Consider the following 43,608-nt stretch of genomic DNA (forward strand, 5'->3'; position numbering starts at 1 on the left):
TGCCACCCCCTCCCGGGTGCCAACATCATGGACCACCTGACGTTCTGCATCAACGTGGGCACGGATGTCGCGCACAAGATCCTCATCGATACGGAGAACAAACTGATCAGGACCCTCGGCGTGGACCTCAATCAGGTCGAGAGGGTGAGCATCTGCGGGAACCCCATACAGCTCTCGCTGTTCCAGGGGATCCCCGTCGACGACCTCGCCTTCGCAGGGGAGAACGCCCACAAGGCCAGGGGGATCCAGGCCCAGAAGAGGGATGCTGGAGTGTTCTCCGCCGTCGACGTCGGGCTCGATGTCAAGGACGGGTGCGAGCTTCTCGTCCCGCCCGCGATCAGACACGAGATCGGCGCGGACGCCCTCGCCATGATGTACAAGAGCGGGTTCCTGGACGATAAGAGGAACTGCCTCGTCACGGACTACGGGACGAACGCTGAGATGGCCCTGAAGATCGGGGACGAGATCTACACCGGATCCGCCGCGGCGGGACCCGCCATGGAGGGACAGTCCATCAAATGCGGGATGCTCGCAGGGCCCGGAGCCATCTCCGACCTGACCTACGACTTCCAGTGGGTCACACAGGTCCTCGACGACGACATCCTCCCCAAGGACGGGGACAGGGTCGACTTCGGACTCGAGACCATAACCCCCTCCGGACCCATGCACGGCAAGGCGACCGGGATCACCGGTACTGGTGTCATCGCCGCCGTCGCCGCGGCACTGGACGGGAACCTCTGGAAGAAGGGCAAGCTCACCACCAGCGATGGGAAGCTCCACCTCCAGGACGGGGTCTACATCGACTCCCACGACATATCCGAGGCCCTGAAGGCCATCGGTGCCATGCGCGCCGGGCACTTCACCCTGCTGGAGCATGCCGGCATCAAGTTCGAGGACATGAAGGTCATGTACATGGCCGGGGCCTCCGGTACGTACGTGGACGCCGTGAAGGCCAGGGACGTCGGACTCCTTCCGCCCTCCTGCGACACGATCTACCAGTGGGGCAACACCTCGCTCGCCATGGCGACCGACATCCTCAAGGACCCCGAGCTGCTGGACACCCTCCAGGGAATCGCCAACGGCATCAGGGCCAACCACATCATGTTCGCCGGCGACAAGATCTTCGAGCAGATCTACACCCAGGAGCTCGCACTGTGCGACGAGGGCATGCCCATGGAGATGTACAACTCCAACAACGTCATGGCAGGACTGCAGGAGCTGCCCAAGCCCCGCGGGACCCCGACCATCCACCGCATGGTGCAGCGTGACATCCCCGACCTCGGAGAGCGCGGACTGTTCATCATGCACGAGCTCGGGACCCAGCTCCGCGGCTACATGGAGGGCTGCACCGGGTGCAAGAAGTGCGAGAGGGAGTGCCCCGAGCATGCCCTCACCGTCAAGGACGACAAGGAGATCGTCGTCGAGACCAAGAACTGTCTCGGCACAGCGTGCTACCGCTGCCAGTTCTCCTGTCCCGAGAAGGTCTACAAGTACGACAATCTCAAGCTCTCCCTGTGAGCTTGGTCGTCAACGGGGTCTTCGGACCCCCTCTTAACCTCACATCATTCTGACGTCCGGCACATCGCGGGGGACGGTCCTCCTGAACCTGGACCTCGGGTGGCCTATCACGAACACCGCGCCCAGCACAAGGTCCTCGGACATCCCAGGGAAGAACCCCATGAACCTTCCGTGGTCCTCATCGTCGGCCATCTGTATCCAATGGGAGTAGAACCCTCCCAGGCCCATCGCGCAGGCCATGAGCTCTATGCGCGCCATGGCTATGACCGAATCCTCCCTGTGCTTGGAGAACGCCAGTATCATCTGGCGCCCCTCCCACAGGAGCGGGTTGTTCCCCATGGGGAACGGGTCGTTCAGATAGTCGATCAGCTGCCTTATCCGGGGGAGCTCGTCGGCCCTGGGGGACATTATGTCCGCTATGTGGAGCATGAACCTCCTGAGGTCCCTGTCGATGACGACGAAGCGCACATCGGCCGAGTTCTGCACCGAGGGAGAGGTCCCTGCCGCCCTGAACAGCGAACCGAACTCCTCCTCCGTCACCGGGTCCGTGGTGAACCACCTGCTGCTCCTTCTCCTCTCCATGAGGTCCATCAGATCGGCCGGGGCTATCGGGGGTGCCCGCGGATCGTACTCCCTCGGCTCGAAGTCCGGATACCTGGTCAGTGAGATGGCATTCTCCGGACATATCGCGAGACAGTGGCCGCAATCGAAGCATCCCATGCCCCCTCCGGTCTCCGACGGGTGCCCCACCTCCATGACGATGTTGCCGCGGATACAGACGGAGGCGCATGCGGAACAGCCGATGCAACGGAAAAGGTCTATGGATAGGTGATCCATGACATGAAAGTGCCCGGACCCCCTATAATGGTTGGGGGCCCGGTCAAGGTTTGACGTCACTCCATGACGTTCTCGGAACGCAGTTCCTCGAGGATCTCCTTCCTGAGGGCTGTGAACTCAGGGGACGCACGGTCCCTGGGCCATTCCCAGGGGATGTCGAAGATCGATTTGATCGATGCGGGCCTCTTGGTGAGCACGACTATCCTGTCCGAGAGGTAGACGGCCTCGTCCACCGAGTGTGTGATGAATATGACGGTCTGATCGGTCTTCATCAGGATGTTGACGAAGTTCTCCTGCATCAGATTCCTAGTCTGCGCGTCGAGAGCACCGAACGGCTCATCCATCAGAAGCACCTCCGGACTTGTGGCGAGTGCCCTTGCTATTGCGACACGCTGCTTCATCCCACCGGACAGCTCATGGACGCGAGCATCCGCGAACTGATCCAGACCCACCATCTCCAGAAGCTCGTCGGACCTCCTGTTACGCTCCTCCTTGGGAACCTTCGCGATCTCGAGTCCGAACTCGATGTTCTTCCTCACGGACCTCCAGGGGAACAATGCGAAATCCTGGAATACCATCCCGCGGTCCGGCCCGGGACCCTCGCATCTCCTCCCATCGATCGTTATCTCCCCGGATGTGGGCGTAAGCAGTCCAGCTATCATCCTCAGCAGGGTGGTCTTTCCACATCCCGATGGCCCGACTATGCTGATGAGCTCCCCTTTCTTGACATCCAGATCGAAGTTCTCTATCGCGACGGTCTCGGAATCGTCCGTCTTGTAGGTCTTCCCGAGATTGCGGATGGAGATGAGGATGTCATCCGGAACCACAAGGTCCCTGGACCCATATCCTTGGACAATGTCGGTCGAATCTACGACAGGGACCAATGCGGACTCATCATCTACAGGACAGATGTCCTCATCGATCGCTACCAAGGACTGCTCGTCCACTGCAACTACGGACTTGTCTTCCTCGGTCATCATTCCATCCCCATTCTCTTCGAAACGTATTTTGCGACCTGTTCGGCAACACCTGTAGTGAGTAATCCGAGGACGGCGACTACGATGATACCTGCGAAGGCATAGGACCAATAGAAGTTCAATGCCATGGTGTAGATGAGGTTACCAATTCCTCCCAGAGCCTGAGCGAATATCTCTGCTGCAACGATGCACATCCATCCGATACCCAGTGCAGTCTTGAGACCGTTCAGAATATAAGGAACGGAAGCGGGGAGCACAACCTTGTAGAATATCTGTCCGCGGTTGGCACCCAGAGTCTTGGATGCGTCGATCCAGCTGGAATCGATCCTCTGGACACCGAAGATGGTGCTAGTAAGAATGGGGAACAGCATTCCCATGAATACCACTAGTCCAGGCCCCCAGCTGTATCCGAGTGCCTTCGTGGCGATGAAGATGGGTGCCCATGCGACAGGTGCGATGGGTCTCAGGACCTCTATGATCGGCGTCGCGAACTCGTTGAGGACCTTGACATATCCGAGCAGGAGACCCAAGGGGATGGCCACTATAAGGGCCATCAACGTTCCCTTGAAGAAGGTCGTGAGACTGGATTTTATCTGAGTCCAAAGACTCAGCCCCGTGAGGGGGTCGCCGTCCGTAATCAAATGCGCAAGAGCAGCGAAGGTCTCCTGTGGCGTAGGGATCGTCTCGAAGACCCCCCACTCGGCTACAAGCCACCATACGAACATGAACAGGGACAGCGAGATCACGGTGATCAACGCCGTACGTGCCCACCTCATGTACTTGTTGTGCTCATCGTATTTCAGATTAAGGACGGCTATGTTTTCACCTTCTCAGGTTCAGTTGGAGGGCGTTATCTCCTTCGCATTCATAGCATTGATGGTCATCGGAGGAGCTCCGATGAATCCGAGGCTGGCCTCTCCGGCATGAATGGCTGTGTAGACAGCAGGACCGTTAGCCTGGCTAACAACAGTGACGTCCAGTCCGTATTCATCGAAGATTCCCTCGGAGATTCCATAATGGAGTGCAAGCTGGTGGATGTCACCAGAAATGGCTGCGACCTTGATGGAGGCCTTGGAGTAACTTGCCTGAGACTCGAAATTCATTGCATCCTTGATGTAGGAGCTCTGAACGAACTTCTCTGCGAGCGCTTCAGCGGAAGAGAATCCGAGGTCGGAGTAGGACTGACCGACCTGTCCAGGATAGAAGCTCACAGCCAGGTCTGCAATGTCCTTCTTGAGGTTGGCGAGAGGGTCGCTGACGGTCTTGTCAGTGGTGTCCGCGTAGGTGTAGTTCACGAGTTTGAAAGCATCGAGGATTGCGGCTTCCTTCTGTTCATCACTGAGTCCAGGCATGGAGACCTTGTCCTTGGCGACCTTGATGAGTGCATCGTAATCGGCACCAGAGCCGGCCTCGATCGCTGCCTTCATCTTGTCCACAGACTTTATGTATGCGGCGAGGAAACGGACGGTCTCGTCAGAATGGTTAGTGATGTAGCTGTGAGAAGCTCCGATGATGCAGCATGTGTGTTCAGGGAACATGTCGTTGGTGGTAGCGATTGCCACGCATCCGTCCCTGGCTGCAATGGAGTACTGGGGCTCCCAGTTGAACGCTCCGAGAAGAGCAGGCGTTGTGCTGAGAGTCGACTTGAAATTGGCATAGTTACCGACACCAGCAAGGTAGTACAGGGTGTCGTTCGAAAGGGAAGTTCCGATCTGGTACTTCACAAACTTGAGTCCCATTACCTTGGCGATCTCACCAAGCTGGACATGCTGGATGGTAGCCTCTCCGGGATCTCCGATGACCTTTCCTCCCCAAGCACTGGGGTTAAAGACGATCCATGTTCCGTTTCCACCGAGGTAAGCACCGGAGGTGGGCTCGACATTGACTTTCGTAACATAATCTGCGGCATTCTCGCCAGCTTTGAAGTAGATACCGGAACCATCGGTGTTGACCCTACCGATGATGCTCATATCGTTGTCTGTAACGGTCGGATTATCACCGCCATTATCCTTCTCTTTGGTGACAAAGAACACTGCCACTGCGGCAATGAGGATAACGGCAACGATTCCGACTGCCATGATTTTCTTGTCCATGGTTTACACCACGGCCTCGATTTGACGGACAGGTTATAACACTATGTGATAATATTTTCCTAAATAGGCTAATAGTCCATACGCTCTGACCTGGCTTTAATGAGTGCTGGCAGACACCAGAAGGAAAGAACTGCCGTTCCTCGTTGAGCGCTCTTTGTATAAAGAGGATAACAATGGGGCACATGTCCCCAATTGTAACCATCACCCGTCGGTCCCTGCCATCATCACCCCCTTATATAATATGTAATAGGGGCGGGGTCAGAGCGCCCCCATGAAGCGGTCCCTGATCTCCGCTGCCGTGAGCGTCAGGTTCGGCGAGTCGGAGTTCTTCGGCACTATCAGGACGTGGACGAAGGACATGCCCTCCACCTCCCTGAGGATCCCGTCGAGCGCCTCCGGGTCGCCGGTGGAATAGACGTTGTCGATCCCGTACGCGACCGCGACCGCCCCCAGGTCCACGTCCAGGTAGGCCTGGTTGATCTGATTGCCCGTGGAACCGAACGTGCCGTTGTCCAGGCAGATGACCGTGAGGTTGTCGGGGTCCATCGCCGACAGCACCGGGAATATCGATGAGCCCAGCAGGCTGCCGTCCCCGTCGATGACGAACACGCGCCTGTCGGTGGACAGGGCCATCCCCAGCCCTATGGGCGTGGCCTGGGTGTAGCTCCCCAGCATGTAGAAGTTCAGCGGACGGTCCCGCGCGGCATGGACCTCCTTGGATGGCACCCCGATGTTGGAGACGACTATGTCGTCCTCGCCGACGGCCGCCATGATCCTCTCTATCGCGTCCAGACGAGTCATGGTCGGGGGCTCGGACTCGTCGTCTATCGCGACCTTCACATGCCTCCTTCTTGGAGGGTACTCCGTGATGGTCCTCCTGGACTCGCCCCACAGCTTGGGATGGATCAGAACGACCTCGATGGAACCCTCGGAGAACGCCCTGTCGATGATACCGGAGACCTTCGGGATGTCCCCCGGGTCCGCGAGGTCGGTGCACCCGATGCCGTAGCAGTCCAACAGCCCCGGGATCCTGGAGTTGAACGGGATCTGCGCCTCGATCCTCTCCCCGTCGACACCGCGCCAGCTGGCGAGGATGACCATCGGGAGACGGTAGCAGGCGGTGAGGGACATGATGGCGTTCATCATGTTCCCTATCCCCGAGCTCTGAATCGAGATCACCGGACGCTTTCCCATCAGGTACGCTCCCGCACAGATCCCGACACCGTCCTCCTCGCGGGTGATGTCCACCACGGGGAACCTCTCATGGACGAGGTCGGTGAATCCCTTGTTCTTGTCGCACGGGAGGCTGATGACCATGTCGACGTCAGCCTTCTCCAACTGTTCCGCCATCTCGTTCTCAAACATCGATAACACCTCTCAGGTCCTCTTCGGAGATGTCCGGGGGAAGCTCCGCCTCCACTCCGAGCGCGGCCATCTCCACGTCCTCGCTCACACGGTCCAGGCCCCCGCCGGTCATGTTCAGGAATATGCATTCCTCGCTGCCCACGGCCCCGGACTCCACCGCCTCGATCAGCGATGCCAGGGCGACGGATGCCGCCGGGTCGGGACGGACGTCCTCGCAGGACATCCACAGCTTCTCCGCGGACCTCGCCTCGTCGTTGGAGACCTCGTAGAACCTCCCTCCGCATTCGCTCATGGCGTCGAACACACCGCCCGCCATGGAATAGGGCGGACTGCGGTTGGTGAGCACGTCGGCATACACCTGCGAGATGTCCCCCTTCTCACCCAGGTCCTCGGCGGAGATGGTCCTGCGACCCTCGTTCCATGCCTTGGCCATGGGAGTGAACGGGCTGTTCTGGGACAGGTTGAGCCTGGGCAGCCTGTCTCCGTAACGGCCGTCCCCGATCAGGCGCATGGACGCCTCCCATGCGGATATCCCGCCGGTGCCGCTTCCGACACCCTGGAAGTAGTGGTCCGGGATCCTCCCCATGGTGACCGCCCCCTGGAGCATGACGGTCCCCATGCCGTCCCTGCGGGCGACGTTCCTGGCCCCGCCCTCCGGGACGAATCCCCCCAATGCGGTTATGCGGTCGGCCATCCTGATGGCATCGGTGTAGTCGCCGTCGACCGTGAACAGCCTGACGTTTCCGGTGTCCTCCTCGACCATCAGCCTGTCCCGTGCCTTCCTGGGAACGACGATGAGACACCTGTTCCCGGTCTGCGAGGCGGTCTGCGCGAAGGCCCTCGCGGTGTTCCCGGCGGATGCGAGGATCATCGTCCCTCCCCCGTTGTCCCTCAGACGGGCGAACGTGGGCAGGGCCTCCATCTCCTTGAAGGTGCATGACTTCACCTTGGCACCCCTCTCTGGATAGTACCCGGTGAACCCTATCCAGAGGTCCTTCAGCCCGAGCTCCCTGGAGAGCCTCTCGCTCCGGAACGCGACGGGTGCCGCCTCGGTCTCCAGCGTGGAACGCACGGGGAGCCAGTCGTAGAACTTGAAGATCCCCTCGCACGGACGCACCCGGAGCTGCTTCCTGCGATAGTTCGTCCTCAACAGGCCCTTGTGCCCGGAACCGCAGGAGAGCGTGTACCTCTCCTCGACCGTCGAACCATCCTCCAGACAGACCAGCTCATAATCTCCCATCGAAACACCTCAGTGACCAGTTCCCGTCCTCGATTTCCTCCTTCAGGATGGAGCAGAGACGCTCGGCCTTGTCCCTCGAGGACTGCCTGACCGTTATGGGGACCTCCCTGTCCCCGTAGGATACGCTACCCAGATAGGCAGAGAAGACGTTTCCGGGGCATGCGCGGACGCATAGTCCGCACGACATGCACCTGTCTGGGTCTATCCCCTTCGAGGGGTCCGCATCGACGGGGCAGACTGAGTCCGCCGAGCACCCGTCGCAGTGGATGCAGTTGTCCAGGTCCGACGAGACCGTATGGTCGGTACCGTCCCACACCGATGCGTAGGAGTCCGTGAAGACCGGCCTCCTGTCCCTGACGTCCGCCAGCGGCAGCCTGCTGCCCGCATCCGTGACGGAGGCGTCCGAGAATGCCCCGTCGCAGGTCATCGGGATCGCCACGGCGACCGATGTCAGGCACTCCGGGCCGGCCGAGGTCCTGAAGCCTCCCATGTAATCCGCATCCATGCGGTGCATATCGGCCTCGATGGAGAGGTTGGGCTTCTCCTCGGAACTCCTCGTCCCTGTGCCGAGGACCATTCCCGGCGCCCCGTTCAGGAGCGCCGATGCACCGTGATGGATGAATCTCATGCCGGGATCGTTCTGCAGCGGGTTGATGGACCCGCATCCGCTCACCGAGGCCTCCGAGAGCCCGGGACCCATGGGTTCCGGTCCCGAGAATATCGTAGCGTATTCCGAGTCGGAGCCGTTGACGAATCCCGTGTAGTTCTTGAATGCCCCGCGGGTCAGCACCATCCTGGCGAACGGGATGTCGTCCAGGGTCACCGTCCTCCTGTATGTCGCACCGTCCGATTCGACGACGACGTCGAGGGGCTTCCCTGCGACCATGTCCTTGAAAAGATGTCCCCCGCCGTAGGAACGGTCCCTGTGGGCGGTGCCGTGGAATATGCAGTCCACGAGTCCGAGGGACTCGTTGGGACAGGGTCCGACGCTCCCGCGGACGCCGTTGATTGTGATGGAATCGGCACGCTTGAAGGTGCCCGGGGATGCCACGGGGACGGTGAGGATCGCCATCGTCCCGGACATTATGCCGAATGTCCCGCATGTGACGACGTCCACGGACCTCCTCTCCCCTTCAGGGAGTCCCTTGAACTCCGAGGCGGTCATGACCTTGGCCGTGCGATCGTCTATCCTGCCCTGAATCTCATCGATGGAACGGTCAGTCATAGGATCACCACATCCTCCACGCGCACATGGGTCCCCCACGGTTTCCCGATGACCATGTTGACCAGGCCGGTGTGCGCACGGTCCATCATGCAGAATCCGGGGAGGAGGCTCTGTCTGAGGCCGAACGCCGGTTCCCTGACCATGGGCGTGGCCTTTCCCTCGAATCCGAGCATGTGGTACCCCTTCACATCCTTGACGTCGCGACCGCGTGCGTATGCCGGACCGACCACATGACCCGTGATCACGCCGGTGACGAGGTCCGCGTCCAGGACCCTGATGACATGCTGGACGGGGCATCCGGCCCCTGCGGGACGTCCCGTGACGATGTCACCCTTGACGATGTCCATCCTCTCCACCATGTCGGGCCTGAAGGGAAGGACGATCTTCCTCGCGGACGGCTCCCCGGGAAGCGCGGATATAACGAAGTCGTACTGCTGGCCGACCACGTCCGTACCGCTGTACCGCCTCTCGAGGACGGGGATCCGCCCGTCGATGCCCTTGAAGTAGAACGGGCACGACTCCCTTGCGGCCAGACCGGAGCCCACCCTCAGGACGAAGTCCTCGCAGGTCCTGCTCCCGCATGCGCCGCAGTTCTTTCCGGGCGGGACCCAGTCACTCGCCGTTGTAGATGTTGTCATCGTCGTCCAGCCTCCTGATGACCCCGAAGTGGTTCTGCCACCCTATGCTCTTCTTCCCTATGCACACCGTGCACACGCCGAGCGGGGGTATCCCCCTCAGCTCGAGGCTGTCCGGGGACTCGGCGACAGGCGCGGAGTCCACCAGACGGTAGAGGTACTTCAGACCGGTCCCCTGGATCGCGTCCGTCTCGACTATGTCCATGTTCTTGGACACGCGACGGATGCTCTCCCTGAACACCTCCTTCTCGGCCTGGGAGATGAGGTCGGTCTTCGTGACGACGCATGTGTCGGCGAGCCCGATCATCGGTGCCATCTTCAGAGGTGCGTGGGTGCCGGATATGGCCGACATGACGCAGATGCCGAGACATCCCGTCAGGTAGGGCGTGCACCTCAGGCAGAGTCCGGCGCTCTCGCATATCAGCACGGAGGCGCCCTCCGCCTCCGCCCAGGAGATGGCGTCGCGCGTGACCATTATACCCATGTGGTCGGGGCACATGTCGCCCGAGTACACCTTCTTGGTCGGGATGCCGAACTCCTCGCGGAGCTCCTCGTCCTCGAAGGCCATCACGACGTCGATCTTCAGGTACGCGACCTTCTCGTCGGGGAGGAGATGACGGATGATCTGCCTGATGACCGAGGTCTTCCCGGCGCTCGGAGGACCCGCCACCACGATGACCCTGATGCTCAGATGGCCCCCTCCTGGATGATCTCGCCGACCCTGATCTTCTCGCGGATGAGGGACATCTCGGCGTCGATGCTCCTGATCCTCTCCAATGCCAGGGCCTCCTGCTCGCCGGGGGTCAGTATCTTGACGACTTCACCCCCGCACATCACGATGCGGCGGTCGGACAGGAGTGAGACGTAGGGGTCGTGAGTGACGAAGATCACCGCCTTCCCGAGGTTTTTGAGATGCGAGATGACCGCGTCCTTGAATATCCCGGCGTTCTCGATCTCGTCGAGGAGGAGTATAGGCGCGTCCGATATCAGGACCGCATCGGCTATCATGAGGGAACGTGTCTGTCCGCCGGAGAGGGACGACATCCTCGCATGCTCGACTATCTTCTCCCCCGTGAAGTTGTTGGCAAGCCTCACGGTGTCCTCGATGACATTCTCCGCGAGGTTCCTGCGGGTGGAGACGTGCATAGATAGGAACTCGCGAACGGACAGGTCCGCGAGGCACTTCGTGTTCTGGGTGATCATGGCTATCGGCTTGCACGACGGGTCGCGGATGAACTCCTCGGGAGGCACATCCCCGTTGACAAGGACCCTGCGGCCGGTGACGGTGTCCCCCTGTGCGAACACCTCGATATCGTTGATGAAAGCGGTCTTCCCCGACCCGGTCGGACCTACAATGGAAATTGTATCTCCCGGGGAGATCTCGATGGGATCGAACGTTTCCGGGGTCCCGCGTTTTGTCGTTCCGGGACAAACGGTGATGGTCACACCACTTCTATCGACATGCATGTCAACGGATTTTCAGCCTAGTTATTTAACCTTAGAGGATATTATTATCCTAATAAGGAATAATTTAACCCGAATCCCGATGTGTATTTCCCATTCTGGCAATGCCATCGGACATTATAAGCACAATCCCAATGGGGATTTATTATTCTAAAAAGGAAAATATAAACCCGAATATTCCAATGAGGAACAAGACTCCTTATCAGGAAAAAGAGAAACGGTAGGGAGAACCGTGCACCACAGATACAATAAAAGTTGTAGTAGGGGCCGAGGCCCCATCTGGTTTGAACTGGTCAGATGTCCCTGAAGAGGGTCGCATACTGCATCTTCTTCGCGCCGAAGTACTCCTTGCAGTAATCGGCGGTGGACTCAGGAGGGAACTCCTTGCAGGAGAACACGTCGATGAAGGCCCTGTCCGTGTCCTCTGCGAAGTGTCCTGCGATGCAGGAGGTCTCAATGAGCTGGATGAGCGAGTATCCCTGAACCTTGGGATCCGCGCCGAACCTCACGGCGATGGGCTCTCCATACCTTTTCATGTGAATGTGGTCTGCGAGATCGATAGCGAACTGCTTGATGAACTCACCGTCGCAGATCTTCTCGTGATCGCACTCCCCCAGATCGATTGCGATGTGAAGTCCCCACTGCTTCTCATCGTTGTACTTCTTGATCGACTCCTCATCGGAGAGGAGGGGTCCGGAGAAAGGGCTCATACTGTACATTTACTCACCACGGGTCTCCCCGCGAACGCTCCATCATCATACCCTATTTCAAACTGACCCCGCCCTTCAGAAGCGGTTGTCCCTACAGAGTCCATCGCGGTTTCTATCTGTCTCTGACGGGTCACATGACCGCGGTCTCGGAAGACGTAAATAATCGGCGGACAAACCGGTCACCGATACCATGGCAGGATCCAAAGTCTATTTCACCGACATGCGCTGCAAGATTGGGGACAGCCTCCTGCAGAAGACCGAACGCCTGGTCAGGGCCGCCGGGATCTCAGACATCGACATGGACCAGAAGATGGTGGCGATCAAGCTGCACTTCGGGGAGCTCGGAAACCTGTCGTTCCTGAGGCCCAACTATGCGAAGGTCATCGCGGACATCGTGAAGGAGAACGGGGGCATACCGTTCCTGACCGATTGCAACACCCTGTACGTGGGATCTAGGAAGAACGCGGTGGAGCACATGGACACCGCCAACCTGAACGGCTTCTCCCCCATGAGCACGGGATGCCAGGTCATCATAGCGGACGGCCTCAGGGGATATGATGACGCGGAGATACCTCTGGACGGGGAGTACGTCAAGAGCGCCAAGATAGGGCGCGCCATCGCGGATGCGGACACGATCATCACGCTCTCCCACTTCAAATGCCACGAGCAGGCTGGGTTCGGAGGGGCCCTGAAGAACCTGGCGATGGGATGTGCGTCCCGTCGCGGGAAGATGGAGATGCACTCCGCCGGGAAGCCCGTTGTGGACGCCGAGAAGTGCAGAGGCTGCAGGAGATGCCTGGAGTTCTGTGCGGTCGACGCGATATCCATGGACGGGGGGAAGGCCGGGATCGACGAGGACTCGTGCGTCGGATGCGGGAGGTGCGTCAGCGTGTGCCCCTTCAACGCCATCGAGCCTATGTACGACGAGAGCCCCGACATCCTGAACGCGAAGATCGTCGAGTACGCCATGGCGTCCATCAAGGGCAAGGACAGCTTCCACATAACCGTCATCTGCGACGTGTCCCCGTTCTGCGACTGCCACGGGGAGAACGACATGCCCGTCGTGCCGAACGTGGGCATACTCGCATCGTACGACCCGGTCGCCCTGGACAGGGCATGCATAGACCTCGTGCAGAAGCAGCAGATGATCCCCGGGTCCCTCCTGTGGAACAACTGCGACGGGAGGAAACCGTCCGACGTTTTCAAGTGCGTCCAGCCCAGCACACGCTGGCAGAGCACGTTCGAGCATGCGGAGAGGATGGGATTCGGATCCTCCGACTACGAGCTCATAGAGGTAAGGTGAGATGGACCCCATAGCCCTGGGCAACATCTTCGAGACCCTGATGCTCCTCGGGTTCGCGTCCGCGTGGCCGTTCAACATCGTCCGCGCATGGAGGGCACGCACGTCCATAGGCACGAGCGTCGTGTTCATGGCAGCGGTCGAGTTCGCGTACGTCTGCGGGATGCTCAGCAAGATAGTGTCCGGTGACATCACGTACGTGTTCGCGTTCTACGTCCTGGACTTCATGCTGGTGGCCACCGCCCTGGCGATATACTTCAGGAACAGGGCCCTGGACAAGGCGCGTGGCAGACCTGTGTCGGACGATTGATGACGATCAGACGCGCAAACGACACTGGCTCCCTCCGGGGAGCCTTGTCCTTCCACCGTGCATCCCTAGGCACTCTTTATAACGTTGAGAGCGTTAGGGACCCTCGATGGAATCCTTTGAGGAATTGATTTCCAAGGCCGAAGCGGGGGACGTGCAGTCCTGCTTCGAGCTTGGGCAGAGGTGCGCGCTCGGCGAGGGCGTCGATGCGAGCGAGTCTGCCGCCTTCGGTTGGTACATTCGCGCAGCCAAGATGGGTCACCCCGGGGCACAGTTCGTCGTAGGCCACTGCTACGCCTACGGTCTGACGGTCCCAGTAGACGCCATGGAGGGCTGCATGTGGATGTTCCGCGCATCCATGGGGGGCAATGCGGAGGCGTACAGATGGCTGTCCGACTATTACCAGTCGCACGAGACGCCGAAAGACAGTGTTCTTTATGACTACTTCAAACAGAGGAGTGGCCCCGAAGACCCTGATGCCACCTTCATGCTGGCAAAGCTCAAGGAGCTGGCCGTTGGAACCGAGTTCGACCCCGCCGGGGCCTGCGCGGACTACAACGAGGCCGCGAAGTCCGGGCACTATGCCGCACGCCTGATGGCTGCGACATGCGTTCTCAACGGAATGGGAACCGCCCGTGACAGGTCACGCGGTGCAGGACTCCTCCAGGAGCTCGCGGACGACGGCTATGCGCCCGCCGCGATCAGCCTCGGAAGGTGCTATGAGTACGGGTACGGCGTCGACAGGGACCGCTCCAAGGCATTCGCCATATACAGGGAGCTCGCCGAGTTCGGTAACGATGCGGGGATGTACAGCCTCGGAAGGTGCTACATGGACGGCGTCGGTGTGGACAAGGACGGACCCATGGCATACGCATGGTACTCCGCTGCCGCGGGCAGGGGATCCATAGCCGCCATATACGGTCTCGCTAGATGCCACATCGGCGGGGTCGGCACCGAGAAGAACCGCGACCTCGGCCTGAAGCTCCTGGAGGAGGCCGCATCGTTCGGCCAGACCGATGCGATGGTCATGCTGGGACAGCTCAACGCCCGCGGAAAGCAGGTGAAGAAGAACACCCAGGCGTCCGCATCCTGGTTCAAGAAGGCCGCGGACCTCGGGGACGGTTACGCCCAGCTCATCACAGGAGACAACTACTCCAACGGGACCGGGCTCAAGAAGGACAGCAAGCTCGCCATGAGGTACTACCTCATGTCCGCCGCACACGGCAACGATGTCGCGTGCTTCAACGTCGGAAACGCCTATGCGCTCGGCCGCGGTGTTCCCAGGAGCGACGAGCAGGCGTTCATCTGGCTCAACAGGGCCGCCGAGGACAACTACATGAAGGCCCAGTACTCCGTCGCCGAAGCCTACGCCAAGGGACGCGGGGTCCAGAAGAGCATCGCCAAGTCTTTCTCCATCCACAAGCAGCTGGCGGAGAACGGCTTCGCCAAGTCCCAGTACCACGTCGCATACGGGTACATGGAGGGCGAGGGTACCGAGAAGGACCCGGCCGTCGCATACCAGTGGTTCGTCAAGGGCGCCGAAGGAGACGACCCCGTCTGCCTCTACTACGCCGGATACTGCTGCCAGAACGGTCTCGGGACCGAGAAGGACATGGACAAGGCCATCGACTGGTACACCCGTGCCGCCCAGTTCGGGCACATCATGTCCAGGGAGATCGTCCAGAAGCTGACGGGACAGAAGGTCGAGATCAAGGAGAAGGAGTCCCCGTTCCAGGCCTACCTCAGGTCCGCTGAGAAGGGAGACCCCGACGCCATGTTCATCGTCGGCCGTTGCTACCAGGACGGCGTGGGCACCGAGAAGGACCCCGCCAAGGCCGCGGAGTGGATCCAGAAGGCCGCTGACAAGGGCAACGCCGCCGCGAAGCGCATAATCTCGCAGTCTTCGAAGCAGTGAGATAAACAGGCGGGGACCACCCCGCCATTTTTTGATGTTTTGCGATGATCAGAGGATCATCACGATGCCCGCCGCGAGAAGCACGACGAGGGACAGGATGGGAAGCAGTCCGACGACCCTGTCCTGTTTGGGGAATGAAGCTGTCTCCTTCATGCCCGGTGCATGCGTGTACACCTAAATAACCCATCCTTCAAAAGGGCATAAAAACAACCTCTCTATACGGGTATACCGTGAGCGTAGGCAGGATAAAGGTCATGTTCGTCTGCTACGGGAACATCTGCAGGAGTCCCATCGCAGAATTCTCTTTCAAGAAACTACTCGAAGACGAAGGCCTGAGCGACAGGTTCACCGTGTGCTCCTCGGGAACCAGCGGCGACCATCTGGGGGAGTCCCCCGACAGGAGGGCGGTGGCCACGCTCGGCATGCATGGCATCTCATGCGAGGGGAAGCACGCCAGCAGGCTCCTCCGTTCGAATTACCTGGACTACGACTACATCATCGGCATGGACTCCAGGAACATCGATTACATCCGTCGCATGTGTCCGCCTGAGCATGTGTGCGAGATCGGCCTCCTGATGGACTTCGCCGGAGGCGGTGAGGTCGCCGACCCGTACTACACAGGCGATTTCGAACGTGCATATCTCGATATAACCAGGGGATGCCGCGGACTTCTGGACCACATCCTGGAACAGCATCCGGAGCTCAGATGACACTCATCAGGGCGTTCATCTCCATACATGTCCCCTCCACGTCCGAGGCGGAAGGCCTCCGCAGGGACCTCAGGATAGCCGGACTGAGACCGTCCCCTGCCGAACAGACTCACATAACACTGAGATTCATAGGCGACGTGGACGATTCCAAGGTCAGGAAGATATCTGAGTGCGTCGAACGCGCCGTGCACGGAACGGGGAGGTTCGATGTGGAGGTATCCGGGTTCGGGGCATTCCCGAACAAGGAGCGTCCGACCGTGCTGTGGATGGGCGTCGGTCCCGAGGATGTCCTGTCCGGGATGTCCGAGGGCATATCGTCCGAACTGAGAAAGGCCGGCATACCGTTCGACCCGAAGCCGTTCAAGGCCCACGTGACCGTGGCAAGGTGCAGGGACAGGATGGACCCGTCAGAGCTGTTCTCCAAGTACTCCGACAGGACGTTCTGCAGATTCCAGTGCTCGGAGGTGCTCGTGATGAGGAGCGTGCTCGGACCGAAGGGCGCGACGCACACGGTCCTCTCCAGGATACCGCTGGGTGAGCGATGATGTCCGGACCGAAGATCCGCATAGACGACTCCGTGGAGCTCCGTTCGGAACTCTCCGGGATCGTCGATGGGAGGAGCCAGAAGGTCCTGGCGCTGTGGGCCAGGGCCATGGCCGAACGCATCGCGATGGAATTCCCGGAGAGCGATGCGGTGTCCGAATCCACCGTGGCCCTGTCGGAGACGGTCGACGGCTTCATAGACGGGACCATGTCCGTCGGAGAGATCCGCCGCCGCGGTCTAGAGGTACATGCGCTCGCCAGGGATGCCGAGGGTGCGGAACAGGCCGCGATACGGACCATCGGACAGGCCCTGTCCGTGTGTCACATGAGGGAGCATGCCCTCGTCGCCTCGGACTATGCGATCAGGACTGTCAACCTCCTCCGTCCCGGCGACATCGGAGCGGTGATCGATGAGAGGAACACCCAGATCAGGGACCTCGCCTGAGCCCATGGCATACGGACCTCGGTACCCTACACATCCAAGAGCGTATGTGTAACACTTACTCAGTCGCAGAGGTTCTTATTCTAGGAAAGGAAAACCGTCCCGAGGACCATGAAAATGGATAATCGTGACACGGGAACGATGGGAGGAATAGAGGGCCTCCCGCTACAGCTCATGATCGTCATACTGGTGGCGACCATGGGCGCAGGGATATTGATCGGATGGATGAACAGCATAGAGGCCCCGCAGTCGATAGGGGAGGTGACCGTCGATGAAGATTGCATCGAAGTGAGAGAGGACGGGTATCTCGATGGTTTCACCGTAACCGTCACGGACCAGGACGGGAACCTTCTCGAGGGTGCCACCGTGGTCCTGGACGGTCTCAACGTGACAAATGAAGACGGGACGCCCCATGGTAAGACCGGATTGAACGGCAAGGTGTCTTTCAGCGGATTGAAGATAGACCCCTACGGGAGCGGGACGGTAGGATTCATCAACGTCCTGGTGACGAAGACGGGATACACCGAGAGCAATGACGTGAAGATCACGGTGATACTGTGATAAGGGACCGCCGTGGCATCATCGGCATGCCGATAAAACTTGCCGTGGCGGTCCTGGTAATCGCCACGATGACACCTGTGATCGTCGACATGGTGGACGATGCCGAGGACTCCCTGTCCACCATCGACACGGAATCGGAGGCCAGGAAGATAATGGAGGCCGTCTCGGATGCATTCTTCGGAGGTTACGGATGCACCGTATCCGTCAACGTGTCGATCCCGACCGGGGAATCGATAGTCCTGGGCGGAAGCTCCGGGAACGAGTATTCCCTGAGGATAATGGCGAACGGCGAGGTCAAGAAGAAGATCATGCTGGAGAGACCGGGCGTCCCGGTGCTCAATGACGAGATCGAGATCTCCGGGGACACGGTCCTGAAGGTCATCAGCTGCTGGGACGGGGACAGGTCGGGGGTGAGAGTCGAGACATGATCGAGTTCACCCTGTCCAGGGTCGTCCTGTGCGTATGCTGCATCTCGCTCCTGGCGGCCTCCGTCGGAATACTGGAGACATCCCATAACCGTGACGAGGGACTGATGAGCGATAACCTGGCAGAAGGCATAGCGGACCTCCTGGACAGATTCCAGGCATCCGAGGCCGACGAGATGGTCCTGAGAGGGTACGAGCTCCTTCCGTCCGAATCGCATGTGCTGATCGTCAAGGACCATGTGGTGACGGTGACGGACGGCGAACGCCAATCCAAGGCGGCGACCGCATACGGGGGATCCGTGGAGCTGGACCACGGGTCGGAGGTCGTGATCCGGAAGTCACTGTCCGAAGGTCTCGGCTATATGCCTGACGGCACTGGCGAAGATATCGATCTCATCGACCGTGTTATAGATGTATGTGGACGCACGGGCGCTACCGTCGATGCCGCGCGAGACATAGAACGGATGGGTGCAATGCATCCCTGAGCGTATCATGACCCCGGCCATGCTGTCTAGCATCATGCCGATGTCATGGGCGCCCAGCCCGTCTATGTTGAAGGAGAAGACACTTCCCCTGAGGGATGGCTCGTCCGGCCCGACCACATGAAGGCCCGGGACGTCCTCCAGGTCCGAGAATATCCTCCTCATGAGCATGGAATCCCACTTCTCCACCTCGTCCATCCCGATCCTGGAGAGGTACTCTATCGCGGCCTTCGTACCGACTATGCCCGCATAGTCGTGCAGTCCGGCCTCGAACCTGTCAGGTATCGGGGCCAGATTGACGGAATCGTATGTCGCCAGACCAACCGTGCCTCCTCCCAGGGCCATGGGGCGGAGCCTCTCGAGGACCTCGCGCTTCCCGTACATGACGCCCATGCCGGAGGGCCCCAGCATCTTGTGTATCGACATGCAGTATATGTCCGCGTCCAGGTCCTCCAGGTCCACCTTCATGTGCGGTGCCGATTGGGCGCCGTCGACGATGACCGTCGCCCCGTAGTCATGGGCTATCTCGGAGACGGCCTTTATCGGTACCGTGCACCCCGTGACATTGCTCGATTGCTGGACGGAGACCACCTTGACCTTGCGGTCCATGCACCTGTGGAACGCCTCGATGTCGAACCTTCCATCCTTGCCGCTCCTGGAGAAGCGCCTCTCCACCCCCGCGGTCTCGGCCAGCCTCATCCAGGGGACGTGATTGGAGTTGTGCTCCATGTCCGTCGTCACGACGACGTCCCCCCTCTTCAGCCCCAGTCCGTACGCGGCGGTGTTCAGACCTTCGGTGCAGTTCCGCGTGAAGACGTAGCATTCGGGATCCTTCGTCCCGAAGAAGGACGCCAGGGTCTCCCTGGACTCGTCCACCGCTATCGAGACGCGTGTTGCCATGGAATGAACGCTGCGACCCCCGCATGCCGGATACTCCTCGTAATACTCGGTGACGGCACGGATGACGCTGTCAGGCCTCAGGGACTGACATGCGCTGTCCAGATAGATCCCCTGTCCCTTGCGTACCGTCGGAAAGTCTTTGCGGACCGAGTTCACGTCCATGGATGCCCTTATGGGATTCTCCATATTAACCCGCGCCCGCGACTATCTTATAAAGCGATGTGCATGGGTTCGGACATGGTATCGCTGAGGACCGCGATCGGAGATTTGGAGATCGACAGACCTGGGATGGTCGCTTCCGGGATCATGGACGAGACCGGACCGTCACTCGTCCGCATGATCGGATGCGGATGCGGCGCGGTGGTGACCAAGTCCATCGGACTGGAGCCCAACGCCGGACACATGAACCCGTGCTTCACAGAGGTGACCGGCGGGTACGTCAATGCGATGGGCCTTCCCAACCCCGGAATAGAGCTGTTCGCGGAGGAGATGGAGGTCGCGGTCAGGGCCGGGAAGGTCATAGGGTCCATATACGGATCCTCGGCGGAGGACTTCTCCAAACTGGCAGCCAGGATGGAGGACTTCGGAGCCTCGGCCGTCGAGCTGAACCTCTCGTGCCCCCATGCCAAGGGGTACGGGATGGAGGTCGGGACCGACCCCGTCATGGTCCGCTCCATAGTCTCAGCGGTCAAATCATCGGTCTCCATCCCCGTATGGGCCAAGCTGACGCCCAACACGCACATCCTCCAGGACATCGGCCTCGCCGTGCAGGATGCGGGAGGGGATGCGGTCGTCGCGATAAACACCCTCAAGGCGATGGTCATCGAGCCCGAGTTCGCAAGGCCCCTACTCAGCAACAGGTTCGGAGGCCTCTCCGGAGAGGGCATCAAACCCGTCGGGGTAAGGGCGATATACGACCTGAGGACGGTCCTCGACATCCCTCTGGTAGGGGTCGGGGGGATCGCGACATGGAGGGACGCGGCCGAGTACATAATGGCCGGAGCGTCCGCGTTCCAGGTCGGTAGCGCAGTGGGGACGAGAGGACCGGAGGTGTTCGACGAGATAAACTCGGGACTCTCGGGATTCATGGAAGAATACGGGTACGACTCGATCGGGTCCATGGTAGGTGTTGCCCATGAGTGATGTCGTCATTATCAAGGAGGTCGTGGACGAGTGCTACGACACCAAGACGTTCAGGTTCGACTGGGATGCGGATGCGAGACCGGGACAGTTCATCATGGTGTGGGTCCCCGGGATCGACGAGATCCCCATGTCCATATCCGGCATAGACGGAAGGGAGAAGAGCATCACCGTCAAGGCCATAGGGGATGCCACCAGGGCCATCCACGGGTTCGTCGCCGGGGACCGCCTGAGGATACGCGGACCGTTCGGGAACGGGTTCGACCTCTCCAAGGGGGAGCTCCTGATAATCGGAGGCGGCGTCGGCGCGGCCGCGGTCATGCCCGCCATCGCACAGACCGGCGCGGACGCGATAATCGCGGCCAGGTCCGAGAGGGACGTGATCATGGACTCCGTCGCATCGTCCAGGTCGAAGAACGTCTGGATCGCCACCGATGACGGGAGCCGCGGGTTCCACGGGAACGCGGTCCAGCTCATGAAGGAGCGCGTCAGGGAGAAGCACTACGACTGTGTGGTCGCATGTGGTCCGGAGGTCATGCTCTGGTTCACGTTCAAGGCCTGCCAGGAGCTCGGACTCGAATGCCAGCTATCCCTGGAGAGGTACATGAAGTGCGGTGCGGGGGTGTGCGGATGCTGCGTCATGGACGATTCCCGCATCTGCAGGGACGGCCCCGTCTTCGATTCCGAGAAGCTCTCCAGGCTCACCGAGTTCGGTGTCGCGAAGAGGGACGAGTGCGGTCGCACCGTGAAGTTCAGATGACTCAGGCGAACAGCATACTGGTGGTCCACGGGAACCTGTCCGTGGATGTCCCACGCAGGCTCTTCAAGGGCCCGGAGTGCGTCATAGACGAGGAGGCCGCGGGACCGTTCAGGGAGATGCTCAGGGGAAGGTACCCCTGGCTCTCCGAGAGCTCCGTGGATGTCCTGATGAGCAAGGCGCGCAAGGAGATGGTCCGCGTCCTCGACGAGGAGACCAAGGGCAGAAGCCACAGCTCCGTCCTAGCCAGGGACGGGAAGCTCGAGGAGGCCATCGCCCACATGAGGCTCCACATAGAGTCCGATCCGGAGGATGCGGACTCCTGGTACGAACTGGGGAAGCTACTCTGCGATGCCGGCAGGGCCGACGAGGGATACAAGGCCTTCAACCGCGGGAGGGAGCTCGCTGCCGCCCCGAAGAGGAGAAGAGCGCATTGATGGCGTCCACCACCTCGGGGACCGTTGCGCCCCACGGCACGCGCACGACGTCCCCGTCGAGCTCGTAGCCCTGCTTGACCTTGCAGCACTTCACTATGGTCTTCTCCCCGTCCCTGACGTGATCGGCGGGACAGACGTTTATGAACGGCACGTCGGACCCGTAGAGCTCCCTGTAGATCCTTCTGGACAGATGGCAGCCGATCAGGGTTACCGGCCTGTCTACCTCGGGAGAGTCGTCCAGGAAGTAGAACGGCCTGTCGGATGAGAGATGGGATGCCCTGCATGGGAACATCACGGCCTCCGTCTCCACCTCCGGGACCTTGGACAGCATGTCGATGATTCTCTCCTCCATCACGACTGGAAGGTCCACGAACCCGGACGCCAACGCGATGCGCACGAGCACGCCGAGCTTCGAGGGCGCGGGCGGCACATTGTCCACGACGGTGAGCCTCAGAGGTTCCAGGTCCTTCACATAGCTTATGTGCGAGAACATGCCGCGGACCACGACGGCCTTTCCAGGATGACCCGATTGGAGGACGGCCATTGCCGGAAGGTTCAGGACATCCAGGTCTGGATCCTCCACGAAGACCGTGTTCTCGGGAAGCGAGATTATCCTGTAGCCCTCCACATCCCTGAACAGGCCCTTCCCATCCGCCTTGTGGAGCTCCACCACGGCATAGTCATCCCCGTTCCTGAGGATGAGCGCCTCGGCGCGGACGTATGCGCGCCATCCGTCCATGAGCCGGGCTATGTTCTCCGGTGTGAGCGGGACGTCCACCTCGCGCATGGAGGCATCCTTGCAATGCATGGCATGTCATCCGAGAGGACCTATGTATATCTGGCTGGACGGGAGGCCTGAACGCCGAGCCAGAAGATCGGATGCATACCCTCGTTCATCAGTATTATTTTATATCGGAAACCAATCGGGAGTGATAGGTCGGGGTACCACAGCGGCCATGGGGTGGACTGCAGATCCATTTATGGGGGTTCGACTCCCTCCCCCGACTCCATCATTATTCCCAATTAATCCGTGACCTCGAGGTCTAAAAACCCTCCTGATTTATCAAATTGACGAAAGCATCCGCTAACCATACTCTGTCGATCTCATCAACGCGTGCTCGCACGCGGACTTCGATCCTGTGAAATCCGAGGAGGTGACAAAACACGTCCGAAGAAAGACAGGACCAGAGCCTCGTGCTTCAAACTGCGGCCCTGGTCCTTCAGTTTGTTCGGCTCATCGTCGAACTGCTGAAGTAAGAAACCCCTTACGACTGCCTCATAGGCAGTCGGCTCAGTTTCTAAACAGCAATTAGAATCGGGATTATATAAAACATCGTCAAGGTCGTCCGGATTGTATCACGGCGAACCATGAACACGACCGGACCCGTATGTATAGGGAAGGGACTCTGCCGGACCCGGCAGAGGTTTTGTTATGGATCCTGCAGAAGGTCACTCCTCGTCGAAGAGCTCCATGTAGGTTCTCACGATGAACTCATCATTGAGTTCACCGAAGGACTCGATCAGCTGGTCGTCCTCGACGAACATGCCGTACGGGGTCCCCTCGTACATCACATACACGGAGCATCCGATGGGCTCGTTGTCGTACTCCTTCTCGAGGAAGTCCTCGAAGTCGTCGTTGCGCTCCTCGATGGCATTGAGGACATCGCCCTCGGCATCCCCGAAGAGCTCCTCGAGGTCATAGTCCTCGTCATCGATGAAGTAGTCGTCGAAATCAGGATAGTCGTACTGTATGAACAGCACCTTCGCATCGACGGCCTTGGCGAAGTCCAGGGTGGACTCGATATCGTTGCCGTTGACCAGGACGGGGCCCTCCATCCACTCTATGTCTCCCTCGACCACGAAGACTGGCAGCTCTGCGATCTTCCTTATGTCCTCCAGGGACGGTACGGGACTCTTGCTCATGATGACGACATCTCAATGGACGTCTATTAAGGTTGCGTGGCACGTCAGATTCCATGATATTGCGTTTAAATGCACGTATCCACATGGCAAGGTTTATAAATAGTCTTTAAATAGGCCGGTTCGGTGCTTAGATGGCAAAGATGAACATCGAGAATGTTGTCGCTTCTACCTACCTCGGTCAGGAGCTCGACCTCAACAAGATCGAAGACGCTCTGGATGGAGCTGAGTACAACCCTCAGCAGTTCCCCGGACTCGTCTACAGGCTCAAGGAGCCCAAGACCGCGACCCTGATATTCAGGAGCGGAAAGGTCGTGTGCACCGGCGCGAAGTGCCGTGAGGACGTTAAGGTGGCAATCTCGAAGGTCGCCAAGGATCTGGAGAAGGCCGATGTCCACATCACCATCGAACCCAAGATCGAAGTGCAGAACATCGTCGCATCGTCCGATCTGGAACAGGAGATCAACCTCAACACGGTCGCTATCACCCTGGGTCTGGAGAAGGTCGAGTACGAGCCCGAGCAGTTCCCCGGACTCGTCTACAGGCTCGACGACCCCAAAGTCGTGGTTCTGCTCTTCGGGTCCGGCAAGATGGTGTGCACCGGCGCCAAGGTCCCTGAGGACGTAACCCGTGCGGTAGACAAGATCGCCGCCGAGCTCAGGGCTGCAAGCCTGATGAGCTGAGATGAAATCATGGGTGCCTTCGGGCACCCGCTAAAAACCCCTTTCGGTTTCTGAAGCACGAAGATATCATGGAAGTCGACGACAGGCTGGAAGGCATCCGCACCCCCAGACAGATGCTGCGCTTCGCACTACCGACGATCGTCGTGATGGTCTGCATCTCGTCCTACTCCATAGTGGACGGAGGGCTGGTGTCCAACATGATAGGCACGGATGCCCTTGCGGGACTGAACATAATAGTCCCGATCCTGGGGCTGGTCAACGCCTTCGGGTTCATGTTCGCGACCGGCGGGTCGGCATACATAGCGAAGAGGTTGGGCGAGGGGGACATCGAGGATGCCCGCAGGACGTTCTCCGGGATCACCGTCATCGCTCTGGTCGCCGCTCTGGTCCTGACGACGGTCACGCTGATGTTCTCGTCCGACCTCGTCGGCCTCCTGGGAGCGGACGAGCGCCTCCACGACTATGCGGAGACGTATCTCCGGACGATAATAGTGTTCGGACCCATCATAATCCTCCAGTACCTGGTGACACAGTTCCTGATAACCGCGGGAAGGCCGGACATATCGCTGATGGGGTCCATAGCCAACGGCCTGGCGAACATCGTCCTGGACATCCTGTTCATGGGACCTCTCGGGATGGGCATAGAGGGCGCCGCGATAGCATCGGGGATCGGGTCCACGATCACCCTGACCGTCGGTCTCGTGTACTTCACCAGGACGAAGGACTGCCCCCTGCGCTACACCCGTCCGTCCCTGAGCGCCAGGATGCTCGGGAAGGTGTGCTCCAACGGAGCGTCCGAGATGGTGACCGAACTCGCGGGGTCCGTGACGACGGTCCTGTTCAACCTCACCATGATGGCCTACCTGGGCCCGGACGGCGTGTCGTCCCTGACGATGATGATCTACATCCAGTTCCTGGCCACCGCCGTTGTCATAGGATATTCCATGGGGATCGCTCCGATAATGTCCTATAATTACGGCGCAGGAAGGCGCGATCTGATGGGGATCCTCCTACGCACGAGCGTCAGACTGGTCGCCCTGGTGTCCATCGTCATATTCCTGACGGTGGAGCTGTTCGGATGGGTGATCGTGGGGCTATTCGCCGGAGGCTCGGAGACCGTCGAGGAGATCGCGATACACGGTTCGGCGATATTCGGGTTCTCGTTCCTGTTCATGGGAATGAACATCTACGTCTCGTCGCTCTTCACGTCACTCTCCAACGGGATCCTCTCGGCGACGGTGTCGTTCCTGCGCGGACTGTGCCTGCAGGTGCTGATGATACTCCTGCTCCCGCTGATGTTCGGGACGGACGGCATATGGCTAGCCGTTCCGGTGACCGAGATGGTCACCATCGTGATATCGATGGCCCTGGTCCATAGAATGGCCCCGAGATACGGGTACCTGGACCGTGCCGAAAGTGTCCGAACGTGAACGGATCACATGCGCTTGAAACCGCGCAGCATCCACTGGGTGATGGACTTGAACCCGTACTTCAGGGTGTCCTTCATGTGACGGCTGTGGCTGCAGACGATGGGGGCCTCGTTGTGCATTATGTACTCGACGACCTCCTGCCATGTCCTGAGAGAATCGGGGAGCTCGACGTAGCCCTCCCCGATGTGACGGGGCGTATGCGCGTCGCTGCCTGCGATCATCGGCTTGCCGACACGCCTGGCCAGCCTCTCCGAACGGCGGTTCGCCGATGGGACGGAACGGCCGTTCCTGGCCTCGATCCCGTCGAACGGGTATGCCAGGGTGTTCTTCTCCCCGAGACCGGACCACCACCTGTACGGGTGTGCGGCGAATGCGTATCCCCCGGCCTCGTGTATCCTGTCTATGGTCTCCTGTATGGAGAGGTCGCGGGGGATCAGCCTGTCTATCCCCAGCGCGACTATGTGGCCCTCGGCGGAGGACACCTCCTCCGCCGGGATTATGATGATGCGGCCGTTGTCCTTGAGACGCGGATACGCCTCGAACTCGTTGTGGTCCGTCACCGCGATGCATCCTATCCCCATGCGCTCCGCGTAGTCCAGGAGCTCCTCCAGAGTGGTCTTGCCGTCGTTGGAGTACAACGTGTGCACATGGAGATCCGCTTTCATCTGACCTGCGCCCCGTCGATGAAGTCGAGGTTGTCCGTCGTGACGAAGCAGCCCTTCCCGTCTCCCATGGGGAGCCTCTCGTCTCCGTCGAAGACGAAGGCGGCGGCCGCAGGGCATCCCTCGGGCGCATCGGAGCCGAGGATCTTCCCGTCCGCGAGCTTCCCGACCTTGATCGAGCACTTCTCGAAGTGCTTCACCTCGATCCTGGACGAGGACACCTCCAACCCGCAGTTGATCTGCGTCCCGTTCGGAACGTCCGCGGAGGGCTTCAGCAGGAGGACGGCGTCCCCGCCGAGCTCCTCGTCGTCCAACGCCATGAGCATCCCCTCGGACCTGACCCCGCGGAACTTGGCGGGCTTGAGGTTGGAGATTATCAGGAGCCTCCTGTTCTCCATCTGATCCCTGGGATAGAGGGACTTGATGTTGGTCACGATCTGCCTGGGCTCATCCTCCCCCAGGTCGACCTTCAGGACGTAGAGCTTCTCGGCCTCGGGGTGGTCCCCCACCTCGACGACGGTCCCGACCCTTATGTCCAGTCTGCGGAAGTCCGCGAACGGTCCTGCAGGTACCGCTGCGGGAGGTTCCTTCTTCTTATCCTTCTCCTGATTGTCCATTTTCGGTGCCTCCTTGGGTGCTTCGATCTTCTTGTAGACGGGGACGGGCTCCTGGAGCTCCTGTCCCGCGGGCATGGGTGCCAGCGCCTCCTCGATGCCGGCGTCCTCGGGCGTTCCCTGGAACCCCATGAACTGCCAGATCCTCTCGGACGACCTGGGCATGAACGGCCACATCATGACGCAGAGGGCCTTGCATATGCGGAGGGTCGTGTTCATGACCGCACCGCATGCGTCCTTGTCCTCCTTGACCAGGGCCCAGGGCTTCGCGGCGTCGAAGAACCTGTTGCCGTAGCGGGCGAGGTCCATGACGACCTTGATGGCCCTCTTGAGCTCGCACACCTGCATGAGCTCCCTGTACTCGCCGAATGCCCTCTCGATCTCCGCCAGCGTCTCCGGGTCCGTGTCCCCCGCAGGCACCGTGCCGAAGTTCTTCCTGGTGAAGCTCAGGCACCTGTGGTAGTAGTTCCCGAGGGTGGCCACGAGGTCGTTGTTGATCTTCGTGTCCAGATCGTCCCAGGTGAACTCGGTGTCATGGGTGTCAGGCATGTTGATCGACAGGTAGAACCTGATCGCATCCGGGTCGTACCTCCCCAGGACGCTGGGGATGTCGATGGCCCCGCCGTTGCTGCGGCTCTTGGAGAGCTTCCCCCCGTTGATCATGAGGTATTCGTTCGCAGGTATGTCGTACGGGAGGTCCAGACCCCCCTCGCCCATGAGTATGGCCGGCCAGATGATGGAGTGGAACGGTATGTTGTCCTTCCCGATGAAGTAGTAGTGCCTCGCGTCGGGGTCCTTCCAGAAGCCCTCCCAGTAATCGGGCTTGCCGATCATCCTGGAGTACTCGACGGATGAGCTCAGGTATCCGATGACCGCCTCGAACCAGACGTAGATGACCTTGTCGTCCCACCCCTCAACGGGTATGGGGACACCCCAGGACATGTCCCTGGTGATGGCCCTGTCGTGGAGCCCGTCCTGGAGCCAGTTCTTGGTGAACGCCTTGACGTTCGCCCTCCAGTAGTCCTTCCCGTCCAGGTATCTGAGGAGGTCCTCCCTGAACTCGCTGAGCTTCAGGAAGAAGTGCTCGGTCTTGCGGATCTCCGGGGTGGAGCGGCACAGGGTGCAGTACGGCTCGAGGAGGTCCCCGGGCTCGAACGTGGTGCCGCAGGCATCGCACTGGTCGCTCCTGGTCTTCTCCGCTCCGCATTTGGGACACACGCCCTCGACGTAGCGGTCCGGGAGGAACCTGTCGCACTTGGGACAGAAGTACTGCTCGGTCTGCTTCGTGTAGATCAGACCCTTCTCCCTCAGGTCGAGGAAGAGCTTCTGGGTGATCTCGAAGTGAGTGGGGCAGTGGGTCTTGTTGAAGAGGGAGTACTCGATCCCCATGTCCTCTATGGCCTTCTTGTTGATCAGATGATACTTGTCGGCATACGCCTCGGGGGTCATGCCGTTCTTCTCCGCGGAGACGGTGATCGGGGTACCATGCTGATCGGACCCTCCGACCATCAGGACCTCGTTGCCGATTATGCGATTGTATCTGCTGAAGATATCCGCAGGAAGGAGCGACCCTGCCATGTGGCCCAGATGGATCGTGCCGTTCGCGTACGGCCATGCGACGTTGACTACTATCTTTGCCATTGTAACGTGCACGCGACTGCACGCGCGGGATATATACCCGTCGAGGGAAAAACGGGCCGGGCACATGCCATATACTTGCATAATAACAAGTATTTTTTATGATTACGTGCAAAAACTCTATTTCAATGTTTATGATTACGTGATTATATTGAAGGATAATCTTATTGAATACGTGATTATACGGCTATAATGATTATATGATTACGTGTTATTAAATAGTAATGAACCCATATCCAAACATGGATGGGGTGATTCTGAAGAGGAAGGCATACGGACAGATGCTATCTTGGAAGAACAACAGCCAAGGCGCATCTTCACTTCTCATAGACGGTGCAAGACGCACCGGGAAGAGCTTCCTGGCAGAGGAATTCGCGAAGAACGAATATCGCTCCCATATAACCATCAACTTCAGCAAGATTGATGAATCTGTACTGGACATATTCAGACATGAACGGAACGACCTCGGCGAATTCTTCGTGAGAATGCAGCAATACTTCAATGTCACACTGTACGAACGTGAGTCCGTGATCATCTTCGACGAGATCCAGCGTTTTCCGATGGCCAGGGAGTTCATCAAATTCCTCATCGAAGATGGCAGATACGACTACATCGAGACAGGATCCCTCCTCTCCATCATAGGACTGACCGACATCGTCATCCCGTCGGAGGAGGACACGCTGTATCTCCATCCTCTCGACTTCGACGAGTTCCTCTGGGCGATGGGCGATGAGATCACATCATCGTACATCAGGGAATGCTATGAATCCCTGAAGCCCTGTGGAGATGCGAACCATAGGAAGATCATGAACAGGTTCAGGGAGTACATGCTTGTCGGAGGTATGCCACAAGCTGTCCTCGAATACATGAAGACCAGGAACTTCGAGAAGGTCGATGTCGTGAAGAGGAGGATACTCAGGCTCTACCGCATGGACGTGGCGAAATTCGCCAAGGGCTACGAGGACAAGGTACGGACGATATTCGACAGCATACCCGACCTTCTCTCCAAGGGTGGGAGGAGATTCATCCTGTCCGAGGCGACGAATGACAGAAATGCCCGGACCAGAGCATACGACGAGGCGTTCATGTGGCTGGTGGACGCTCGCATCGTCAACAGGTGCGTAAGGTCCACCGACCCGTCCATAGGGCTCATGCTGAATGCGGACTCCACCGCGCACAAGCTGTACATGGCGGACACCGGACTGCTCGTGACCGCTGCGCTGGACGAGTCCAACGCGACCGAGGAGGACATCTACAGGGCGATCATGTTCAGGAACCTGGGGATCAACGAGGGGATGTTCGCAGAGAACGTCGTCGCCCAGATGCTTGTATCCAGCGGAAAGAAGCTGTTCTTCTACTCGAAGACGGACAGGAACGATTCGAGCAACACCATGAAGATTGATTTCCTTATAAAGAAAGGGAAGAAGATATGTCCTCTCGAGGTGAAGTCATCCGACTACACATCCCATTCCTCGCTGGACAAGTTCCACACCAAGTTCAGGGACAACACCGGGACCAGATACATCCTCTACACCAAGGACCTGAAGGTGGAGGACGGGATGGTGCATCTCCCTATGTACATGGCGATGCTGCTCCGATCATGCCGGGACGGATTCCCTGGAGGACACCCTCCTCAGCATGAGCCAGGCATGGATGCCCATCATCAGTCCGCCGATTATCTCCGCGATGGCCATCATCCACCACAGCGAGGTCAGAGTCCCGATGGACACGGTGGCGACCCAGAACGTGCCGGTCAGGAGTATGTTCCTTGCCAGGGAGTTCACCATCGCACCCGATGCACGGTCTATCGCCTGGAGCAACGCGGAACCCGTGTAGACCATGGACATTACTGGGAGGAACATCGCGAAGAACAGCAGCATGGATGCCATCTCCCCGTGGAGGTACATCAGGTCCTCCGAATGGGTGAACACCGACGCGAGAGGGCCGGAACCCAGTGCCAGCACCACCGACAGGACCAGCGTCCAGAATATGGACAGGCCCACAGAGTAGCGGAACGCGTCACGGATCATGTCGAACCTCCCCATCCCGTACTCGGCCGAGCAGACGGCGACCATGGCACCTCCCATCGCCTGGGCGATGATGAGGATGAAGTTGGCTATCCTCCATCCCGTCGAATAGAGACCGACCATGTCCGTTCCACCGACCTCTATCACCAGATAGTTCAGGAAGATGTTGAAGAGGTACATGATCGACAGCTCGAGCGCCTCCGGCCCCCCTACGGAGAGGATGCCCCTGCAGACCCTCCGGTCGTAACGGTAATCGGACCTGCGGATCCTGATGTACATGCCCTTGCCACGGAGATACCAGTACGCCGCGATGACACAGGACGTCCCGAACGCGATGACGGTGGCCCAGGCGGCCCCGGCGACGCCCATGTCGAGCCCGTAGATCATTATCGGGTCGAGCACGATGTTCACCACGGCCCCGATCACCTGGATCGCCATGGAGCGCTTCGCGGCACCTTCGCCGCGCAGCATGCCGGACATCACACCGCTGAGAAGGATCAGGAACGTGGATGCGTACAGGGGATAGGCGTACTCGAGACACTCCTTGACGGTGTCCCCCGCGCCCATTATGCCCATGGTGTACTCGGCGGTCAGCAACAGGAACGGTGTCAGTATCAGACTGACCAGGACGGTTATCAGCACCCCCTGTCCAGCAGAGTGGTTAGCATCGCGATGGTTCCTCAGCCCGATGCTCCTGGCTATGGCCGCCCCGACCCCTATGCCCAGACCGTTGCCTATCCCGATCAGGATCGTGTATATCGGATAGACGATGCCGAGGGCGCTCATGGCGTTCCCCCCGAGCCCGGCGACCCAGAGGCTGTCCACGATGTTGTTCAGCTGCTGGAAGAACAGTGCGACGGCTATAGGGATCGTGAGGGCGATGACCCCCTTCCTCTGGTCCCCCAGAAGCGTCCTCGTGCCTTCGGTCTCCTCGCTCATCCCATCGTCTCCGCGACACCTCCTGTTTCCTCACCTATATATAAGGAGATTGATTCGGCGAACACATGCGGATCGCGGCCGTGCTGAACGACAGATGCCAGAACAAGAAATGCAACCAGGAGTGCGCCAAATTCTGCCCCCTGAACAGAACGGGCGTGGAGTGCGTCACATTCGGCGAGAAGGGGAAGCCCATAATCTCCGAGACGCTCTGCCAAGGATGCGGGATCTGCGTCAACAAATGCCAGTTCGAAGCTGTCAAGATCATCGGTCTCGCGGACGAGCTGAAGGAGGACCTCATGCACCAGTACGGTCTGAACTCCTTCCGCCTGTACCGCCTGCCCGTCCCCAAGAAGGGACTGGTCACGGGTATCCTCGGACCGAACGGTATCGGGAAGACCACCGCGATCAAGATGCTGTGCGGGATAGAGGTCCCCAACCTCGGGAACTACGAGAACCCCCCCACCAAGGAGGAGGTCCTGTCCAGGTTCTCCGGGAGCGAGCTCCATGATTACTTCGAGACTCTCTGGGCGGGGAACATCAGGACCGCGATGAAGCCCCAGTACGTCGACAAGCTCCCCCAGGCGACCAAGGGCGTCGTCAGGGACCTCCTCGGCAAGGTCCAGGAGCGCATGACCATCGACGAGGCCGCCGAGACGTTCGACCTCACGGAGGTCCTCGACAGGGAGCTGGACAAGCTCTCCGGCGGAGAGCTGCAGAGGGTGGCCATGGCCGCGACCATGATGAAGGAGGCCGATGTCTACTTCTTCGACGAGCCCACCTCGTACCTGGACATCTACCAGAGGGTCAAGATGGCCCGTCTGATCAAGGAGCTGAGCGCGGAGAAGCAGGTCATGGTCATCGAGCACGATCTGGCCATACTGGACTTCCTCGCGGACAACGTGAACGTCGTCTACGGTTCCGAAGGGGCGTACGGGGTGTTCACCCTCGCGAGACAGGTGAGGACGGCCATCAACGTCTATCTCGACGGATACCTCCCGGAGGAGAACATCCGCTTCAGGGAGAGGCCCATCGAGTTCGAGGCGTCCCCTCCCCGCGGGGACTGGCAGACCGGCGACCTCATAACGTTCCAGGGCCTGAGGAAGGACTTCGGGGAGTTCCAGCTGGACATCTCCGGAGGGTCCGTCAAGATCGGGGAGTCCGTCGGTATCGTCGGACCCAACGCCACCGGGAAGACCACCCTCGTGAAGATGCTCGCAGGGATCGTGAAGCCCGACGAGGGGGAGATGGACAGCAAGGTGAAGGTCGCCTACAAGCCCCAGTACATCGCGGCAGACTTCGACGGCACCGTCCAGGACCTGCTCTTCATGAAGGCCTACGAGACTGTCAGCTCGAGCTTCTTCAACGGGGAGGTCATAGAGCCTCTGGGCATCAAGTACCTCATGGAGAAGAAGGTCGCCAACCTGTCCGGGGGAGAGCTGCAGAGGGTGGCCATCACGCTGTGCCTCGCGACGGAGGCGGACATCTACCTCTTCGACGAACCGTCCGCCTACCTGGACTCCAACCAGAGGATGAACGCCGCGAAGACCATCAGGCGCATGATGGAGAAGTCCGGGCGCAGCGCCATGGTCGTCGACCACGACATCTACTTCCTCGACATGGTCTCCGATTCCATGATGGTGTTCGGCGGGGAGCCGGGGCACCACGGGGTCGGCGACGGGCCGTTCGACATGCGCGAGGGCATGAACAGGTTCCTCTCCGCCGTCGACATCACGTTCCGCAGGGACGCGGACACCCACAGGCCGAGGATCAACAAGCCCGAGTCGAGGCTCGACAGGGAGCAGAAGGGCAAGGGCGAGTATTACTACGCCTGATCCCTAAGCTGCCGACGGTCACTTTAAATCGAAGAACGGATGGAACGGCCGATGGGAAAAGCGGACACTCACCTCCATACCGAATACTCGGGATTCCAGAAGCTCGGGATAATCAAGTTCCCTGAGTCCGTGGCACAGCCGTCCGCACAGGTGGACCGCGCGCGCCGGAACGGCATGGACGTGCTCTGCATAACCGATCACGACGAGATCCACGGCGCGTTCCTCGGACAGAGGTACGCCGAGCAGTTCGACGACATACAGGTCGTCGCAGGGGAGGAGGTCACGACCGCCGACGGCGAGGTCATCGGCCTGTTCCTGAACGAGAGGATCCCGTCCATGCTCTCCGTGGAGGAGACCATCGACATCATCAGGGAGCAGGACGGGATAGTCATAGCCCCCCATCCGTTCAGCTTCCACGTCCCCGGACTGAAGGAGAGGGTCCTAGACCTCGACATAGACGGGTTCGAGGTCATCAACGGCGGACATCCCGATGCGTACACGAACATGTTCGCGAGGCTGGTCATGGACCGCTACCCCGGCAGATGGGCGGAGACCTCCGGGAGCGACTCCCACTCCAAGTACACCGCGGGATACAACTGGACGGAGTTCCCCGGGTCGACGGCCGACGACCTCCGGAAGGCGATCCTCGACAAGACCACCAAGGCCTGCGGGAAGCCTGCGCCGGTGTTCGGGCAGGTCCAATGGAGCGTGGACGTCGTCATAGGGGGGCAGAAGCTGATGTACCGTTCCCTCAAGGGGAAGCTGAAGAACGTTCCCCAGGACGCTCTGATAGAGAAGATCAACAGCATCAGCGACCTGAAGAAGGCCACGGGGATCATGGCCGGCCTGATGTACGTGGTGCCCCCGATATCCCTCATAGCCACCGTCCTCAGCACATCATTCCTCAAGTCCGGCCAGGAGAGGATGATCCCCCAGATCCCCGAAAGGCTGGAGCACATAGACAGGCTCATCAAGGAGATCGATTCCAAGGGCGGCCCCGGGGTCGGACGCCCCAGCTACCTGGACGAGGACCGCGACAGCCCCCTCGCCGAGTACACCGGACTCCCGTTCAAGCTCCCGTTCAAGGTCGAGAGGAACAAGTGATGGACTGCTACAAGGTGGCGGTCAACGTCCCCTCGGGGACCGAGCAGGGGTTCATGGACTCGGTGAACGAGGTCCTGACCCCGTTGTATCCCGGATACGACCGGTGCTTCTGCTGGTGGAAGGTCAACGGCACATGGAGACCGCTCGAGGGCTCGAACCCGTATCGCGGAAGGATCGGGGAGGTCGAGGTCGCGGAGGAGGTCCGCATAGAGTTCGCCGTGAAGGCGGAGGACCTCGAGAGGGTAGTCTCCAGGATCGTGGAGGTCCATCCCTACGAGGAGCCCGCCATAGACGTCGTCCCGATGGTGCCCTGGAAGGACGTCATTCAACGGGGCGGTAGTTGAATATGTTGTCGAACGACCTCTGCATCCTGTGGATCTTCAGGCTCTGCTTCCTGTAGTCCCTCTCCTCGGCATCGATGAGGCCCATCTCGCAGTACTGGTCGAGTACCGCATAGGCCTCGTCGTAATTGCCCTCGACGCCGACGAGGATGTCGATCAGCCTGTTGCGGCAGGAGATCGCCTTGGGAAGGGCCCCGTCGACCATGATCCCGTCCGCGACGGACGGGTACAGGTCCAGGTTCCTGCAGCACATCTCCTTGGCGCGGTCGAACATGTCCGATCCGAACAGACCCTCTATGAACCCCTCCGTGGCCCTGAAACGATCCAGGTCGGACAGCTCCATGGACTCCAGCTCCTCGCCCGCGGTCACGGCGAGCTTGTAGTTGTGGTCGTCCACCGCCCTTGCCATGAGATCCACCAGGAAGGCGTTGGCCGATGAAGAATCGATACCGTCCAGATACCTGCGGGTCCTCACCTTGTCCTGGGACGAAAGGGAACCGTACCAGTCGGAGAGTCCTGCCTCGGAGATCTTCTCAGGAATAGCGTCTGCCATGGGTCCCGAATCCTCAATCCGAGTTATTTGACTTTTCGTCGGCAGCCCCGGGATCGAAGTCATGGGGGTCCGTCGTCCTGAGGAAATCCGAGTCCCAATCCAGAACGTGGTCGAACTCCTCCTCCCTGCACAGGCAGCTCCTGCAGCAGTACCTGCAATGGCAGGGCCTGCACGGGACGGGGTTGATGGAGGTCTCGACCGAGTCGCCGTACTTGGAGCGGATGGCGCTCTCGATCTCCTTGCTCTCGATACCCATGTGCTCCACGGTCATGCCCCTGGGAAGGACGACCTTCATGTCGACGTAAATCTTCGGACCGTACTTGATCAGACGGAGGTTGTACACGTCGATCCAATCGTCGTGACGGTATTCGTTGATGGTCTCCGTCACCTGCTCGAGGAGCTCCTGGTCGGCCGCGTCCATCGTCTCGTCGACGGCCCTCTTGAGGACGCCGACACCGGTGAATATTATGATGAACCCGAACACCGCCGCGATGGTGGAATCCAGCCATCTGGCGTCGTATCCCATGAACTGGGCCACGTAGACGACGGCCAGGCCCAGAAGGATCCCCACGGACGAATAGGTGTCGGAGCACAGGTGCTTCCCGCTCGCCTCGAGCGCGGGGGAGCGGTTCTTGCGGCCCTTCCTGATGGCGGCGCGTCCGACCGCGAAGTTCGCGACGGCCGCGAGGGCGACCAGGACCAGTCCGATGTCCAACTGGTTTATGCTCTCGACCGGGTCTATGAAGGACTTTATGGTCTCCATCACGATGATGGCCCCGGCGGCCATGATCATGGACCCCTCTATGGCGGACGAGATGACCTCTATCTTCCCGTGACCGAAGGGATGGTTCTTGTCCGCAGGCTTCGCGGAGAGGTACAGCGCATATATCCCGACGCATGCGGCGACGACGTTGACTATCGACTCGGTGGCGTCCGTGAAGATCGAGACGGACCCGGTCAGCCAGTATGCGAAGTACTTGATGATCAGAAGGGTGAATCCCAGAATCACTATGATCTTCTGGAACTGGAAGTTGTCGTCCGCCGCGCTCGACATGAGAGGCAGGAAAAACTGGACGGATATAGGGATTTCCTGTTAAAGATGCCTAAACCCCACAGATATCTGGACGATATGGACACGGTCAGTCGCGCAGGGCAGTGATCGGTACGACGTACACACCATCGGGCCTCCGGTATGCATAGGGAACCATTCCGCACAATACGCAGAGCACGGAGGGCTTGTCCTCATCAGGGAAAATGTCATGCATCCTCAGAAGGGACTCGGCCGCACGGTCGATCTGATTGGCCCCCAGCTTGATCTCGAACATGCCCCATCTCCCGTCGGGCATCTCCATCACCGAATCTATCTCACGGCCCTTGTCATCACGATAGTGGAACAGTTTCGCACCGTTGGCGGACGCGTAGACGCTCAGATCACGCTCACACATCGATTCGAACAGGGAGCCATACGTATTCAGATCGTTGATCAACTTATCACGGGTCAATTCCAGTGCGGCGACTGCAATGGATGGGTCCACGAAACGTCTCTTGGGAGATTTCCCTATACGGACCGATGACCTGTAGTTTGTGCTGAACGCAGGCAGATCATCCGCTATGAAGAGCCTCGATAGAATGTCCAGATATGTGTCCACCGTCATATTGGATATCGAGACGTCGTCATTGTCGCGTATATCGGACACGATTCTCGATACGCCCGATACGGTGCACTCGTTACGGGCGAGTGATCTGAAGACCATCATCATCTTCGTCTGATTCCTTTCAACCCCGTCCATGCGGCATGCACTGTCCACGATCCTCTGAAGATACTCCCGGTTGGCGAGCACATGTCCAATGGGGTCTCTGCCCACGAGATACGGCCATCCACCACGAATGGTCAGGTCTATAAGCCGTTCCAGCGATGGTTCCTTGGTTCCGACATTCTCGAACGTGCCTTCGAAGAGTCCCTTCAATGATACAGAACCGTCCGAATCACCCGATTCAAACAACGACATAGGACGCATACGAAGGCTACCGATGCGTCCGGCACCACTGTGGGATACCCCCTTGTTCCTGGGAGTGGAGGATCCTGTGAGTATGAAGCGTCCCGTCTCCCGGCTCTCATCCACCTTTATCTTCGTCGCATCCCAGATATCCGGTACATCCTGCCATTCGTCTATGAGCCGCGGGGTCTCGCCCTTGAATGCATAATTCCGATCTACAGATACTATACTATGAGCGGTCGGGTTTCCTTGGGATATGTTGATGCTGCTGTTGCATTTGTTCATGGCAGTCCAAGTCTTACCGCACCATTTCGGCCCTTCTATGCAGACGGCTCCGAATGTCTTCAACATGATGTCCAATTCGGAATCGACGAGTCTAGGCATGTATCCATCTGGTGTCAGCATATCAATATCGAATGAAGATTGTTCCACATGGTTATTAAATATTATCCATACCCATTATAGAAAATCTACCATAATGAGTGTATAAAATCTACCAATGATCCGATATATCTGAAAACACGTCCCAGACCCCTTATGGCCGCTGTACCGACAACACGGTTATACACACCCGCCAACCCGTTACAGGGCGAACGAGACAGCCAGTAGTACAACATAATGCTGAAGAAGTCCTCCCCATCTTCCCCGAAATACGCATTCCTCGATGTTCTCACAGTACCCCGTCATAGATGCGGGGATACCATGCTCGTCCACATACCGATCTCGTGTCATTGGTCGTCTATGAAGCACTCTGGAACGGCCTCCTCGTAATCGAGACTGATTCTGGCATTGAGGGCACCACCGAGTCGTCACGTGAGTCGTCGATTTCTAAGATAATGACTCATGAAAATGAGGGGAGAATCTTACAAGCTCGACCCTCATATCGCTGTTGAAGATAGACACCAATTATATATCGAACGTCGACATATAGGAATCATTAAGTATTAACATATGAAAATTACTCGAAAAAATCGATACAATTGAGAACTACCATGCTAATCAGATTCAAGATAGGGAACTACGGCTCGTTCAAAGAAATTCAAGAACTGTCTATGACACCTGGCAGAACAGATGGACATCCCGACCATCTGGACAGCGGAGGGAGTGTACCAGTGCTGCGTGCCGCAGCAATATACGGGGCCAATGCCTCCGGAAAATCGAATCTTGTCAAGGCACTGCGCGCGATGAGATCATATGTCGTTCAGGATGATAAGGTTCCCGCCGACCGCTGTTTCAGACCGGATGAGAGGATGAGGAACATGCCCTCATATTTCGAGACAGAATTGGAAGTCAGAGGTCAACTGTACTCCTATGGCTTCGAATATATCGCGAACAGGCAGGAGGTCGTAGATGAATGGCTCTATAAGCTGTATGTCGACAGAGAGAGCGAAATCGTCTTCCAAAGGACCGGTAAGAGGATTGAACACCGCTTCAAGGGACAGGAGAAGCAGAGATTGGATGTCTATGCGGAGGACACTGTGAACAATGAGGACAGACTGTTCCTGAATGTTATGGGAAGGAGATCTCGTCCTTCTGAGGGGGACATCGGTATTTTCAACGATGTGTATGACTGGTTCAGGAACAGCCTCTGCTTCATAGACACCGACTATCCGTTCAACCCGGAGGTTCTGATCTCCGATGAGGATTTTGAGAGATTGAACCGCGTCATCTCCACGTTCGGCACCGGCATAAACAGCATCGGATATGCCCATAGGGAGAATATCGACGAAGCTCTGCCCCCAGGATTTGTGAGCAGACTGAAGAGGAACCTCAGCTCGCAGGACACTGCTGGAAGCATGAGGCTGGGATACAATCGCTATGCCAGTGTGAACAATTACAGAGTATCTCTTGTCGATGACAGGGTGGTCTTCGACGAGATTGTCTATCGCCACAACGGGGAAACTGTCGCCTATCGCCCAGATGAGGAATCCGATGGAACAAGGAAACTCTATGGCCTGTTAGCATCGGTGTTCATTGGAAACAAGGATTCGACATTCATCATCGACGAACTGGATACCAGCCTGCATCCGCAACTCACGTTCAGATTCGTGAAGATGTTCCTGGAGAGCGGATTGTCCGGCAGATCCCAGATGATATTCACCACCCATGAATCATCCCTGATGGATTTTCAATTGCTCAGACGTGACGAAATCTGGTTCATAGAGAAGGATCCAGAAGGACGCTCCGAAATATACTCTCTGGAAGATTTCAACGAAAGGAGCGATCGCCGTATTGAAAAGGCATATCGTGAGGGTAGATACGGAGGTGTGCCCGTGTTCTCGACCATCTTCCCTACGGGGAAGGACGAATGAGGCCTGTCGAAGAGAGGTTCAATCCTCATCGTAACATAAGATCCAGGACTGTGACCTCAAAATACATCATAGTGACAGAGGGTTACAGGACAGAGCAGATCTACTTCGATGCTCTGAGAGACAACAGATCCCTCACGGGGATATCGAGCCTGATCGAGATTGTACTCCTTCAAAGAGAGGTGATAGATGCTGGTCTAAGCCACCCGACCACACTCCTGAATCTTCTGGACGAGTATATGAGATGTGTTAGGTCCGGGCGCTACTCTGTCGATATATTCCTGGAAGTGGCATGCAACTCCATAGGGACTCTATCCGACGTATCAAGGGCCGACAGAAGCATGAGCCTCTATCGTGATAAAGTAAGATCAGGATCGAAGAAGCATACAGATGAGAGTGGATTTGTGACAGATATCCCTTCAATGATTGAGACATGCATAGATGCAGCCCTCGAAACATTTCGCTGTCGTCCGCGGATAGACCTGCCGGAGCTTATAGACTATCGTCCAGAAGTGGACAAGGTCTGTGTGATTGTGGATAGGGACAGAGATAACAGAGATGCTTCGGTGATGGATGATTTTGTAAGAAGATGCAGACGCTGCGGCTACAGACCTTACATATCCAATCCATGTTTCGAGGTATGGCTCATGATGCATTTCGAGGAGTTTGATCTAATCGACAGGAAAGAGCTCCTTCGGAACCCGATGATCTCGAACAAGAGATTCTCAGAGGTCGAGCTTGATCGCATCGTTCGCAATGTGAATCCCATCAACCACTACAGTAAAACCGACTTCGACCCGGGCATGTTCATGCATAGGACCGATGAGGCAATCTCACGTAGCATGGGGTCATGTCATGATGTCAATCATCTCAAGGGAGAGATGGGTACGAATCTTGGAGAATTGCTGAATGAGATGCACGAAAGATGATCTGACCGATATTGACACGTTCTGTCATCTGAACGGATTCTCACATGTCCATGATGATTTCAGCATAGAGTTAGTTGTTTCAATGTCGCCGAATCATGATGTGTGCACACAAAAGACATGTCCCCCAATCCCATCACATGCACGAAGGATGCCTCTCAGACGCCCTTTGTCATCCTTCATAGATGAGCACCATGTCCTTCCTGATGGAATCGATGAACTCTTCGGATGCGCCGGTGGTCGTTATGTCCACATCCTTCCCAAGGACATCTTCAGGTCTGTCTCGAAATGACCGAGCTCGAAGTAGTCCTTGATGCGTCCGCTCTCGATGCAGAGGCCTATGTCACTATCACCGTCCGCTTCCCCTCTCGCATAGGAACCGTAGACGTAGACCTTCGGAACCCCATAACGACGTGCTACAGGACCTACCTTGACAGCGATGTCATCCAATGACAACACACCTTTTGCCCTCCTGCGACGGACCACATCGAGCATCGTCCCACCTCCTGGGGATGTATCTGCTTGAACATATTGATCGTCTCAGTATTGCACATGGATCCCTCGACGATCATGCGGTCGTCGTGGACCCTGCATATGTTGATACGATCCTGCCGTATCCTCGGTGTGGGGTTGCACGAACGTTTGCTGGATCGGAGGACCGTTCTGCACTTACCTGGTTGTACACAAAGAGGACTTCCTCGTCAGGGACAGGGTGCTTTCCCATGGGACCAGATGCGTCGCATCCGATCCCTCCCGGGTCACATCTCGCGGCCGCTCCCCCTCAGCAGAGAGGCCACCATACCGACGACGCACATCACCAGGCACACGCCGAACGAGATGTGCATGACATCCACGAACACACCGTAGTTCTCCGGCACGAGGTTGTCCGCACCGCCCATGATCACGGATATGAACAGCATGGCCACGCCCATGCTGACCATCATCCCGGTCTGCCTCATGACGGACACCATGGCGGAGGCCTCGCTGGTCTCCTCCCTGGGGACGGAACCCATGATCACGGACGTGTTCGGGGCCGAGAACATGGACACGCCCAGCCCGACGGTTGCCATCGTCGCCAGGACGAGCGGGAGCTGGAGCTCCGTCCCGTACAGGAGGAAGGTGGCCACCCCGAGGCCGGTGAGCCCCATGCCCACGGTGGGCAGTATGCGCTTGTCCGCGAGCCTGTCGGACTTCCTTCCGAAGAACGGCGTGAGGAACGCCTGTATCGCGGCCTGCGTCAGCATGAGCATCCCCGCCTCGGTGGCGGTGAGCGCGCCGATGCTCTGCAGGTAGAGTGCCATGAAGTACGAGATCGAGTAGGACGCGGCGTAGTTGAGGAACGCCGCGACGCACGATCCGGTGAACACCCTATTCTTGAAGAGCCTGACGTTCAGGAGGAAGTGGGGTATCCTCAGCTGTCTCCGGGCGAACAGCCCGAGGAGGACCACGCCCGCCGCCAGGGACACGAACGCCCACGTCTGGGGCATGTTTATCACGCCTCCCATCGCGAGCACTATCCCGAGGCCGTACAGCACCGAGCCCGACGCGTCGAACCTGGTCCCGGCGTCCGGGGAGATCTCGTGCCTGAACATGGTCATGGCGACGAAGGACATCACCGCCAGGGGGACGATCAGCAGGAACAGGGAGTGCCATCCGAAGAGGTCGTTCATCGCGCCGCCCACCGGGGGACCGGCGGCCAGGCCGATGTACACGCACATCGTCTGGAACCCTATGGCGCCTCCCCTCCTGTTCCCCGGGAAGACGTCGGTTATCAGGGAGATGCTGGTGGACGACAGCGATGCTGCGCCGGCACCCATGACCACGCGACATGCGATCAGCCATCCGAAGGACGGCGAGAACATGGCCGCCACCGATGCGGCCAGGATCATCACGAGCCCTGCGAGGAACACCCTCTTCTTCCCGAATATGTCGGCCGCCTTGGACATCGGGACCATGAACACCACGGAGGAAAGCAGGAACGCGGTGTTCACGTAGGCGAGCTGATGGGATCCGACGGAGAACTCGTTCCCGATGGACACCAGGGAGAGGTTCATCATCGTGCTCAGCAGAGGGGCTATGAAACCGGAGAGGCAGCACGCCAGTATGACTATCCTCCTCTCCGCCTCGGTGTACCCCCCTGCGACCATGGTACGCATCGAGAGGCCAACTGGTATTTACACTTAGGCTAGGGGACGATGGGGTGTCCTTCGGGGTCGTGTCCGCGGCAGGGTGCCGCATCTCCAGAATCCTAGGGATCCCTCATCCGACTATAATCGTCGGTGTTTTGAATATAATATTCGTGTCAGATGAATATAATGTCTGATACGAATGCACCGAATCGGATACGAATCGTATCGGCCTCGATCGATCAAGGGGATGTCTGTGAGGGACACGGCATCGGCATGTCCGCATCCCATGTGAAAACATGCCGTTTTTCAGTTACTTCCGTCGAATCCACACAGGTCTACGACATATATGGACACTCTCATCGACGGCACAGACGCGATGGGACCGTGATCCGGAGAGAGGATCGGACCCGTATGCGTCTGGCCGGAATTGAAAATCCGGAGGAATCATACATGAAAACGAACAAAATGGAAGTCACGGGGGGGGGGCAGTGCAAGCTCAAACTCCTCGCGGCTGTCGCCGT

General features: G+C 58.7%; 41 protein-coding genes, 1 tRNA gene and 1 pseudogene (1 of these 43 only partly in view). 22 read left to right on the top strand and 21 right to left on the bottom strand.

Annotated elements, in window-relative coordinates; translation table 11 throughout:
* Positions 1 to 1,518 carry the 3' portion of a methylamine methyltransferase corrinoid protein reductive activase gene (locus tag V5D86_RS02450; protein ID WP_414595104.1) on the top strand. 99 nt of this gene lie to the left of the window's left edge, so 1,518 of the gene's 1,617 nt are visible here — the last part of the coding sequence; its start codon lies off the left edge, out of view; it ends in the stop codon at positions 1,516 to 1,518.
* 39 nt (positions 1,519 to 1,557) lie between these two features.
* On the opposite strand, the gene V5D86_RS02455 is transcribed toward V5D86_RS02450, so the two are convergent.
* Genes V5D86_RS02455 through V5D86_RS02465 form a run of 3 tightly spaced genes read right to left on the bottom strand, consistent with a single transcriptional unit; the run spans position 1,558 to position 4,108 of the window.
* On the bottom strand, positions 1,558 to 2,355 hold the full coding sequence (locus V5D86_RS02455) for a nitroreductase family protein (protein WP_414595105.1): 798 nt from the start codon (positions 2,353 to 2,355) through the stop codon (positions 1,558 to 1,560).
* A gap of 56 nt (positions 2,356 to 2,411) precedes the next feature.
* The gene (locus V5D86_RS02460) at positions 2,412 to 3,332 is read right to left on the bottom strand and encodes an ABC transporter ATP-binding protein (protein ID WP_414595106.1); all 921 of its coding nucleotides are present in this window, start codon (positions 3,330 to 3,332) and stop codon (positions 2,412 to 2,414) included.
* Positions 3,332 to 4,108 (bottom strand): ABC transporter permease, encoded by a 777-nt coding sequence (locus V5D86_RS02465; protein WP_414595107.1) that lies wholly within the window; start codon positions 4,106 to 4,108, stop codon positions 3,332 to 3,334. Before V5D86_RS02465 ends, V5D86_RS02460 begins: the two co-directional genes overlap by 1 nt.
* 649 nt (positions 4,109 to 4,757) lie before the next feature.
* Between V5D86_RS02465 and V5D86_RS02470 the strand changes: the two genes are divergently transcribed.
* Entirely contained in the window at positions 4,758 to 4,826 is a 69-nt protein-coding gene (locus tag V5D86_RS02470; protein WP_414595151.1) for a hypothetical protein, read from the top strand.
* Positions 4,827 to 5,683: 857 nt separating this feature from the next.
* Here V5D86_RS02470 and comD read toward each other — a convergent pair.
* From comD to V5D86_RS02505, 7 genes are all read right to left on the bottom strand, one after another.
* Positions 5,684 to 6,790: a sulfopyruvate decarboxylase subunit alpha gene (comD, locus tag V5D86_RS02475; protein WP_414595108.1), complete on the bottom strand. Its 1,107-nt coding sequence runs from the start codon at positions 6,788 to 6,790 to the stop codon at positions 5,684 to 5,686.
* Positions 6,783 to 8,030: a cysteate synthase gene (locus V5D86_RS02480; RefSeq protein WP_414595109.1), complete on the bottom strand. Its 1,248-nt coding sequence runs from the start codon at positions 8,028 to 8,030 to the stop codon at positions 6,783 to 6,785. Before V5D86_RS02480 ends, comD begins: the two co-directional genes overlap by 8 nt.
* Positions 8,017 to 9,255: a methanogenesis marker 16 metalloprotein gene (locus tag V5D86_RS02485; RefSeq protein WP_414595110.1), complete on the bottom strand. Its 1,239-nt coding sequence runs from the start codon at positions 9,253 to 9,255 to the stop codon at positions 8,017 to 8,019. Before V5D86_RS02485 ends, V5D86_RS02480 begins: the two co-directional genes overlap by 14 nt.
* A complete protein-coding gene (locus tag V5D86_RS02490) occupies positions 9,252 to 9,893 on the bottom strand; it encodes a (Fe-S)-binding protein (RefSeq protein ID WP_414595111.1) in 642 nt (213 codons plus the stop codon). Before V5D86_RS02490 ends, V5D86_RS02485 begins: the two co-directional genes overlap by 4 nt.
* Positions 9,868 to 10,575: a GTP-binding protein gene (locus tag V5D86_RS02495; protein ID WP_414595152.1), complete on the bottom strand. Its 708-nt coding sequence runs from the start codon at positions 10,573 to 10,575 to the stop codon at positions 9,868 to 9,870. Before V5D86_RS02495 ends, V5D86_RS02490 begins: the two co-directional genes overlap by 26 nt.
* Before the next feature lie 2 nt (positions 10,576 to 10,577).
* Positions 10,578 to 11,357 carry an ATP-binding cassette domain-containing protein gene (locus V5D86_RS02500; RefSeq protein WP_414595112.1) on the bottom strand — a complete coding sequence of 260 codons (780 nt, stop codon included), beginning with the start codon at positions 11,355 to 11,357 and terminating at the stop codon, positions 10,578 to 10,580.
* A 290-nt stretch (positions 11,358 to 11,647) separates the two neighbouring features.
* Positions 11,648 to 12,064, bottom strand: a complete 417-nt coding sequence (locus V5D86_RS02505) for an S-adenosylmethionine decarboxylase family protein (RefSeq protein WP_414595113.1) — start codon at positions 12,062 to 12,064, stop codon at positions 11,648 to 11,650.
* A 190-nt stretch (positions 12,065 to 12,254) separates the two neighbouring features.
* Between V5D86_RS02505 and V5D86_RS02510 the strand changes: the two genes are divergently transcribed.
* The 8 genes from V5D86_RS02510 to V5D86_RS02545 all read left to right on the top strand — a co-directional run bounded on the left by V5D86_RS02510 (position 12,255) and on the right by V5D86_RS02545 (position 18,270).
* Positions 12,255 to 13,367 carry a DUF362 domain-containing protein gene (locus V5D86_RS02510; protein ID WP_414595114.1) on the top strand — a complete coding sequence of 371 codons (1,113 nt, stop codon included), beginning with the start codon at positions 12,255 to 12,257 and terminating at the stop codon, positions 13,365 to 13,367.
* A gap of 1 nt (position 13,368) precedes the next feature.
* A complete protein-coding gene (locus V5D86_RS02515; RefSeq protein WP_414595115.1) occupies positions 13,369 to 13,674 on the top strand; it encodes a hypothetical protein in 306 nt (101 codons plus the stop codon).
* A gap of 106 nt (positions 13,675 to 13,780) precedes the next feature.
* Positions 13,781 to 15,586 (top strand): sel1 repeat family protein, encoded by a 1,806-nt coding sequence (locus V5D86_RS02520; protein ID WP_414595116.1) that lies wholly within the window; start codon positions 13,781 to 13,783, stop codon positions 15,584 to 15,586.
* A 230-nt stretch (positions 15,587 to 15,816) separates the two neighbouring features.
* Positions 15,817 to 16,296, top strand: coding sequence for a low molecular weight protein-tyrosine-phosphatase (locus V5D86_RS02525; RefSeq protein WP_414595117.1), 480 nt, complete (start codon positions 15,817 to 15,819; stop codon positions 16,294 to 16,296).
* Complete coding sequence (thpR, locus tag V5D86_RS02530; RefSeq protein WP_414595118.1) at positions 16,293 to 16,841, top strand: RNA 2',3'-cyclic phosphodiesterase; 549 nt, start codon at positions 16,293 to 16,295, stop codon at positions 16,839 to 16,841. Before V5D86_RS02525 ends, thpR begins: the two co-directional genes overlap by 4 nt.
* The gene (locus V5D86_RS02535; RefSeq protein WP_414595119.1) at positions 16,838 to 17,284 is read left to right on the top strand and encodes a putative immunity protein; all 447 of its coding nucleotides are present in this window, start codon (positions 16,838 to 16,840) and stop codon (positions 17,282 to 17,284) included. Before thpR ends, V5D86_RS02535 begins: the two co-directional genes overlap by 4 nt.
* A gap of 138 nt (positions 17,285 to 17,422) precedes the next feature.
* Complete coding sequence (locus tag V5D86_RS02540) at positions 17,423 to 17,842, top strand: carboxypeptidase-like regulatory domain-containing protein (protein WP_414595120.1); 420 nt, start codon at positions 17,423 to 17,425, stop codon at positions 17,840 to 17,842.
* 26 nt (positions 17,843 to 17,868) lie between these two features.
* Positions 17,869 to 18,270: a hypothetical protein gene (locus tag V5D86_RS02545; RefSeq protein WP_414595121.1), complete on the top strand. Its 402-nt coding sequence runs from the start codon at positions 17,869 to 17,871 to the stop codon at positions 18,268 to 18,270.
* A 335-nt stretch (positions 18,271 to 18,605) separates the two neighbouring features.
* Here V5D86_RS02545 and V5D86_RS02550 read toward each other — a convergent pair whose 3' ends face one another.
* Entirely contained in the window at positions 18,606 to 19,835 is a 1,230-nt protein-coding gene (locus V5D86_RS02550) for an aminotransferase class V-fold PLP-dependent enzyme (protein WP_414595122.1), read from the bottom strand.
* Positions 19,836 to 19,886: 51 nt separating this feature from the next.
* Between V5D86_RS02550 and V5D86_RS02555 the strand changes: the two genes are divergently transcribed.
* Genes V5D86_RS02555 through V5D86_RS02565 form a run of 3 tightly spaced genes read left to right on the top strand, consistent with a single transcriptional unit; the run spans position 19,887 to position 21,983 of the window.
* Positions 19,887 to 20,792, top strand: a complete 906-nt coding sequence (locus V5D86_RS02555; protein ID WP_414595123.1) for a dihydroorotate dehydrogenase — start codon at positions 19,887 to 19,889, stop codon at positions 20,790 to 20,792.
* Positions 20,785 to 21,549: a dihydroorotate dehydrogenase electron transfer subunit gene (locus V5D86_RS02560; RefSeq protein ID WP_414595124.1), complete on the top strand. Its 765-nt coding sequence runs from the start codon at positions 20,785 to 20,787 to the stop codon at positions 21,547 to 21,549. The genes V5D86_RS02555 and V5D86_RS02560 overlap by 8 nt, the downstream gene beginning before the upstream one ends.
* Complete coding sequence (locus tag V5D86_RS02565; protein WP_414595125.1) at positions 21,546 to 21,983, top strand: tetratricopeptide repeat protein; 438 nt, start codon at positions 21,546 to 21,548, stop codon at positions 21,981 to 21,983. Before V5D86_RS02560 ends, V5D86_RS02565 begins: the two co-directional genes overlap by 4 nt.
* On the opposite strand, the gene V5D86_RS02570 is transcribed toward V5D86_RS02565, so the two are convergent.
* Positions 21,931 to 22,791 carry a hypothetical protein gene (locus tag V5D86_RS02570; RefSeq protein ID WP_414595126.1) on the bottom strand — a complete coding sequence of 287 codons (861 nt, stop codon included), beginning with the start codon at positions 22,789 to 22,791 and terminating at the stop codon, positions 21,931 to 21,933. The two genes, V5D86_RS02565 and V5D86_RS02570, sit on opposite strands and share 53 nt — an antisense overlap.
* 128 nt (positions 22,792 to 22,919) lie before the next feature.
* Here V5D86_RS02570 and V5D86_RS02575 point away from each other — a divergent pair.
* A tRNA-Cys gene (locus tag V5D86_RS02575) sits at positions 22,920 to 22,993 on the top strand.
* Positions 22,994 to 23,432: 439 nt separating this feature from the next.
* Here V5D86_RS02575 and V5D86_RS02580 read toward each other — a convergent pair.
* On the bottom strand, positions 23,433 to 23,906 hold the full coding sequence (locus V5D86_RS02580) for a hypothetical protein (protein ID WP_414595127.1): 474 nt from the start codon (positions 23,904 to 23,906) through the stop codon (positions 23,433 to 23,435).
* Positions 23,907 to 24,037: 131 nt separating this feature from the next.
* On the opposite strand from V5D86_RS02580, the gene V5D86_RS02585 reads away from it, so the two are divergent.
* Together V5D86_RS02585 and V5D86_RS02590 are read left to right on the top strand one after the other, a co-directional pair.
* Positions 24,038 to 24,586: a TATA-box-binding protein gene (locus V5D86_RS02585; protein ID WP_414595128.1), complete on the top strand. Its 549-nt coding sequence runs from the start codon at positions 24,038 to 24,040 to the stop codon at positions 24,584 to 24,586.
* 68 nt (positions 24,587 to 24,654) lie between these two features.
* On the top strand, positions 24,655 to 26,016 hold the full coding sequence (locus V5D86_RS02590) for an MATE family efflux transporter (protein WP_414595129.1): 1,362 nt from the start codon (positions 24,655 to 24,657) through the stop codon (positions 26,014 to 26,016).
* A 5-nt stretch (positions 26,017 to 26,021) separates the two neighbouring features.
* Here the strand turns inward: V5D86_RS02590 and V5D86_RS02595 are convergent, their stop codons facing one another.
* Together V5D86_RS02595 and metG are read right to left on the bottom strand one after the other, a co-directional pair.
* Positions 26,022 to 26,681: a PHP domain-containing protein gene (locus V5D86_RS02595; protein ID WP_414595130.1), complete on the bottom strand. Its 660-nt coding sequence runs from the start codon at positions 26,679 to 26,681 to the stop codon at positions 26,022 to 26,024.
* Positions 26,678 to 28,933 (bottom strand): methionine--tRNA ligase, encoded by a 2,256-nt coding sequence (gene metG / locus V5D86_RS02600; RefSeq protein ID WP_414595131.1) that lies wholly within the window; start codon positions 28,931 to 28,933, stop codon positions 26,678 to 26,680. The genes V5D86_RS02595 and metG overlap by 4 nt, the downstream gene beginning before the upstream one ends.
* Before the next feature lie 278 nt (positions 28,934 to 29,211).
* Between metG and V5D86_RS02605 the strand changes: the two are divergent.
* Positions 29,212 to 30,525 (top strand): annotated as a pseudogene (locus V5D86_RS02605) (ATP-binding protein); the annotation flags it as partial.
* Positions 30,526 to 30,528: 3 nt separating this feature from the next.
* On the opposite strand, the gene V5D86_RS02610 reads toward V5D86_RS02605, so the two are convergent.
* Positions 30,529 to 31,896 carry an MATE family efflux transporter gene (locus V5D86_RS02610; protein WP_414595132.1) on the bottom strand — a complete coding sequence of 456 codons (1,368 nt, stop codon included), beginning with the start codon at positions 31,894 to 31,896 and terminating at the stop codon, positions 30,529 to 30,531.
* Between the two features lie 65 nt (positions 31,897 to 31,961).
* Here V5D86_RS02610 and V5D86_RS02615 point away from each other — a divergent pair, with 65 nt between their 5' ends.
* Genes V5D86_RS02615 through cutA form a run of 3 tightly spaced genes read left to right on the top strand, consistent with a single transcriptional unit; the run spans position 31,962 to position 35,176 of the window.
* Positions 31,962 to 33,728 carry a ribosome biogenesis/translation initiation ATPase RLI gene (locus tag V5D86_RS02615; RefSeq protein ID WP_414595133.1) on the top strand — a complete coding sequence of 589 codons (1,767 nt, stop codon included), beginning with the start codon at positions 31,962 to 31,964 and terminating at the stop codon, positions 33,726 to 33,728.
* Between the two features lie 51 nt (positions 33,729 to 33,779).
* The gene (locus V5D86_RS02620) at positions 33,780 to 34,832 is read left to right on the top strand and encodes a PHP domain-containing protein (protein ID WP_414595134.1); all 1,053 of its coding nucleotides are present in this window, start codon (positions 33,780 to 33,782) and stop codon (positions 34,830 to 34,832) included.
* Positions 34,832 to 35,176 carry a divalent cation tolerance protein CutA gene (gene cutA / locus V5D86_RS02625; protein ID WP_414595135.1) on the top strand — a complete coding sequence of 115 codons (345 nt, stop codon included), beginning with the start codon at positions 34,832 to 34,834 and terminating at the stop codon, positions 35,174 to 35,176. The genes V5D86_RS02620 and cutA overlap by 1 nt, the downstream gene beginning before the upstream one ends.
* Here the strand turns inward: cutA and V5D86_RS02630 are convergent.
* The 3 genes from V5D86_RS02630 to V5D86_RS02640 all read right to left on the bottom strand — a co-directional run bounded on the left by V5D86_RS02630 (position 35,154) and on the right by V5D86_RS02640 (position 38,128).
* A complete protein-coding gene (locus V5D86_RS02630) occupies positions 35,154 to 35,726 on the bottom strand; it encodes a hypothetical protein (RefSeq protein ID WP_414595136.1) in 573 nt (190 codons plus the stop codon). The genes cutA and V5D86_RS02630 overlap by 23 nt on opposite strands.
* A 13-nt stretch (positions 35,727 to 35,739) precedes the next feature.
* Positions 35,740 to 36,780, bottom strand: coding sequence for a cation diffusion facilitator family transporter (locus V5D86_RS02635; RefSeq protein WP_414595137.1), 1,041 nt, complete (start codon positions 36,778 to 36,780; stop codon positions 35,740 to 35,742).
* A gap of 85 nt (positions 36,781 to 36,865) precedes the next feature.
* Positions 36,866 to 38,128, bottom strand: coding sequence for an ATP-binding protein (locus V5D86_RS02640; protein WP_414595138.1), 1,263 nt, complete (start codon positions 38,126 to 38,128; stop codon positions 36,866 to 36,868).
* A 575-nt stretch (positions 38,129 to 38,703) separates the two neighbouring features.
* On the opposite strand from V5D86_RS02640, the gene V5D86_RS02645 reads away from it, so the two are divergent.
* Positions 38,704 to 40,035 (top strand): AAA family ATPase, encoded by a 1,332-nt coding sequence (locus tag V5D86_RS02645; protein WP_414595139.1) that lies wholly within the window; start codon positions 38,704 to 38,706, stop codon positions 40,033 to 40,035.
* On the top strand, positions 40,032 to 40,961 hold the full coding sequence (locus V5D86_RS02650) for an RloB family protein (protein WP_414595140.1): 930 nt from the start codon (positions 40,032 to 40,034) through the stop codon (positions 40,959 to 40,961). The genes V5D86_RS02645 and V5D86_RS02650 overlap by 4 nt, the downstream gene beginning before the upstream one ends.
* A 240-nt stretch (positions 40,962 to 41,201) precedes the next feature.
* Here the strand turns inward: V5D86_RS02650 and V5D86_RS02655 are convergent, their stop codons facing one another.
* Entirely contained in the window at positions 41,202 to 41,453 is a 252-nt protein-coding gene (locus V5D86_RS02655) for a nucleotidyltransferase family protein (RefSeq protein WP_414595141.1), read from the bottom strand.
* Positions 41,454 to 41,716: 263 nt separating this feature from the next.
* A complete protein-coding gene (locus tag V5D86_RS02660) occupies positions 41,717 to 43,105 on the bottom strand; it encodes an MFS transporter (RefSeq protein WP_414595142.1) in 1,389 nt (462 codons plus the stop codon).
* Between the last annotated feature and the right edge of the window lie 503 nt (positions 43,106 to 43,608).

This window comes from Candidatus Methanoprimaticola sp. MG2 (assembly GCF_047501175.1).
GTDB lineage: Archaea > Thermoplasmatota > Thermoplasmata > Methanomassiliicoccales > Methanomethylophilaceae > Methanoprimaticola.

Bases quoted from the DNA above. Each gene is read 5' to 3' on its own strand.
- V5D86_RS02490 (WP_414595111.1), bottom strand. From the start codon at position 9,893: ATGACAACATCTACAACGGCGAGTGACTGGGTCCCGCCCGGAAAGAAC.
- V5D86_RS02570 (WP_414595126.1), bottom strand. From the start codon at position 22,791: ATGCATTGCAAGGATGCCTCCATGCGCGAGGTGGACGTCCCGCTCACA.
- V5D86_RS02635 (WP_414595137.1), bottom strand. From the start codon at position 36,780: ATGTCGAGCGCGGCGGACGACAACTTCCAGTTCCAGAAGATCATAGTG.
- V5D86_RS02460 (WP_414595106.1), bottom strand. From the start codon at position 3,332: ATGACCGAGGAAGACAAGTCCGTAGTTGCAGTGGACGAGCAGTCCTTG.
- V5D86_RS02620 (WP_414595134.1), top strand. From the start codon at position 33,780: ATGGGAAAAGCGGACACTCACCTCCATACCGAATACTCGGGATTCCAG.
- V5D86_RS02550 (WP_414595122.1), bottom strand. From the start codon at position 19,835: ATGGAGAATCCCATAAGGGCATCCATGGACGTGAACTCGGTCCGCAAA.
- V5D86_RS02590 (WP_414595129.1), top strand. From the start codon at position 24,655: ATGGAAGTCGACGACAGGCTGGAAGGCATCCGCACCCCCAGACAGATG.
- V5D86_RS02640 (WP_414595138.1), bottom strand. From the start codon at position 38,128: ATGCTGACACCAGATGGATACATGCCTAGACTCGTCGATTCCGAATTG.
- V5D86_RS02555 (WP_414595123.1), top strand. From the start codon at position 19,887: ATGGTATCGCTGAGGACCGCGATCGGAGATTTGGAGATCGACAGACCT.
- V5D86_RS02515 (WP_414595115.1), top strand. From the start codon at position 13,369: ATGGACCCCATAGCCCTGGGCAACATCTTCGAGACCCTGATGCTCCTC.
- V5D86_RS02535 (WP_414595119.1), top strand. From the start codon at position 16,838: ATGATGTCCGGACCGAAGATCCGCATAGACGACTCCGTGGAGCTCCGT.
- V5D86_RS02630 (WP_414595136.1), bottom strand. From the start codon at position 35,726: ATGGCAGACGCTATTCCTGAGAAGATCTCCGAGGCAGGACTCTCCGAC.
- V5D86_RS02610 (WP_414595132.1), bottom strand. From the start codon at position 31,896: ATGAGCGAGGAGACCGAAGGCACGAGGACGCTTCTGGGGGACCAGAGG.
- V5D86_RS02480 (WP_414595109.1), bottom strand. From the start codon at position 8,030: ATGGGAGATTATGAGCTGGTCTGTCTGGAGGATGGTTCGACGGTCGAG.
- V5D86_RS02615 (WP_414595133.1), top strand. From the start codon at position 31,962: ATGCGGATCGCGGCCGTGCTGAACGACAGATGCCAGAACAAGAAATGC.
- comD (WP_414595108.1), bottom strand. From the start codon at position 6,790: ATGTTTGAGAACGAGATGGCGGAACAGTTGGAGAAGGCTGACGTCGAC.
- V5D86_RS02650 (WP_414595140.1), top strand. From the start codon at position 40,032: ATGAGGCCTGTCGAAGAGAGGTTCAATCCTCATCGTAACATAAGATCC.
- V5D86_RS02540 (WP_414595120.1), top strand. From the start codon at position 17,423: ATGGGAGGAATAGAGGGCCTCCCGCTACAGCTCATGATCGTCATACTG.
- V5D86_RS02560 (WP_414595124.1), top strand. From the start codon at position 20,785: ATGAGTGATGTCGTCATTATCAAGGAGGTCGTGGACGAGTGCTACGAC.
- V5D86_RS02565 (WP_414595125.1), top strand. From the start codon at position 21,546: ATGACTCAGGCGAACAGCATACTGGTGGTCCACGGGAACCTGTCCGTG.
- thpR (WP_414595118.1), top strand. From the start codon at position 16,293: ATGACACTCATCAGGGCGTTCATCTCCATACATGTCCCCTCCACGTCC.
- V5D86_RS02660 (WP_414595142.1), bottom strand. From the start codon at position 43,105: ATGGTCGCAGGGGGGTACACCGAGGCGGAGAGGAGGATAGTCATACTG.
- V5D86_RS02465 (WP_414595107.1), bottom strand. From the start codon at position 4,108: ATGAGGTGGGCACGTACGGCGTTGATCACCGTGATCTCGCTGTCCCTG.
- V5D86_RS02510 (WP_414595114.1), top strand. From the start codon at position 12,255: ATGGCAGGATCCAAAGTCTATTTCACCGACATGCGCTGCAAGATTGGG.
- V5D86_RS02545 (WP_414595121.1), top strand. From the start codon at position 17,869: ATGCCGATAAAACTTGCCGTGGCGGTCCTGGTAATCGCCACGATGACA.
- cutA (WP_414595135.1), top strand. From the start codon at position 34,832: ATGGACTGCTACAAGGTGGCGGTCAACGTCCCCTCGGGGACCGAGCAG.
- V5D86_RS02655 (WP_414595141.1), bottom strand. From the start codon at position 41,453: ATGCTCGATGTGGTCCGTCGCAGGAGGGCAAAAGGTGTGTTGTCATTG.
- V5D86_RS02580 (WP_414595127.1), bottom strand. From the start codon at position 23,906: ATGAGCAAGAGTCCCGTACCGTCCCTGGAGGACATAAGGAAGATCGCA.
- V5D86_RS02595 (WP_414595130.1), bottom strand. From the start codon at position 26,681: ATGAAAGCGGATCTCCATGTGCACACGTTGTACTCCAACGACGGCAAG.
- V5D86_RS02520 (WP_414595116.1), top strand. From the start codon at position 13,781: ATGGAATCCTTTGAGGAATTGATTTCCAAGGCCGAAGCGGGGGACGTG.
- metG (WP_414595131.1), bottom strand. From the start codon at position 28,933: ATGGCAAAGATAGTAGTCAACGTCGCATGGCCGTACGCGAACGGCACG.
- V5D86_RS02455 (WP_414595105.1), bottom strand. From the start codon at position 2,355: ATGGATCACCTATCCATAGACCTTTTCCGTTGCATCGGCTGTTCCGCA.
- V5D86_RS02485 (WP_414595110.1), bottom strand. From the start codon at position 9,255: ATGACTGACCGTTCCATCGATGAGATTCAGGGCAGGATAGACGATCGC.
- V5D86_RS02500 (WP_414595112.1), bottom strand. From the start codon at position 11,357: ATGCATGTCGATAGAAGTGGTGTGACCATCACCGTTTGTCCCGGAACG.
- V5D86_RS02505 (WP_414595113.1), bottom strand. From the start codon at position 12,064: ATGAGCCCTTTCTCCGGACCCCTCCTCTCCGATGAGGAGTCGATCAAG.
- V5D86_RS02585 (WP_414595128.1), top strand. From the start codon at position 24,038: ATGGCAAAGATGAACATCGAGAATGTTGTCGCTTCTACCTACCTCGGT.